General features: G+C 42.6%; 53 protein-coding genes and 5 pseudogenes. 26 read left to right on the top strand and 32 right to left on the bottom strand.

The annotated features are described in order from the left end of the window. Window positions 1-311: 311 nt before the first annotated feature. From CDG79_RS20835 to CDG79_RS42550, 3 genes are all read right to left on the bottom strand, one after another. Window positions 312-686, bottom strand: a complete 375-nt coding sequence (locus CDG79_RS20835) for a hypothetical protein (protein ID WP_094343819.1) — start codon at window positions 684-686, stop codon at window positions 312-314. Window positions 687-1,178: 492 nt separating this feature from the next. Then, a complete protein-coding gene (locus CDG79_RS20825; RefSeq protein WP_094343817.1) occupies window positions 1,179-1,781 on the bottom strand; it encodes a hypothetical protein in 603 nt (200 codons plus the stop codon). A 227-nt stretch (window positions 1,782-2,008) separates the two neighbouring features. Continuing rightward, the gene (locus CDG79_RS42550) at window positions 2,009-2,176 is read right to left on the bottom strand and encodes a hypothetical protein (protein ID WP_186227466.1); all 168 of its coding nucleotides are present in this window, start codon (window positions 2,174-2,176) and stop codon (window positions 2,009-2,011) included. 112 nt (window positions 2,177-2,288) lie between these two features. Between CDG79_RS42550 and CDG79_RS20820 the strand changes: the two genes are divergently transcribed. The 3 genes from CDG79_RS20820 (at window position 2,289) to CDG79_RS20810 (ending at window position 3,659) form a co-directional block, all read left to right on the top strand. After that, on the top strand, window positions 2,289-2,690 hold the full coding sequence (locus CDG79_RS20820; RefSeq protein WP_223278233.1) for a hypothetical protein: 402 nt from the start codon (window positions 2,289-2,291) through the stop codon (window positions 2,688-2,690). Window positions 2,691-2,979: 289 nt separating this feature from the next. Beyond that, entirely contained in the window at window positions 2,980-3,297 is a 318-nt protein-coding gene (locus CDG79_RS20815; RefSeq protein WP_094343816.1) for a hypothetical protein, read from the top strand. Next, window positions 3,294-3,659, top strand: a complete 366-nt coding sequence (locus CDG79_RS20810; RefSeq protein ID WP_029631251.1) for an aspartyl protease — start codon at window positions 3,294-3,296, stop codon at window positions 3,657-3,659. Before CDG79_RS20815 ends, CDG79_RS20810 begins: the two co-directional genes overlap by 4 nt. 99 nt (window positions 3,660-3,758) lie before the next feature. On the opposite strand, the gene CDG79_RS20805 is transcribed toward CDG79_RS20810, so the two are convergent. The 9 genes and pseudogenes from CDG79_RS20805 to CDG79_RS20755 all read right to left on the bottom strand — a co-directional run bounded on the left by CDG79_RS20805 (window position 3,759) and on the right by CDG79_RS20755 (window position 10,600). After that, window positions 3,759-4,298, bottom strand: coding sequence for a hypothetical protein (locus tag CDG79_RS20805; protein WP_094343815.1), 540 nt, complete (start codon window positions 4,296-4,298; stop codon window positions 3,759-3,761). Beyond that, a complete protein-coding gene (locus CDG79_RS20800; protein WP_029631254.1) occupies window positions 4,295-4,858 on the bottom strand; it encodes a GNAT family N-acetyltransferase in 564 nt (187 codons plus the stop codon). The genes CDG79_RS20805 and CDG79_RS20800 overlap by 4 nt, the downstream gene beginning before the upstream one ends. Window positions 4,859-5,061: 203 nt before the next feature. Further along, a pseudogene (locus tag CDG79_RS20795) lies at window positions 5,062-5,620 on the bottom strand (hypothetical protein). A 255-nt stretch (window positions 5,621-5,875) separates the two neighbouring features. Next, window positions 5,876-6,872: pseudogene (locus tag CDG79_RS20780) on the bottom strand (IS4 family transposase); the annotation flags it as partial. 32 nt (window positions 6,873-6,904) lie between these two features. Continuing rightward, entirely contained in the window at window positions 6,905-7,588 is a 684-nt protein-coding gene (locus tag CDG79_RS20775; RefSeq protein WP_094343811.1) for a hypothetical protein, read from the bottom strand. Further along, window positions 7,585-8,487 (bottom strand): nucleotidyltransferase domain-containing protein, encoded by a 903-nt coding sequence (locus CDG79_RS20770; protein ID WP_094343810.1) that lies wholly within the window; start codon window positions 8,485-8,487, stop codon window positions 7,585-7,587. The genes CDG79_RS20775 and CDG79_RS20770 overlap by 4 nt, the downstream gene beginning before the upstream one ends. 47 nt (window positions 8,488-8,534) lie before the next feature. Next, window positions 8,535-8,963, bottom strand: coding sequence for a DUF6527 family protein (locus CDG79_RS20765; protein WP_094343809.1), 429 nt, complete (start codon window positions 8,961-8,963; stop codon window positions 8,535-8,537). Window positions 8,964-8,967: 4 nt separating this feature from the next. Further along, a complete protein-coding gene (locus CDG79_RS20760) occupies window positions 8,968-10,152 on the bottom strand; it encodes a ThiF family adenylyltransferase (RefSeq protein ID WP_094343808.1) in 1,185 nt (394 codons plus the stop codon). Beyond that, on the bottom strand, window positions 10,127-10,600 hold the full coding sequence (locus tag CDG79_RS20755) for a multiubiquitin domain-containing protein (protein ID WP_223278232.1): 474 nt from the start codon (window positions 10,598-10,600) through the stop codon (window positions 10,127-10,129). Before CDG79_RS20755 ends, CDG79_RS20760 begins: the two co-directional genes overlap by 26 nt. A 165-nt stretch (window positions 10,601-10,765) precedes the next feature. On the opposite strand from CDG79_RS20755, the gene CDG79_RS20750 reads away from it, so the two are divergent. The 5 genes from CDG79_RS20750 to CDG79_RS42540 all read left to right on the top strand — a co-directional run bounded on the left by CDG79_RS20750 (window position 10,766) and on the right by CDG79_RS42540 (window position 13,975). Continuing rightward, entirely contained in the window at window positions 10,766-11,125 is a 360-nt protein-coding gene (locus tag CDG79_RS20750; RefSeq protein WP_094343807.1) for a helix-turn-helix domain-containing protein, read from the top strand. Further along, window positions 11,122-11,712 (top strand): ImmA/IrrE family metallo-endopeptidase, encoded by a 591-nt coding sequence (locus CDG79_RS20745; RefSeq protein ID WP_094343806.1) that lies wholly within the window; start codon window positions 11,122-11,124, stop codon window positions 11,710-11,712. The genes CDG79_RS20750 and CDG79_RS20745 overlap by 4 nt, the downstream gene beginning before the upstream one ends. A 640-nt stretch (window positions 11,713-12,352) precedes the next feature. Further along, the gene (locus tag CDG79_RS20740; protein ID WP_094343805.1) at window positions 12,353-12,613 is read left to right on the top strand and encodes a hypothetical protein; all 261 of its coding nucleotides are present in this window, start codon (window positions 12,353-12,355) and stop codon (window positions 12,611-12,613) included. 169 nt (window positions 12,614-12,782) lie between these two features. Next, complete coding sequence (locus CDG79_RS20735; RefSeq protein WP_094343804.1) at window positions 12,783-13,424, top strand: hypothetical protein; 642 nt, start codon at window positions 12,783-12,785, stop codon at window positions 13,422-13,424. Window positions 13,425-13,795: 371 nt separating this feature from the next. Next, window positions 13,796-13,975: a hypothetical protein gene (locus CDG79_RS42540; protein WP_189525068.1), complete on the top strand. Its 180-nt coding sequence runs from the start codon at window positions 13,796-13,798 to the stop codon at window positions 13,973-13,975. Here the strand turns inward: CDG79_RS42540 and CDG79_RS20730 are convergent. Further along, window positions 13,917-14,754, bottom strand: a pseudogene (locus tag CDG79_RS20730) (IS5 family transposase). The gene CDG79_RS42540 and the pseudogene CDG79_RS20730 overlap by 59 nt on opposite strands. A gap of 33 nt (window positions 14,755-14,787) precedes the next feature. Here CDG79_RS20730 and CDG79_RS20725 point away from each other — a divergent pair. The 5 genes from CDG79_RS20725 to CDG79_RS20710 all read left to right on the top strand — a co-directional run bounded on the left by CDG79_RS20725 (window position 14,788) and on the right by CDG79_RS20710 (window position 16,682). Beyond that, window positions 14,788-15,147, top strand: coding sequence for a hypothetical protein (locus CDG79_RS20725; protein WP_094343803.1), 360 nt, complete (start codon window positions 14,788-14,790; stop codon window positions 15,145-15,147). A gap of 210 nt (window positions 15,148-15,357) precedes the next feature. Beyond that, window positions 15,358-15,708, top strand: coding sequence for a DUF7453 family protein (locus CDG79_RS42535; RefSeq protein WP_189525066.1), 351 nt, complete (start codon window positions 15,358-15,360; stop codon window positions 15,706-15,708). Between the two features lie 30 nt (window positions 15,709-15,738). Then, window positions 15,739-15,879 (top strand): hypothetical protein, encoded by a 141-nt coding sequence (locus tag CDG79_RS42530; RefSeq protein WP_189525065.1) that lies wholly within the window; start codon window positions 15,739-15,741, stop codon window positions 15,877-15,879. Between the two features lie 288 nt (window positions 15,880-16,167). Further along, window positions 16,168-16,377 (top strand): helix-turn-helix domain-containing protein, encoded by a 210-nt coding sequence (locus tag CDG79_RS20715; protein WP_317616595.1) that lies wholly within the window; start codon window positions 16,168-16,170, stop codon window positions 16,375-16,377. Between the two features lie 77 nt (window positions 16,378-16,454). After that, a complete protein-coding gene (locus CDG79_RS20710; RefSeq protein ID WP_094343801.1) occupies window positions 16,455-16,682 on the top strand; it encodes a 3'-5' exonuclease in 228 nt (75 codons plus the stop codon). A gap of 138 nt (window positions 16,683-16,820) precedes the next feature. On the opposite strand, the gene CDG79_RS20705 is transcribed toward CDG79_RS20710, so the two are convergent. Then, window positions 16,821-17,135: an HNH endonuclease gene (locus CDG79_RS20705; protein ID WP_094343800.1), complete on the bottom strand. Its 315-nt coding sequence runs from the start codon at window positions 17,133-17,135 to the stop codon at window positions 16,821-16,823. 166 nt (window positions 17,136-17,301) lie between these two features. Further along, window positions 17,302-18,522, bottom strand: coding sequence for an FAD-dependent oxidoreductase (locus CDG79_RS20700; protein ID WP_094343799.1), 1,221 nt, complete (start codon window positions 18,520-18,522; stop codon window positions 17,302-17,304). Between the two features lie 428 nt (window positions 18,523-18,950). Here CDG79_RS20700 and CDG79_RS20690 point away from each other — a divergent pair, with 428 nt between their 5' ends. Continuing rightward, window positions 18,951-19,223, top strand: a complete 273-nt coding sequence (locus CDG79_RS20690) for a GlsB/YeaQ/YmgE family stress response membrane protein (protein ID WP_089131554.1) — start codon at window positions 18,951-18,953, stop codon at window positions 19,221-19,223. Between the two features lie 186 nt (window positions 19,224-19,409). Here the strand turns inward: CDG79_RS20690 and CDG79_RS20685 are convergent, their stop codons facing one another. Further along, window positions 19,410-19,598, bottom strand: a complete 189-nt coding sequence (locus tag CDG79_RS20685) for a hypothetical protein (protein ID WP_094343797.1) — start codon at window positions 19,596-19,598, stop codon at window positions 19,410-19,412. Window positions 19,599-19,883: 285 nt separating this feature from the next. Next, window positions 19,884-20,126 carry a hypothetical protein gene (locus tag CDG79_RS20680; protein WP_143855531.1) on the bottom strand — a complete coding sequence of 81 codons (243 nt, stop codon included), beginning with the start codon at window positions 20,124-20,126 and terminating at the stop codon, window positions 19,884-19,886. 2,187 nt (window positions 20,127-22,313) lie between these two features. Here CDG79_RS20680 and CDG79_RS20665 point away from each other — a divergent pair. Next, the gene (locus tag CDG79_RS20665; RefSeq protein WP_094343796.1) at window positions 22,314-22,592 is read left to right on the top strand and encodes a DUF5674 family protein; all 279 of its coding nucleotides are present in this window, start codon (window positions 22,314-22,316) and stop codon (window positions 22,590-22,592) included. Continuing rightward, window positions 22,552-23,379 carry an IS982 family transposase gene (locus CDG79_RS20660; RefSeq protein ID WP_094343795.1) on the top strand — a complete coding sequence of 276 codons (828 nt, stop codon included), beginning with the start codon at window positions 22,552-22,554 and terminating at the stop codon, window positions 23,377-23,379. The genes CDG79_RS20665 and CDG79_RS20660 overlap by 41 nt, the downstream gene beginning before the upstream one ends. Window positions 23,380-23,532: 153 nt before the next feature. Here the strand turns inward: CDG79_RS20660 and CDG79_RS20655 are convergent. Continuing rightward, window positions 23,533-23,724, bottom strand: a pseudogene (locus CDG79_RS20655) (IS982 family transposase); the annotation flags it as partial. An 80-nt stretch (window positions 23,725-23,804) separates the two neighbouring features. On the opposite strand from CDG79_RS20655, the pseudogene CDG79_RS43890 reads away from it, so the two are divergent. From CDG79_RS43890 to CDG79_RS45535, 4 genes and pseudogenes are all read left to right on the top strand, one after another. Further along, window positions 23,805-24,137 (top strand): annotated as a pseudogene (locus tag CDG79_RS43890) (IS66 family transposase); the annotation flags it as partial. Between the two features lie 23 nt (window positions 24,138-24,160). After that, the gene (locus tag CDG79_RS20645) at window positions 24,161-25,294 is read left to right on the top strand and encodes a hypothetical protein (RefSeq protein ID WP_094343794.1); all 1,134 of its coding nucleotides are present in this window, start codon (window positions 24,161-24,163) and stop codon (window positions 25,292-25,294) included. A 92-nt stretch (window positions 25,295-25,386) separates the two neighbouring features. Next, a complete protein-coding gene (locus CDG79_RS20640; protein ID WP_094343793.1) occupies window positions 25,387-30,759 on the top strand; it encodes a non-ribosomal peptide synthetase in 5,373 nt (1,790 codons plus the stop codon). A 16-nt stretch (window positions 30,760-30,775) separates the two neighbouring features. After that, entirely contained in the window at window positions 30,776-36,856 is a 6,081-nt protein-coding gene (locus CDG79_RS45535; RefSeq protein WP_143855530.1) for a type I polyketide synthase, read from the top strand. A gap of 43 nt (window positions 36,857-36,899) precedes the next feature. Here the strand turns inward: CDG79_RS45535 and CDG79_RS20630 are convergent, their stop codons facing one another. After that, window positions 36,900-37,115, bottom strand: coding sequence for a hypothetical protein (locus tag CDG79_RS20630; protein WP_094343791.1), 216 nt, complete (start codon window positions 37,113-37,115; stop codon window positions 36,900-36,902). A 3-nt stretch (window positions 37,116-37,118) separates the two neighbouring features. Here CDG79_RS20630 and CDG79_RS20625 point away from each other — a divergent pair, with 3 nt between their 5' ends. Then, window positions 37,119-37,349: a hypothetical protein gene (locus CDG79_RS20625; protein WP_094343790.1), complete on the top strand. Its 231-nt coding sequence runs from the start codon at window positions 37,119-37,121 to the stop codon at window positions 37,347-37,349. Window positions 37,350-37,422: 73 nt separating this feature from the next. Here the strand turns inward: CDG79_RS20625 and CDG79_RS20620 are convergent, their stop codons facing one another. Next, window positions 37,423-38,808 (bottom strand): IS110 family transposase, encoded by a 1,386-nt coding sequence (locus CDG79_RS20620; RefSeq protein ID WP_094343789.1) that lies wholly within the window; start codon window positions 38,806-38,808, stop codon window positions 37,423-37,425. Between the two features lie 158 nt (window positions 38,809-38,966). Between CDG79_RS20620 and CDG79_RS43875 the strand changes: the two genes are divergently transcribed. Continuing rightward, window positions 38,967-39,107, top strand: a complete 141-nt coding sequence (locus CDG79_RS43875; protein WP_223278230.1) for a hypothetical protein — start codon at window positions 38,967-38,969, stop codon at window positions 39,105-39,107. A 36-nt stretch (window positions 39,108-39,143) separates the two neighbouring features. Here the strand turns inward: CDG79_RS43875 and CDG79_RS20615 are convergent, their stop codons facing one another. From CDG79_RS20615 to CDG79_RS20590, 9 genes are all read right to left on the bottom strand, one after another. Further along, a complete protein-coding gene (locus CDG79_RS20615) occupies window positions 39,144-39,356 on the bottom strand; it encodes a hypothetical protein (RefSeq protein WP_143855528.1) in 213 nt (70 codons plus the stop codon). Between the two features lie 7 nt (window positions 39,357-39,363). Next, the gene (locus CDG79_RS20610; protein ID WP_094343787.1) at window positions 39,364-39,597 is read right to left on the bottom strand and encodes a hypothetical protein; all 234 of its coding nucleotides are present in this window, start codon (window positions 39,595-39,597) and stop codon (window positions 39,364-39,366) included. Next, entirely contained in the window at window positions 39,590-39,712 is a 123-nt protein-coding gene (locus tag CDG79_RS44885) for a hypothetical protein (protein ID WP_262985813.1), read from the bottom strand. The genes CDG79_RS20610 and CDG79_RS44885 overlap by 8 nt, the downstream gene beginning before the upstream one ends. Before the next feature lie 35 nt (window positions 39,713-39,747). Beyond that, entirely contained in the window at window positions 39,748-40,074 is a 327-nt protein-coding gene (locus CDG79_RS20605; RefSeq protein WP_094343786.1) for a hypothetical protein, read from the bottom strand. A 78-nt stretch (window positions 40,075-40,152) separates the two neighbouring features. Beyond that, the gene (locus CDG79_RS20600) at window positions 40,153-40,335 is read right to left on the bottom strand and encodes a hypothetical protein (RefSeq protein WP_094343785.1); all 183 of its coding nucleotides are present in this window, start codon (window positions 40,333-40,335) and stop codon (window positions 40,153-40,155) included. 95 nt (window positions 40,336-40,430) lie between these two features. Continuing rightward, a complete protein-coding gene (locus CDG79_RS20595) occupies window positions 40,431-40,742 on the bottom strand; it encodes a hypothetical protein (RefSeq protein WP_143855527.1) in 312 nt (103 codons plus the stop codon). Window positions 40,743-40,843: 101 nt separating this feature from the next. Further along, on the bottom strand, window positions 40,844-41,011 hold the full coding sequence (locus CDG79_RS42520; protein WP_189525063.1) for a hypothetical protein: 168 nt from the start codon (window positions 41,009-41,011) through the stop codon (window positions 40,844-40,846). A gap of 4 nt (window positions 41,012-41,015) precedes the next feature. After that, on the bottom strand, window positions 41,016-41,192 hold the full coding sequence (locus CDG79_RS42515; RefSeq protein WP_189525062.1) for a hypothetical protein: 177 nt from the start codon (window positions 41,190-41,192) through the stop codon (window positions 41,016-41,018). Then, the gene (locus CDG79_RS20590) at window positions 41,189-41,368 is read right to left on the bottom strand and encodes a hypothetical protein (protein WP_094343783.1); all 180 of its coding nucleotides are present in this window, start codon (window positions 41,366-41,368) and stop codon (window positions 41,189-41,191) included. The genes CDG79_RS42515 and CDG79_RS20590 overlap by 4 nt, the downstream gene beginning before the upstream one ends. A gap of 290 nt (window positions 41,369-41,658) precedes the next feature. Here CDG79_RS20590 and CDG79_RS20585 point away from each other — a divergent pair, with 290 nt between their 5' ends. The 4 genes from CDG79_RS20585 to CDG79_RS42510 all read left to right on the top strand — a co-directional run bounded on the left by CDG79_RS20585 (window position 41,659) and on the right by CDG79_RS42510 (window position 43,978). Further along, on the top strand, window positions 41,659-42,063 hold the full coding sequence (locus tag CDG79_RS20585; RefSeq protein ID WP_094343782.1) for a hypothetical protein: 405 nt from the start codon (window positions 41,659-41,661) through the stop codon (window positions 42,061-42,063). Window positions 42,064-42,244: 181 nt separating this feature from the next. Continuing rightward, entirely contained in the window at window positions 42,245-42,496 is a 252-nt protein-coding gene (locus CDG79_RS20580; RefSeq protein WP_094343781.1) for a hypothetical protein, read from the top strand. Window positions 42,497-42,568: 72 nt separating this feature from the next. Continuing rightward, window positions 42,569-43,309: a hypothetical protein gene (locus tag CDG79_RS20575; RefSeq protein WP_094343780.1), complete on the top strand. Its 741-nt coding sequence runs from the start codon at window positions 42,569-42,571 to the stop codon at window positions 43,307-43,309. 63 nt (window positions 43,310-43,372) lie between these two features. Further along, the gene (locus CDG79_RS42510) at window positions 43,373-43,978 is read left to right on the top strand and encodes an Arm DNA-binding domain-containing protein (protein ID WP_189525061.1); all 606 of its coding nucleotides are present in this window, start codon (window positions 43,373-43,375) and stop codon (window positions 43,976-43,978) included. Window position 43,979: 1 nt separating this feature from the next. On the opposite strand, the gene CDG79_RS20565 is transcribed toward CDG79_RS42510, so the two are convergent. The 3 genes from CDG79_RS20565 to CDG79_RS20560 all read right to left on the bottom strand — a co-directional run. Next, window positions 43,980-44,306: a hypothetical protein gene (locus CDG79_RS20565; protein WP_094343779.1), complete on the bottom strand. Its 327-nt coding sequence runs from the start codon at window positions 44,304-44,306 to the stop codon at window positions 43,980-43,982. A gap of 173 nt (window positions 44,307-44,479) precedes the next feature. Beyond that, the gene (locus tag CDG79_RS42505) at window positions 44,480-44,632 is read right to left on the bottom strand and encodes a hypothetical protein (protein ID WP_189525060.1); all 153 of its coding nucleotides are present in this window, start codon (window positions 44,630-44,632) and stop codon (window positions 44,480-44,482) included. Beyond that, the coding region (locus CDG79_RS20560; protein ID WP_145982902.1) for a tyrosine-type recombinase/integrase at window positions 44,629-44,888 on the bottom strand (260 nt) is incomplete at its 5' end. The genes CDG79_RS20560 and CDG79_RS42505, both read right to left, overlap by 4 nt.

Below are 44,888 nucleotides of genomic sequence, written 5' to 3'. Positions count from 1 at the left end.
GGCATCGCAGTACTGATCTACCACGGTGATCGTGGAGGTAGCCGTTCTTGAACCCAATTAAATACCCTTGCTAAGTTAAACTCTTAGTAACTAATTATACTCTCATGAGAGTAATAAAAGAGCGTTAGGTTGTTCCACAATTCCATCTCTCCATAAACACCTCTTATCATTGCTTATTGTCTATAATTTGGATGAGTGAAAATTAAGGGTGATGCGTCCTTACTATAATTTTTTATTCGCCAAAAAATACAGTACTTGTCCATTTTATATAAACTGATAGTAGAATGAATTACTATCAATTTATATTTTTATTATGCTGACTGTTTAATCTGGGTTAAGGCTATTAACATTTCTTCTCGATTGAGATGTCGTTTCTTACCTGTTTTAGATTCTTGGATAGCGTAACTCCATTTTATTCCAGCTTGTGAGCATTTTTTTCTCAACTGTTGAACAGTTATCGGTTTGGTTGTAGATAGTTGATTTTTGTTGTTGTTAGATATCCTAATTGGGGATTTTTCAGTTAAGATTTCGCTTTTGGTTACAGTGTGTTTTATAAATGTATTACGGTGACAGTCCTTTTCAAAGGCGACAGATATTTCTAGTATGAATTGGAAAATAAAGAGAGTAGAAAATCCGTAGATGAGGATGTAGAGGATTGCTGTTAGGATAAACTGTGCTAATTCCATTGTTTTAACTTTTGTTGATATAACTTTAACTGGTTGTTTATGAAGCGATATACCAGTTGTTGCTTATATCAAGCGTCAGCTTTTGTGGTGTTTTCAAAAAAAAGAGGACAATATTGCTCTATTGGATTTGATATTACATCAAAACCAAAAATTTTTATATTACAAGATGTAGTTATAGGGGTTTGTGCCGAGCGCATGGGTAGTACCTCTGGTTTGACTAAACTTTTGGTTCAAGCAGTCGAAGACAATTTGCTGGTTGCGTCCTTTTTTAGGGACGAGTCCTTAGTGTTAGCACGGTAGAAAGATATCAAAACATTCATGACACTGTTGCAAAATAATATAGCTAATAGACTGGCTAATAAATGGGAAAACGAGCTTTAATTATAGCCTTTAGAAAAATAAAAATGGTTAAGACTTTACTCTTAACCATCTTTTGAAAAATCTTAGAAGTGAATTTGTTTATTTTTGATGCATTATTGTGGGTATTTGCCACTAGTTGTGGTTTTTATTACTACGGGCTTTTCCACCTGATTGCATTTTAAATCGTACTTGCTTTCCGACAGCTATTTCAGCAATGTTGCTCACATCTCTACCAGATTTGTGTGCCTCTAGAATTGCCTTGTTATTAGCTTGGTACTTGATAATTCTAAACTCCGAAGGGAAATCTTGATCGTCTACCTCTACTAATAAGTTAGCGACTTTTGTTGGGTTATCCCTGATTTCAATTACCCTTTCTTTACCGATGTTTTTGTCATTTATTAATCCAATCTCGTGTAGGTGGATGAGAGTGCGTTTGATTTGTTCAAGTTGGGTCTTCCGGCGTAAAATCACCTTATCGTGGAGTTCGACTGCCCGTGCTTTTCTTTCCTCCCATACTTCCAGATCAAGATTTAGCTGATCGACAACCCAGGCGATCGCATCAATTTTGGTTTCCATGCCATCCTGGATTGCTATGAGGTTCTGGAGAAGTTCCTCAACTTTGCCCTCTTCCCCTAACTCAGAAGCGGATTCGATTTTTCCCCAGAGTTTGGCGGCATCGAGGGATAGCTCTTTGAGGGTGAGTTGGTTGATTGAACGTTCTATTGCTTGAGTCATGATTTGTTCCTACTGATATGAAAAACCACTGCCGACAAGGTTGACAACTGGTGGAGGAGGGGTTTCACAAACGCTCTTTCACTCATTGGACAGCAACCGAAGTGAAATATTCATGGAGCATCTCTACGAGACGCTCCGCGAACACAGACAGTCTATGTAGAAGGCTGTCCAATGAGTGTCCAGGTTCAGCCCAAGGGTGAAAGTCGGCTTGTGAGGGTAGATTTGGCTTAATAGTTGTACTGCATGTGGAAATAGTCCGACTTTAAGAGCGCCATCTCTGCAATTGTGTCGTAGTAATCCGCTTCGTCTTTTACTGTGCTGACTTGCTGTTGTTGTGGTGCAGGTTTTGCGCTTGTTTGGTTGGCTTTTAGTCTAGAATTAGTGGTAGTTTTCATTTTTGGTGCAACTTCAATTCGCTCAAATTGAATTGCACGTCAGTGCTTGCCGTGGTTTGGGACGTTTGAAGGGGAGAACTAATTTTTGCAAGGACTTCAGTAATTTGCTCGCTTGCTAGATAATTTAGAATTCCAGTTGTCGGGTTCCTCAAATAGTAACGAGACTTCATCAACTAAACGTATATATGATTTAGAGCAAAAAATCGATTCGATAAATAATCGGTTGACTCAGTTTACCTCTTGCATTATGCAGCTTCAAAGTAATATTAATAATAAACCTCGGCGAGGAAAATCATACAACAGCAATTACTATTATCAAGGTCAATCTGTTAAAGTTCAGCCAATACCGGAAGAAAGTTTAGCCTCAAGGTTGGGGGTAACTCCAGAAAGTTTACGCAACGAAAGAGAAAGTCAACCAGCAGCACTTTTTTTTGCTTGGTGTAAGCGTAAAGATACTTCTGGTATTGGCTGGGAATTTAATGAGAAAACAAATTTGTATCATCCAGTTACTTAACTTTAATCAAACACTGTTTGCTCAAATTATCTATCAATTAAGCAATTAATAGATAATTTTATCTGCGGTTAAATATAATTTTATTGAAAATATATTTATTAATTGTGCAGAGCCTGCCTGAATCCGTTCTAAACCCCGTCCATTTTGAAACCTGGAGTTTTTAAGGAGAGTGTATTATTCTGTCGTGGCTTGAGTTCTGAACTTTACTCTAATTCCAAAAAACTATGGTTTTCAAGGTAGACGCGGTTTAATATAGATATTATCTTATTATTATTTTTTAAGTCACACCATGACCGAAGCTAAACATACCCGTGTTGCCCGTCGGGGACGAATATTCCCCGAAATCCAATGGACAGAAGAACAATTTGCCCAATGGAAAGCAAAACAAGATGAGTTTTACCAGCGCTGCAAACCCATTTTCGATCTCGTCCGACCCGAACTAATTAAAACTCACTACAACTGGTACATGGCAGTCGAACCAGAAAGCGGTGAGTATTTTGTTGCATTAGATGAGATGACTGCTATTAAAATGTCATCTCAAAAGCACCCAAAATGTCCCGTTTTTATATTTAAAATTAACGAGACTGGAGTTGCTGGGACAATATGATATCAGGAAGGTTTGGTGATGGAGAGGAGTTAATTTTTGAAATTGAATTGATTGCATTTGATGGATTTGAATTACCAATTGATGCAGTTTTAGATACGGGGTTTTCTGATTGGTTAGCTCTTGACAAGCAGGATTTGGAGGGATTTGATTGGGAATATTTAGGCGAAAGAAGTATGCTGATGGCAAGAGGTGTATCTAACTTTGATATTTATGCTGGAAAAGTCAGAATTGATGGTGAGGTGTTTGATATTCCTGTTTATGCAGGTAATGGAGTACCTGAAGTTTTACTCGGTCGTCAATGGTTAAAAAATAAGCGTTTGCTTGTTGATATGCCATTACTGTTATTGACTTTAGGATATTGATACAAAAACGATCCCTTTTCTCCCCCTTAAAATGATTGTCATTCTTTAATTCACCCTGCCTCTTGTTTTTCTTGGAATAATTTATTCTTTGGAAGTCCCTTATGCAGAAAGTTTTTCGGAAAAATTTACCTGCGACATAACTTGTGTGCGTATTGAATTAGCAGCCTTATCGGCAATTTCTTCTCTATCAGAATCAGTAAGAAGTACTGCAAGTAGTGATTTGAGGGCTTCGCGGTTAGATATAAACTCTTCACCGTATAAATCATTTTGTAACAAAGTAGCTTTTAAGCGAGGTACCAATTCAGGCGTAGGAGATAGCAACCGCTCTTTAATGCGTGCCTTTGCAGTCTCTGTTGCAGAAGTTGTACCTATACCTAAATCCCATGTTTCAATTATTAGCCTAACTTCGCGGTTGAGAGATACACGCAGCGTTGATAGACGACCAAATAAAGGAAGATTGAGCATTAAAGGTGCTAATGCACTACCCCAATCCAAACCAGCGCCGATAGTGCAATTTGCTTCATCTTCGATGCAAACAGCCTCATCAAGCCATCCTTCACCAAAAAGTAAATCTACAGCTTCTTGGGTTGTTATTGACTCGTTTGCCTCAAAATTATTATTTTGCTGTTGGTGATTCATAAATTTTTACCTGATCTTCGTCTCAATGCACCATACTCAAAATAAACTAAATTATCATAGTCTTCTTCAGATCCGCAGTTCAACATGTTTTGTTTTTCGTAAAATCCTTCAGACCTTGGTAAGGAATGCAACCCAACTCTACCTTCATACCCTAACTCAACACTTCTAATTCTTGCGAAATTTAATAGTGCTTGACCAACACCTTTGAATTGAGGCGGGCGTTGAATCTCAATTCGATTAGTTGGGGCAGTAGTAATGCCATCAACATAAACTAGCCTCTTACCAATATTTAACCGAGAACCGTGCATTTGCGTTTCTATTATCATTAATCCTTGGGTTTTGTTCTCGCACTCGACTGCGTAACCTTCAATATTTTCTTGATTGGCAATATATCTTAATTTGAATACCCAGTCCCAGTATTTATCTTCTTGACTAAATAACCTTAAGTTTTCCACCCAATAATTAACATAATCATCAACGTGTCTTTGTCCTAAATCTATCAAATAGGCTTCAACATATGTATTGTCAACACCCCTTTTTAATTCAATTTTTCGTTGCACCATTAGCTCCTAATTGTCATCTGCTTCTATTACCTCAATAATTCCAGCCTTATATCAGGGCGATCGCATCTAAATTAGTCCCGATCAAAACTGTGCTTTTACCCCCTGGATGATCAAATGATGAACCATAACCTGACCAAAAGTTAACGTCATCTCAAGGGTTATAGCCAAAACGGAAGATAAAACTTTGCATCAATCTGATTTTACTTGAGTGGGTGATACAGTTCGTCAAGAGCATTCCATTCCCAAGCCGTACTCATCGGATCGCGGTTTCGAGACCAACTCAAAAATTCTTTGGTGCTAAGTTTTTCTCTTTCTGCAATCAGGCTTTGGGGGGTGATGCCGAGTCTTGGGGCAAGGCTTTCATTTGTCCTTGGTTGCAGTTCAACTTGTGTTTGTTGGTACGGGTACGCCGTTTGTCTTCGCCCTTTGCTGTTGCTCAATCTCCCAGAGGCGATTGCCCGTTCGATAAGATCCAGCTTCTTGGCGATTCCTTCTAGTTTTGTTTCCACTGAGGAGCTTTGATCGGCAAGATGGGATTCCAGTTTATCCAGCTTTTTCTCTAGCTGTTTAATTGATTTACTGCCTGCTGTTATATCGATATCATTTTTGCTATCAAATTTTCCTAGTAATTCCTCTAAGGCTTGCAGCAAGGCAATTGTATGCCCTTGTCTGTGTTAGTTTTGATAATCGCCGAACCACCCCAATTAGTGGAACGGGCACGCGGATCATCTCGCTGGGTGGGGACTTTTGGTCAGGCATTTGATATCATTTTTGATATCGACAAGCTGATTATAAAAGGTTTAGTGGAATGCTGTAATTCACTGAGTATTAATTGTGTCGATGTGTTTCATAATTGTCATATATCGATACAATTTGCGACAGGAGCGATAGGCTTCGCTATATCTACGCCAAGTAAAGTGTTTAACAGTTGGGAATCGGGTAGGATCTAAACCGACCTCCGAAATAATGGTTTGCACTGTTAAGATACCAAGACCATCAATCTGACTTTTCCCGTTAAGTCTCTCTAGCAAGCTGCCAACGGGAGCAAAGGTTGTGCAATTTTAACCAGCCCCTCCACAGTACCTGGATCCCAATCGGAGTTTTATGTCGATGTTCATGCGGAGCCACCAAGACGAGCGATGGCAACCAAGCGCCCAAGCAACTGTTAATACCTTGGGGAGTTTGGGTGATTTGGCGCTCATTACCTTGATCTCAAGGGGATTGAGCAGTTCAGTAGCGTTGGTATCAGGCTGGGTGCGGTGTAAATAAGTCAGCTGCAACAGTTCAACAGCAATTATACTCAAAAACCAATAGTATTGCCTTCATACCATCGGCAGCAAGTCTGTATCGTTCAACTTGACACCCCGATTTTAAAATTTTATGATATTCCTCTACTCGCCAACGGTAAGAATACCAACGCAGAATTGTAGCAGCCATAGAAGCATCGGTGACTGCTTCTGTTGTCAATAACATCCATTCTACAGGAGTTTCACCTTCTGGACAATCTATTTCTATGGCATAAACAGCATAAACTTTAAGTGGATCTCGATTATCAAAACGGTAAGGAGTACGGAGATTAACTTGGCAAAATCGCACCTCTAATTTAGCTTTGCGAGGAGAACGCTTACTAGTTTCTGGGAGTTGAATTTCTTGCCGTAATGAAATGGGTTGAGCTTCTAATTTGGCCCACAAGCGCTCACTGTTAGGGTCTAAACTCCGGTTTTGAGCAGCACGAACCACAACCCCTGTATGCTGAAGTTCACGAACTTTATCAAAGACCTCTGCTATATCACCTTCACGATCAAAAACATGGATCACGCGAGTAGATTTGCTAACACTGCTTTCTATCGTAGTCAGTGCTTCTACCCAACGATAAGATTCTTTCTCCTCAAAGGGGCGTTTTCGGGCTTCATACCTAGCTTGCGCTTGGCGTTTTTTCTTCTGTTCTGGTGTCTCATATGAGTGGTGGCTTCTGTTTTGGCTCTCGATGCCAAACTTTTTGCCATAACAGGCATCACCGCGCCAAAAGGTTAAAATTGTACGCTAAGGCTGTAATCCTTGTACAGCAATAGTTTCCGCCCTACCTTTCATCGGATGATCGCCTAGATCAGATGGATATTCGTCAAGTTTTTCACGGCAACGAAATCTTAAGGTAACTTCACCTGTTGTTTTTCTCGTAGTCCAGTAAATACCATGAAGTTTTTCTACAGGATTACCGATTATCTCTAAAGCAATTGTGCCATCGTGGGGCTGGCTACGTTCTGCAACTGATATAGAGGGAGAACTCGTGTAGCAATATCCAAGCTTTCGTAATTGCTCATCACTATCCAGCCAGAAGTCGGCGAAGTAACTTCGACTTGTCATCTCTGCTGTACGCATAACACAACTAATATGAGTGAAGGACTGTTTAATTGTGAGAATTGTGGGTATAGGGCCGGGAGTCTCCCCAGTCTGCGGATTCTTCCAGGTCGTTTGTATGCTTCCTTGCCAAGTCCCTTCAATATAAGGGAAGGGAACAAGCCACTTCTGAAAAATTCGCCATTTCCAAGCATAGGTGACAAACCCTACCCATAAAATCACCAGAATTGGAATTGTTTTATAGGCAATCTTCAATGCACTCCAGATGTCTGTAATCTCTGCACCTGTGACAAGTGCGACACCGATAAAACAAATCGCAAACAGTGCAAAAAGAAAATATGCAAATGATTTGGCTTTCAGATTCTTCATGTATATCCAATATAATTCCAGACTGCTTGGAGAAAATTATTCGCCTCCTGGCGAGTCCACGGTTGAGAATTGCGGAAGAGATACTTCAATTCATTTACTTCACCCCATTCAGAACAATCTTCATCTTTACGTGTGCGACTCCAGATGTTTACAATGATATATCGAAGAATTTCTGTGTATGACTCTTTTGAGAATGCTTCCAATGCAGCATTCCAAACCAGGCATTCGATAAGAAACGACGAAATGTTTTTGGCTCCTGATACGTTCTCGCTCTGCATTTTGTCTCGGAGACGTTTCAAAATGCGAATAACCCGTTTATATTTCCGGCCTGTACTATTATTTCTATTTACCCCATTATCGTAAGTCTGCTGAGGCCAATTCTGTATCAAACTACCGTTATCCGGCTTGAAGGCAACACCTGAAATGTAGTGAGGAGTGCCATCTGTGTTCCATCTTCCTGTGTAGTGTCGATGCTCGAAAGTAGGCACTACATCTGCATCAATTCTGTAAGTGTTTGCATGAACATCAAAAGCTTTATTACCTCGTGTAACCCCATTTCTACCAAAGTAATTGACTAACGCCTGCTCAACCATATTCTTGAATTCAGCAAAGGATATAGCACTACCCACATTACCAAACGTGTTTCGTGTAGTACCACTGGGATAGTCTGGAAAGAATGCTGAGTTATAGCGGACACATATATCTACATCACTGTTCTGTCTAACATTTGTGCGGGCACGGTAAGAGCCTTGAGCAAAAACGGAAATGTCTAGGCTTGATAGTTTAACATCAGCTTTGATCGCTTTGCGAACAATTCTCTCTGCGTTCTCACATTTATCAGACTCTGTTTGGCTAGGCCCCCTCGACCAAGAAACAAAGGTATCTTCGGATATATTCATGTACTAAAAGTCTCCCTACCTCATTCTTGGGCGGTATATTATTACAGTCACTTCCAATACTGCAACCACCACTGTTTCAATTTCATCCAATAACTTTGCTTTTGTTTATCGCTCTTTGGTTTCTCTGTCATCACGTTACTAGAAGCATCTTCAAAGTATTTCTCTTTTGCAGAACGATCATATATTCTGGCAGCGTCAATCTCTTCTTGTGACCATTGGACAGCCCATATAACATCATTATGTCTGATCCAATAATGAGACTTACACTCAAAACTCCAGTTACCAATTGAAGGCTCAAGCGAAATTGATTTACCGTTAAAGATTAACTTCCAATCGGTTGGGCTTAGTGGAGTAAAAACCTCATTTCCACATCCGCAGCAACATTTATGAGCTACGGTTCCAAACTTTATAGACACATAGATAGTGTTGTCATTGAGGTTATCAGGAATATATTCAACAAATTCGTGTCTAAGCACTGTTTCAGCCTTCTAACTGGTCTTCGTTAATTAGTGTATTGCCATCTATGGTATATGTAGTATTATGTTCCTCGTTGAAGTCTCGATAGAATCCAAATATTTTTTTCCACTTTATTACAGCTAAGGCTGCATTAAGAGCATTCAGATCAGCAATCTGAATATTTTGAGCATAGTCGTTGTTACCGTTATTGTCTGAAAAAGAAACTCTTTTATTTATATGCTCACGCTGTTCTATAGTGCTAGTCGTGACTCTTAGTATCCCCCCTAACGATTCATCAACTAAATTCACACCAATTCCGACATCAATGAAAGGAATGCCAAATTCTTCTAATTTTTCAATAATTAGTTTTTTTGCTGTACCTCTATCAAGGCAAAGGAATACAAACTTCATCTTCTTTAAATAATTAACGCTTATTTCATCCTCAATATAGAAAGCATGAGGAATAATACCTTGATGCATTTTGGAGTACAGTTCCTTGAAGTAAATTACCTTATAAGGAATTTCCCTCAGTTCATCAATTGATGGCGCACCTGGAGACCTAAATGCGTTATGTTGAAATAATTTATCTCCATCAAATAGATGAACTCTTTTGACAGGAGTTTTGGCTACTAGATCCAACACGTATGTTCCCGTTCCACCTAAGCCAATAATAGCAACATCTTCCAGTGCTAATTTCTGAGAAATTAGATTGATACCCGCCCTACTTGATGCGGTATCACGATAACAGAATGGCGATTCTCCTTCCTCCGATTGGATAACTGAGAAATTCTTTGCTGTGACAGCCGGATCAATTGCTTGTGCAGGACTAGAAATAATAGCGATATACGTAGTCAGCTTTTCATAATAGTTTGAATAGCCTTGAGGAGGTTTGCTTGAAAACGTATGTTGAACTTCAACTCCCTGAGTGAGTTGCTTTCTTGTACTCGCATGTTTGATCTGAGTTATTTCTGTCCCGTCTTTATGGCAAGGATGATCACCGCCAAACTCAATAACGTGTGTACTAGGTTTAGTGGTTACATCGCCAGCAAGAGTCAATTCTGAAACAAGCATCCCGTATTTGATTTCTCGGTTGGAGTTTAAATACGGAATATTTTTGACCAGTAGATAGCCTGAGTTGATCTCCAGATCAAAGCCTTCATCTTGTAGACGCTTTAAGTCAATGCTACGACTTATCAGTTGCTGTGACATTGAAGATCATCCCATTTTTAATATGTACCGATTGTCCTTCGACTAGAGTTCCTTCAGGCCTGCTGCCTTTGCCCTTCTCGTATGTAACTGTAAAAAGGATGTTTTCGCCTGTCGGCGGACTACTAAATGCCAAAGAGACAATCTCGGTAAACGATAATTCCTTTGAAGTAACCTCTTTGGGACGACCGTTCACGATGATCTTGAATTCTTTAGTGCTATAGAAATGCTCGTCTTCTTTGAGATGAATCTCATTTCCATCATTCGGGATGACTTTATCTTCCTGCTTTCCCTCTACCTCCTGAAACAGCTCGAATCCATGAGGAACGTGCCCAAGTACATAAAGCGCCGAACCTGTTGTTGGATTCGGCGACTCGAACTGCTTACGATCTATATGGACACGGACTTTACTATGCCCTACATCATACTTGTGTTCTTTTTCGTTCATCATTAAATCCTCACACCAAAATAGCTAATACAATACAAACCCCTGATGCTAATCGTGATAGAGTGAAACTATTCCATCTCTGCAACAACGTTGCTTCAGTGATTCAAATCTATTATATCACCTCTGTAACAGCGTTGCAATAGTGAAACACAAACGAAAGGATTTTTTATGGCTAGGCTTACACTTGAGCAACTTGGCCCCCTCATCAAGAAACGAAGGGGTAGCAGAGGACTGAGACAAGTTGCGGCAGAAATGAATATCAGTGCGGCAACCCTATCACGAGTAGAGGCAGGAAAACAGCCTGATCTAGACTCCTTTACAAAAATTTGTGCCTGGCTCGGAGTCGATCCTGGTGAAGTTCTTGGTTACAAGGAGCATGGAGAAACAGAAACTGCATCCAAGCCCAACCAAACGGTGATGCTTGCTCACTTTAAGGCAGGCAAGACAATGAGTCCAAAAACCGCGCAACATTTGGGTGCATTAATTCTTGCTATTCATCAAGCTGCCGTGGCAGAGGACGACGAATGATCGGCCCAATATCAAAAAATGACGAAGCACTGTTCGTTCGGGGTTTCAAATCACGATGCGAGAACACTGCGATTCAGATTAGATCACATTTAGGACTGAAAGATACAGACCCATTGTTTGCACGCGAAGTCGCAAAGTATTTAAATGTATTTATCTGGGAACTCGCCAATGTGCCAGGCTTACCCCGCGAAACGCTTCGTTACCTTCAATCACCGGAGGGCGATGAATGGTCTGCTGTTACCGTCCGCTCAGGAACAAAAGACATTATCGTACTCAATCCGTCCCATTCAGTTGCCCGCCAATCCAATGATCTGATGCACGAGCAGGCTCACATCATTCTTAACCATGAATCATCCCAGATCATCGTATCTGATAGCACTGGCATAGGCTTTCGTACATTTGATAAGCGCCAGGAGGCCGAAGCCGATTGGTTGGGTGCTTGTCTCTTACTCCCTAGACCTGCTATCGCTGCCAGTCATCGTCAGAAGATGGATGTTGAAGCTGCGGCCGATTATTTTGGTGTTAGTAAGGAGTTGTACAAGTATCGACTACGTATAACGGGCGTAGAGAAGCAGCTATCTCGTTAAGCATAGCTATGGCTATTCCTGTCCTGAAGATTCTGGCATCACCGCGCCAAAAGGGTAAAATTGTATGCTAAGGCTGTAATCCTTGTACAGCAGCAATAGTTTCCGCCCTACCTTTCTGAGGTAATATTTCATGAGATAGAGAAGCAACTAGAAGTTTGGTTTAAGAAACGTTGATAATTACGTTTCTTACTTTGCATCTCAAAGCCAGTTTTAGAGCGCATTTGCAGAGCCAGTACCGCGCAACAACTCTGCGTGGCATTGGCTCAGAATTTTCCTTAGCGTACAAAAAACCTTTTTTGGCACGGTGATGCCTGGGTTGCGATCATCATCACCTACGCTTGTTATCAAAATTCCCTGTCTGCAAAAAATCCTTTCCAGTTTGATTTTGGGAATCAATGGTTCCTATGAAGCTAAAGAGTGCCCAAAACATCTGTGTAAAATATTGTGGCATCTGCGCGAAAAAGAAATTTGTATCCAATTGATAAATTCCTTAGCAAGGGACTCGTATTTTCCATAGATTTGCTGTATCTTGTTTATTCCGTGCAATGATTAACACCCAACTTCTCCAAATTTTACTGTCATCCAAATTTTCAGCCAATGCTTTTGGAGAGCAGTGAATGAAAACTTTTAATACATAGATATGAAGATCATCAAAAAATCCGACAAGCTGACTCTGAAGAAAATGATGGAAATCCAACACGCTGAAGACCAAAATCTTCTCTTCTGTACCGTCAATTCTTCAGCCCCTGTGGTTGATGAGCAACCAGCAGCAATTCCAGTGGCTAGAGTTCCTGACTATATTCCATTCTTTGACAATCCTCCAGTACAGTCTGTTGGCAACTCTGGCTGGCAGATTTCTGACATTTGGCGGGATATCCGGGTGGATGATTTTTGTGGGTGATACTCCTGATAAACATAGGCAAAAAAGAATACGTTACTTTTGTGGTATACGTACTGTCAAAAACAGGAGTTGCTCTTTGGTAAAGAAGCCTACCAAATAATCAACGGTAGCATTAAAGTTGAGTGCGTAGACGTTTAGGCGGCAAGGCGATAGATATTGCAATGGCTCAATGGGTAAACGAAAGAGAAAACATCAGAAGACATCCTTCCCTTGGATGGTAGAAGAAGAAAATCTGTTCATTGCAAAGACTGGTAACGAAATAGTTACAGATGCTGGATGGGAGAAAATTTCATTTGAAGAAGCGAGAAAACTATTTAGTCCCGAAACATTTCAAGAATGGTACGAACTGTTCCTAGAAAATACAGATATTTCGGAAATACTTTCAGAATCTAACGTAGATATAGATTTAGATGATGAATCAGCAATAGATAACTTTTTACAAAGGAGCAACTGGACACCAAAACAAGTTAATTTAGTTGTAGCGAAGGCTATCTATAAAAATCATGCCTGGGTGAGAGCATTGCTGATTTCTACACCTGATGTTGAAGAACCCTACTTTCAAAATTATGAAATGGAGGCAATTCGTTTAGGAGTCCAATTGCGGAAATACATCAAAGAAGATATTCCAGTAATTAATGACTGCAAGAATGCTGTCAGACATTTACATGGAAGATATGCCCTCATTGGCTGGCAACCAAGAAATTGTGTGACAGCAGCTCACAACCTAAAAATATCTCAAGCAACTAAGGTTTACAATGAACTTCTCTGGGATGAAGATTGGGTAGATGAAGAAGACTGTTCAGGAGATTGACAGCTTTGATGATATCTAGGACTTACGCACTGTACAAATTTATGATCTTGTGAATTAACGAAAATACGTCGTTTCAGGCTTTTATAAATTATCCTCAGATCAATAGCGATCGCCTAAAAAGTGTCGAAAAATCAAGGTTTAATGCCTGAAATCCATACCACATATTTGGTATTTCCTGTCAATGCGTAAGTCCTAATATCGTTGAAGTGACTTGGCTTTTGCTAGACAATGATTGCGTCTAGAAGCGATCGCACTTAGGTGCGGTTTACTTAAGTAATCAACGATAATAAATGTACTCCCGGCTCCTGCTCATCGCCCCACTAATTCTGTTAAAATCGCGTCTTCCAGCACGTAAATTTTGAGGCAGTGCCATGTGTGCAAAGGGATTTGGGCAATCTCAACCTACTAAAATCGATAAACTTGTTGAATCTGCGGTGCGTTATTGCCACAAGCGACACCCAGAAGCCTTAGAGGGTGTTTATAAAATAAATATTAAGGACTTGAACAACGATGATTGCGACCTAATCGACGTAACATCAGATGGGTCATAGCAGCATATATCATGGTTTCACTGGTTTTGGGGCAATACTCGTAGTCTTTACTCAGACGGCGATAGCGACCTAACCATGCAAATGTACGTTCTACAACCCAACGTCGAGGCAATATCTTAAAGCCTGAAGTGTCATCAGAACGTTTGACGATCTCAATTGCACAACCAATAAAATATCTGACCCAATCGACTAATTTTCCTGCATATCCAGCATCCGCCCAAATTAAATGTAATTTGGTTTACTGAGTATTGAATTTTGTCTAGCACGAGTTTTGCTCCATCACGGTCTTGAACAGAAGCAGCATGTACAACAACCATCACGCATTAAACCCATCGTATCCACAAGGATATGGCGCTTGCGACCATTAATCTTTTTTCCGGCATCATAGCCGTCAATTCCTCCTTTTTCAGTCGTTTTAACGCTTTGAGAATCTATGATTCCTGCGGATGGTTCAACGTCTCGTCCTTCGATTTTCCTTAACTGCGATGGCGTAACCGCCCGCTGGAAGCGATCGCAAAGTTGAATGGATTTTTTGCCATATACCCAAGCGTAGCCAACGTTGAAAATACGAGTATACAGTTTGCCAGCATGGCAAATCATGAGGCATCATTCGCTCCCGTGCAACCGGCACGCAAAATGTAAAAAATGGCGTTTACCACGCGATCGCATATCGACTTCACGCTTTTTTCCACGTTTACGCTTACGATAACCGGAATCATTGATTTAATCAAATTCCATTCTATGTCGGAAACGTCTGTGGGATAAGGTTTTCGGCTCATTGTACCCGATTCAAATAACACTACTTCCTATGTATGAACAAAATAAGTGTTTTGGGGAATGACTGCGATGCTCTTTATCTTTTATTTATAAACACCCTCTTAGACAGCATCTTTGATTATCTATCTGTCAACCTCAACCAACAAGTAGTAACAGGGATTTTGGCAGCATTGCAGAAAGATATTGACACTTTGAGTTGGTTTTGCGGCTACATGGCATCAGAAATCAACCGCAGTGAGGACAACCAAAAGCCCCATCATCCCATCGCGGAACTTAGCAAAACTCTCATTACATCGGGAATGGAACCCTTTACTGATTTTATGCCTTACCCAGGTTGCCGCATCGTTATACTCAATTCGGAAAAATTTGAATCATTGCCAGAGTCAGTATATTAATCCAGAAAATAGAGACATATTGGAAAAGTTAAAGCACACTAGTAAGAGCAACTTTAACTATTCAGTAATGGTGTGGCAATGTGGCTAAAATATGGTGTTAATGAAGAAGGTATCTTGATATGTATTGAAGATATAGCAATCCTAAATGAGTTGTGAAAAATTACACATAACGATAAACTGGATTTAATTAATATAGACAAAATGCACAAAATGCACAACTCCCTATATGAAAGAGTTGCTTTTTTGGCTAATTTAAGTACAGGTGGTGAAGGTATTTTTACTGGTGCTGATATTTCCCAGGACAAAGTTATTGCTACTGGTGATACCCTACTCGGCTCTACAGTGACTCAACTTGGTTTTTCTAGCCAGGGATTGAATAATTCTGGTCAGATTGCTTTTTATGCAACCTTAGCTGATGGTATTAGTGGTATTTTCCGTGCAGATCCCCAAACTATACAATCCCAATTAGTTCCTGAATCAACTAATACATGGGGAATTATCACGTTTGGGATGGTGGTTATGGGTTTAATCAAAAAACGGGTATTGTCAGATAGAAACTGACACTTTTATCAAGCACCCCAGACTGGGTTCATGTCTGTTTGGGGAATGCTGGGGAGCGATGGGCTTACTCCCCACGCTTTAAGAGCGATCGCTCTTAAAGCGTTACAAGTTTCCTCTAAGAAACCTTTAGAGGGCGTAGTTTATCGCCTTAAGTTGGTAGCCTGGTACTAAATCACGTATTTCAATGAGTGCGATCGCCCAAGTGAAATCGCGGTTACGCCATCGCCCCTAGCAACTTTTCCTCTAAGAATTCAAGTTCAACATCACTTAAAAAACTCCCATTCACTCTAGCAATAAATTTTACTCTAAAAATGGATTTTACGGATATACACTGAGGTAGATTGCGATTTTGCATGGTTAATATGTAACAAATCATATAGCAAGCCCTACTTAGGCTAGAAGGTAAAGTTTAGAAGTTAAATGACTATCAAAAAACCCTTGGCTATCAACCAGCCAGAGGTGGGGCAGATCATTCGTGATCTGCGGCTTGCCTTCGGGCTAACGCAAGAACAGTTTGCAGCAACTCTCGGTGTGACATATACCACGATTAATCGTTGGGAGAATGGACGCTCAACGCCGTCGCCGCTAGCGATGGAGAAAATTGAGGGGATGTTGGAAAAGATCGGAGATAAGGGTAAGGATTTGTTGGCTAAATATTTGCGGAATTAGTTGTTTGCTCAGTTTTGGTATGAGCGATCGCAACTGTGATGTGGCGATTGCAGATTTAAGCTGTCAATGAACCGGGCATTAAAATCCAGACTATCCACTCTGCCAAGGGATTACAGTACCGTGCTGTCATCTTGATGTGGGCAGACCACCTACCGCGACAGTTTGATGATTCAAATGAAGCAGAAGAACGTTCTTTGATGTACGTTGGTACTACTCGCCCAGAAGATTTTCTAGCTATCAGCGCCTCCGGTTACTCGACATTTATCTCTGAAATCGAAAATTCAAAGAAAGCCGATTTTGCATAAACGCCCAATTTCCGACCGTTTTTAGTCGTGGCGTGTGCTTAGTTGTCAGTCGTCAGTATTGTTATTCGGCATCTGCGAAGTGAAGTGGCGATCGCTCCTATTCAAGGGAGGAAACCCCAGGCGATCGCACCCCAACCCCTAATTCGTCCAAAGTGCTAACTCCAACTGCCCAGGCGAGGTATTCGTTCTGCCCCGCGCTCGACTGTGCAGCGCAATGTGGCATGGTGTGCAAAGCGGAATTAGGTTCTCTGGTCGGTTATCTTCAGGCGTAAAGTTGGCATGGTGTACCGATAGCGTCAATACAGTCCACTCAGAGCGCGTCAGTTCCTTTGACTTCTCACCTGGGCGCAGACATTGCTGATTGCAGTGCCGACAGCGCCAATGTGCTGCCGCTTTAATGGCAGTGGCTATGTCGTCCCAATCATCCGCGTATCGCTCTCTATAAATAGGCATTTTCCTACAGTACAGATTAAGCAGTTGGAGAATTTTAATAACTGTACCAAGTTTTGGTATCGGCAGAATGCAATCTCCTTTCTTCTACGACAAGAAATCAAACACTGTCCCACTCTCCAAAAGGGACGAAGTGAGAAAGCGCTTGTCCATCTTAAAGCCAAAAGTATTAAATTAAGTTCCTATAAGGTTTGTAATTAAAAACCCAATTTTCAAATTCTTCACTACTCATCTGTGACTGCTCCTGCATTTGCTGATCGTCCGCCTCTGTGTTAGTTGTGTAGTAACGCATTTCGCCCAATGCACTACGGGTTTGTATCAACTGTGTACGGGGGATGCGACGTTGAGAGTAAGTAGCCAAAGCTTCTTGAATGCTGGATGCTTGGGAACAGCACAACGCTAGTTCATATGCGTCTTCAAACGTGCTATTTGCTCCCTGTCCCAAAGCAGGTGCCATTGGGTGAGCTGCATCACCTAATAAAGTAACTCTTCCTTGACTCCAAGAGTTGAGCGGTAAGCGATCGCAAATTGGTGTCTCCCAAATTTGCGATTCTGGAGTTTTTTCCACAAGCGATCGCAATGATTCTCCCCAGTCAGCTAGTTGCTCAAGAACCTTAGATTTGACAAGAGCCATATTTTGGGAAAGAGTACAATCTTGTAATAACTTACGATATAGCCACGAAATATACCCATCACCGACATTCAGCAGGTACATAAATTCTTGATTACCTTTAACAAATCCGAGTTCACCCGGATTAAGTACTTCTTGGTTGCAATTGATAACACTACGCCAAGACATACTTCCTAAATAGCGGGGTTTGCCGTCTCCAATTAAAGCTTCTCTAATCGCAGAGTTGATACCATCGGCTCCAATTAGTAATTCTGCACTAATCTGTTCCCCATTCTCAAAATATATTGACACACAACGATCATTTTGTTCAAAACCGATGCAGCGATGGTTAAGATGAATACTCTCAGACGGCAGTTTAGACGCAAGAATTTGCTGCAAACGCCACCACCAAACGGTGATTAATGACTGACCGTATTTATCTTGAAACCTACTTCCTGGGTTAGTGCGAATTGTTTCACCTTGAGTATTCTTTAAAACGGTTGTCCTCACCTCAGAACCTAAAGTTTTGATAGTTTCTACTATGCCCGGTTCAATAGCATCAAGGAAATTTAAACCATTTGGTAGCAATCCCAAGCCACCACCAACAGGACGAAATAAGAGTGCTTTTTCGTACACTTGAACATCACACCCCAGTTTCCGGAGTGCTACAGCAACAGCCAAACCCCCAAGTCCAGCACCAATAATCGCCACTTTTTCGATAAGTGGTCTGGATAACTTCTCAACTTGAGCTTTTTCTTGTGCGCTTGTGTGGGGTTTCATACTTAATTTAACGTTATCATTGTTTAGAGCGATCGCTATGCGTATGTGAGTCCCGCGTATAAAGTTATGTTACACTATGAAGCGTGGTGCATTGTGAGACTTGATTTGCTTCGTGCCCTCACCCACCAAAAAAAGCCACTCACTTCAACTGAAGCTTAATTCTTTAAGTAGAGGAAACTGATAATTAGAAATACATATACTGCATAGTAATCAAGCAAATATTCATTGTATATGCCCCTAGTTTTAGACCAACTGGGGGCTTTTTTTAAGTTTTTTATCCATCTGGATTGGGAATATGTCAAAAGAAATAACAACAATTTAACTACTCCTTGGGGCTCAGGGCAATTAATTCTGTTGACAGATTGGATGTCAATGTTTGGGCTGTTAATCTGTATTTGTTCGGAAAAAAGTTATATCAGTTAAAAACAATGAATATTCTTGCTTGGATTGTTTTAGGTCTAATCGCTGGCGCTATCGCCAAGGCTATCTACCCCGGTCATCAAGGCGGCGGAATTCTGGCAACAATTATTTTAGGAATCGTTGGTGCATTTATTGGCGGTAGTTTGGGTGTATTTTTCAGTACGGGAACTCTAGCATTAGCTGCTCCAACTTTCAGCATACCGGGTTTATTAGTAGCAGTTTTGGGTGCAATCGTTGCCGTTTTCTTGTGGAATCTAATCAACCGCAGCAGTGCTGTATAAGAAATTAAATTGCAGTCAATTAATAGTAAACATCAGGGAACTTAATGACTATTTCTCTCCCTGAATTTAATTAAAACAGTAGCGTCAGCCTATGGTTAGGTTGGCGCTATTATTATATTTTTGGTCAAGTTTTTGTGCTTGGGGCATTGGATGCGATCGCTCTTATGTCCTGATTGCCAGCCAAATTTACTCAACATCTGCCAGAGCTAGAATTTTGTTGAAATTGTAGACGTTATCGGAGGTAACAGGCTCAGTTTTAGTTGGTGGTGCAGCTTGTTGCCAGAGTCTTAACAGTCCGACAGCAAAATCAAATGCCTCCTTCAGTGCAAAGGCGAGTGTCAAAATTTCAATTGTGTAAGTGAGAGCTAGTTGCATATTTCAAGTTGTCCAAAGTTTTGAATGCTGCAAGCTATGCATTCATCTTACAGATAAGTGATCGCACCTATTGCCCTGTTTAATTTTCCTCTAAGAATTTCTTTGGTTAGCTGTGATACTTGCCTGATGGGGATGCGATCGCCTCCGGCGGGCGGGTACGCCATCGCATTCCCCCAATCCCACAAGCGCTGCAACCACAAAAGAAAACCATACGCCGGACTCACGGATAAAAATGTTACAAAACACTACTCAAATAGTTGCCGCCACTTAAATGTAGTTTAATAATTATTTCGCACTTCTAATAGGAGATTCCTGAACCATTGAAATCGCCATATTTATAACTTGCTGCTTAGATAAAGCCCTAGATTGTACCTCAAAAAATAAACCGTTTTGTTTCCAAAAAACATGATGTCTGTAACCAGCACGCGCATAAAAGTAAAAACCTTGAATTCCTGATTTTAAATTAATTGGTTTAGCATTGCTGTGGTCGGTAGCATGAACTTTTCCCCCCGTCAGTTTCCACAGCACCCAGGTGTCAATCGCAAATTAATACCCTAAACTATCTACACTACCGCATATACGTGGGTGTAGATATGGCAAAAATCGAACGGGAATCAATTAACTTCAAACTGCCCAAATCCCTAACAGCAGCACTTCGCAAAGTAGCAAGCGATCTGCCGTAGGCGGCAGCGCTTCGCTATCGCAACACCACCGCTACAGATTTAGTAATTCAAGGGCTGCATCACATCCTGGGTGTCGGTTCGCGGACTAATTGAAAAATTTTTAACGGTGCTATCGGGGTTCTAGCTCCTTTTGTCGCAGACAAGCTTGAAAATTAGTCGCGGAGTATATGAAAAATTCCCGACCTTATTCGCGGACTAATTGAAATTTTCTGCATAATTGGGGTGAAAGGTGCAAAGTAAATGCAGGGTAAGGCTTTCGAGCAACGACCCTGTAAATGGCGATCACCGTGTAGTACGAAATAATAAGGGTTACACAAACATATTTTCAATTAGTCCGCGAATATTTTCAAGCTTGTCTGCGACAATTTTCACTTTGTCTGCGAACCGACATAAACCACCTCGCTAACAGTGCAGATAAGCGTGTAGACACTGGTGTAGAGAACAGACTAAGCTCGTTGGAGCAGAAACTAGAAACGCAAGCACTACAGTTAGCGGGACTTAGACATTTTTTGTGGTCAAAAAAGCCTCAAAGCTATATACATCAATCATTTCACCTCGATTTAGTTTTTTTATTGATATATCTGGGTTTGGGCGATTTTTTGGGGTTTGAGGTATATCCCTTGCCCTAAATGGATTTGAGGCTTTTTTCTCGTTGTTTTTTGTCTAAGTCCCGTTAGCAAAAATTGAAGGAGCCATAACAACCCTTAGTCAGCAGCAATCGCATACAGGTGGGGGCTACAGAAGGCAAGCTTTTAACTATCATCCTCCACAACTAGAACTTCAGCCCTACACAGGTGAAAATTTAGCGAAAAGATTGGGAGTTGATATCGCAACCCTAACAAGAGAACGAGAAAATCAGAGTGAAAGTGAATTTGAAATTTGGTGTCGTCGCAAAGACCCAAGCCCGGTGGGGTGGCGGTTTAACTCAAATTCGGGGCTTTATCATCCAGTGAAGTAAATGGTGATGGGTTCTGCGTAAGCACAGCTATAAGTGCATTATTAAAAAATCCTGGTTTGCTAGGTAGAATGACGCAACTGCGTGTCTCGCTCGAAGGGCGAAATCCGCCATCTGCTCTTCGAGTGGAATCTAAAAGTGGGAGAAGAAGCTGCGGGTTGCGCGATCGCTTTTGTTATCCCGACTAAAATCGCCATCCGGATCTGTATTACCAACACTTGCTTCAAACCAAATATTGTTAATTTTATTTACTTTTAAGAGCCATATTGTGAGTTATGTGGTTAAGGCGAGGGAAGATAATTACTTATGAGAACGCAGGTTGTGAGAATTACATTTCCCATAAGTGACAGCCATTTTGAGGAAGAGTACTTTTTTTGAGGGTGATTTTGCACGAAAACAGCGAGTGTATTATTTAAAGGTGCTGATAATTCTTCCTGGGTGGTTTTTATGAGTGTTCGGGAGAAGCAGGAGCAACAACTTGAATCTTCTTTATTGTTGGCGGCGCCTGTCCCGTTAACCGAACATCCAGCTCACGTTTATCTCAATTCAAGGTTAAGTCCTGGTTCCCGTCGGGCGATGCGGGGGGCATTGAATACGATAGCTTTCGTAGAACTTTTATATCAGAACTTTTCGATGCTGGAGTTGATATATCTACAATTCAGCAGCTAGCTCGCCACAGTAATGCTAACCAAACCACTCGCTACGATAGACGCGGTGATGAAACGAAACGCCGTGCTGTACAGAAATTGAGTATTCCTAAAAAATAGTCATTTATTAGAGATTGGCCCAAACGTCATGCGTTTTTAAAAGGGAAGAGGGAACTGCGAGCAAGCACGTAGGAAAGCATATGAGCGAATGATACAACATACAACAAGCACAAAGTTTAGGTGCCGATGCTGTAAATAGAAAGTATTTGTACCAGTTCATAGATTAGCTCTCTTTCTTCGCACCCATTGAAAACCAAAACCCTTTGTTTACCGTAATTCCAGTAATATGAGCAAGCAAAAATCCATGTGGGAGGTGCCGCACTCAGTTCATTACTTTATTTAGATAAAATTTGAACTACGGAGTAGAGAGTTGATAATTGTAATTAAGGAACGCGCGACTTTGGAGCAGGTCGAGCAGATGCTAGAAACTTTGAGGGTTTATATCAAAGTCGTGGTAGATATTGAACGCGGTATATTAGCAGGAGGAGGAGAAAAACACGCTTGGTGCGAAGCTGTATTAACCCAAGTTGCTAGTTATAGGGAAAAGCGATCGCATTGGATCAATAAAGCAATAAAATCCCCTCCAGGAAGAAAGAGAGGAGGGGTGTATGTTAAACGAAATAATTGCCATTTATGCTATCACGGATGACTTGTTGAAAGCGATTGGGCATGATGAAGATAGTCGTCGAGTTGTGAGCGATGCAGAAATTATCACAACGGCTGTGTGTGCGGCAATGTTCTTTAACGGCAACCACAGTAAGGCTTGTACTTATATGAAAGAACATGAATTGATACCTAGCATGTTAGATAAATCACGATTTAACAGAAGATTACACGGGATTTTTATGTTAATGAACGATTTATTTCATCAAATGGGAATGATGCTCAAAGAAATTAGTGAGGATACGGAGTATCTTTTAGACTCATTCCCTGTGCCAATGTGTGATAATATCCGCATTTTTAATATCAAGTTAATTGAGTCAGAGCAATATAGAGGTTACATTGCATCGAAGAAAAGATACTTCTATGGTGTGCGAGTTCAATTATTAACAACTAAAACCGGAATTCCTGTGGAATTTGTGTTTTTACCTGGTAGCGCCTCGGATGTACGTGCCTTCAATGCCTTGCCGTTAAATTTACCACCAGATAGCGAAGTATATGCTGATTCGGCGTATACGGATTATACCGTTGAAGATGACCTGGAAGAAAGTAGTCAAATATTCTTAAAAGTAATGCGTAAAAAGAATTCACGACGTAATGACGAACCCTGGAATCAATATATTAAACAATCTACTCGACATTATATTGAAACTGTATTCAGTGGAATCACGGGTGTTTTCCCAAAATTTATTCATGCTTGTACTTTACAAGGGTTTTTACTGAAGGTTGAAGCATTTATTTTTTCATTTACCCTCCAAAAAGCATTTATTTATTGAGTTTGATATATTACATTTAATAATTCACTATTGAGGTGTTTAATTGAGTCAAAGTTGACGGTTGCGCTACGCGCAACCGTCAACCTGTGATGGCGATCGCATGAATCGACGGATGCAAAAAAATCTAAAATTTAATAACCCGCAACTTGGGTTATTAGAAACGAGATGATGGTCTCTCATGTAATCACAAGCTTGACTCTGATTGCCACCAAAGAACATTGCCGCAGTTATGACCGTTGTCATAATTTCCGCATCATTCATCTGTCTGCGACTATCTTCACTATGCCCAATCGCCTTTAGCAGATCATCGATGATAGCATAGACAGTAATTATTTCGTTTAGCATATTCCCCTCCGTTTTTTACATCTGGAGGGGATTTTATTGCACAAAACGATCGCCTGAATCAATAACTAGCAACTTGGGTTAGTAAAACATCATCGAAACCACCATCGGGGGATATCCTCAAAAAATCAGAAAAGAAACTTGAGGAAAATAATGAAGAGGGTGAGACGACAAAACCGAAGCCTGGAGGACAACCAGGACATCCAGGTAAAACTCGTAAAGGATTTGGAAGGGTAGATCGGTTTGAAATTTTACGTCCACAGTTTTGTGAGTGTTGTGGGATGACTGGTTTTTCACTCGAAGCGATAAAAGTTGAAATACAACAAGTTGCACAGTTAGTAGAACGCCCAATAGAAATAGTTGAATATCATCGTCATACTTGTGTTTGCCAGCAGTGTAATGTTTCCATTGCTGCTACAAATTTAAATACGATTGTGTGATGGAATTTCACCTTGCAGTTGGAAAAAACAAACTCTGTCCCTGGACGGAGAAAAGTCTAGAGCCTAGTAGCGAAGTTATAGAATCAGCAAATAATTTTATAAAAGTATTAGCTAATCATATTGTAGAGAATAACAGTAAAAGAGGTTTTAAAAAACACAACTTAAGTAAAAATGATGAAAACAAGGACACCCATATAATTATTTCAAATGATATAGTATCGTTTAAATCTCCTTCTGGAGTATCAAAGACTGAGTTTAAAAAGGTAAAATCAAGCAAATCAATTACAAAAACAAATCTACGTCCTGTTTATTTAATTGCACATCGATGTAATGATCCAAAAACTATTGAGACTGCTATCCAAAGTGGATGTAATGCTGTTGAATGTGATCTTAGTTATGATAAATCAAATATTAATTATGAAAAAGTATACGTGGATCATGACGGATATCCGACCACTACACTTACAGAATGGTTAGAAAAGGCAAAAATAGTTGCAAATCAGGAGCCGGAAAAGTTTGCTTTAATTATTTTTGACATGAAAATTACAACAGGAAATACTCACGCCGCCAAAACAGTAAAGAAAATACAGGATGAAGTTCGGTCTATACTTCCCAAAGACAACTGCTTGAATATAGTATTCTCTGTAGGAAAGTACGAGGATAGAGCAGTGTTTGATAATATTATTGGTGACCTGCAATCAAATGAGGGTGTCAGTATAGATTATAGTGATTATCCAAAACAAGTTGAGGAATACTTTTCCAGCAAAAATATGAAGAATCTGAATATATGGTATGGCAATGGGATAAATGCCGCACTTCCAGATCCAGGGCTATTTCTTCCGGGTAAAGGAATTTTTACCTCTATTAAAAAAGGAGCTGAATTACGCGACAGTAATAAAAAAATCAAAAAAGTTTATGTTTGGACATTAGCTAAAGAAAGTTCTATTAGACAATACTTTAATGAAGCAAAGGTTGACGGTATAATGATAAATGTACGTGAAACTCAAAAATATATTGGAGCAAAAATTACATCTATTGTCCTCGCCGGTGGACTTAAAGGAGGTCTCAAAACTATAAATGATTCAAATATTAGACTTGCGAAACGTAGCGATAATGCTTTTGACGTTTTCTAAAAACACAATTAAATAAAGAAATATAAGCTCGACATATTATTCTTCCATCACTCTCATAAGAGGCGGTAAATTCTGTAATTCCATTAGCACAGATGATAGATCCTTTTAATAAACCAGAAATCCCTGCATCTAATCCAGAACAGCAACTTAGAGGCGAAGAAAGTTTAACAGACGCTCAACGGCATAAGTTATTAGTTGAATGGAATAACACTACAAGAGAATATCCCCAGGATAAGTGCATCCACCGACTGTTTGAGGAACAGGTAGAGCGATCGCCTGATGCCATTGCGGTAGTATTTGAAGATAAACAGCTGACCTACCGAGAACTAAACGCAAAGGCCAATCAGTTAGCACAGTACCTACAATCGCTGGGTGTGGGCCCAGAAGTTTTGGTGGGGATTTGTGTAGAGCGATCGCTATACATGGTGGTGGGATTGCTTGGTATCCTTAAAGCCGGTGGTGCTTACGTTCCGCTCGACCCGGCGTATCCTATTGAACGCTTGGCTTTCATGTTAGAAGACTCCTCTGTACCAGTGCTGCTTACTCAGGCACAGCAGCTGGAGAAGCTTCCTCTACACTCTGCGCGTGTCGTCTGTTTGGATTCTGACTGGTCAGAAATTGCCCGACACAGCTCGGAGAACCCCATAAGCGAAGTGGCATCCGATACCTTAGCCTACGTCATATACACCTCAGGGTCAACGGGAAAGCCGAAGGGGGTTGCTGTTCCTCACCGAGCCGTGAACCGCTTGGCAATCAACACAAACTATATCAACTTAGAACCTCTAGATGTAGTTGCACAAGTCTCAAACTGTTCCTTCGACGCAGCCACATTTGAGATTTGGGGAGCCTTGCTTAACGGGGCGAGGCTTGTGGTGATTACTAAGCATGTAGCCCTTTCGCCTCAGGACTTTGCAGCCCAAATCCACTCGCTTGGTATTACCGTATTATTCTTGACAACCGCCTTATTCAATCAAATTGTGAGTGTTGTTCCGTCGGCTTTCCATTCGGTGCAACATCTTCTATTTGGAGGAGAAGCTGTCGATACCAGGTGGGTTAAAGAAGTGCTGAAAAATGGGCCACCACAGCGACTGCTTCATGTTTATGGACCTACCGAAAGTACAACATTCACCTCCTGGTACTTGATACAGGATGTTCCACAAGGTACTACAACCATTCCCATTGGTCGCCCCATAGCCAATACGCAGGTTTATTTGCTAGACGAAAAGTTACAACCTGTACCTATTGGTGTTCCCGGAGAATTGTACATCGGTGGAGATGGTCTGGCGCGGGGTTATCTCAATCGTCCCGATTTGACTGATGAAAAATTTATCCCCAACCCATGGAGCAATCAACTAGGTTCGCGCCTGTATAAGACTGGCGATAAGGCACGCTACCTAAGTGACGGCAACATCGAATTTCTGGGTCGGATAGATAACCAGGTCAAGATTCGTGGCTTCCGCATCGAACTAGGAGAAATTGAAGCAGCACTTTTGCAACATCCAAAGGTGCGGGACGCCGTTGTTATTGTCCGGGAGGATACCTATGGCGACAAGCGCCTAGTGGCTTATATCGTTAGTCAGCCACAAATCTCTACAGCGCCTGCGATTCCAGGGGACTCGTATGCCGAACACAATTCGCAGTGGCAAACACTCTACGAAAAAACTGATAGTCAGACCCTTACCCATCACAACCAGAATTTTAACATTAATCAACCGCTACAGGGTAAAGTTGGTCAAAAGCTGATTCCACTCCTACGCAGCTTCTTACAAGAAAAACTACCCGATTATATGGTGCCAAATGCCTTTATGCTGCTGGACACCTTGCCGCTGACCCCCAACGGCAAAATTGATCGCCACTCGCTGCCAGTGCCCAACTTCACGCGACTAAATCTGCCAGAAAATTTTGTCGCACCGAGTACGCATGTTGAAAAGGTGCTGGCAGAAATTTGGTCCCAAGTGTTGGGCGTCGAGCAAGTCGGCATCTACGACAAGTTTTTGGAATTGGGCGGACATTCTTTGCTGGCTATTCAGATAGTAAGCCGATTGCGCGACATCTTAAAGGTGGAGTTACCTGTGGATAGCTTGTTTGGCTCTCCAACAATAGCCGAACTGCTTGAGCGCATTGAGTACGAGTGCGATCTATTGCCTTTTAAGCAAGCTCCCCCCATCCAAAGAGTTTCTAGGAACCAAAACTTGCCTCTCTCATGGGGTCAAGAGCAACTGTGGTTTCTTGCACAATTACAACCCGATACTCCTGTTTATAACGAACCCTGCACCATTCGCTTTCCCAGAGCGATTAACATAAATGTCCTAGACAAAGCCCTCAACGAAATCATTAAACGTCACGAAAGCTTGCGAACGCGCTTCCTCACGGTGGATGGACAACCCGTTCAGGTTATTGCTCCACCCGACACCTTCAATTTAGCAGTAGTCGATCTCAGGCAACTCCCGCAACAGGAGCGCGAGGCTGAAGCTTTGCGGCTAGCTACAATAGATGCCAAACAGTTATTTAACTTAACAACAGGTCCACTGTGGCGAGCTACGTTGATGCAACTAGCAGACGTTGACTACAGGTTATTTCTAACTTTTCACCACATCGTAATCGACGGTGTTTCCATATACAACGTATTCCTTCCAGAACTAGCGACACTCTACAAAGCTTTCTCGACCGGCAAACCCAGCCTACGGCACGCTACGCTAACGTCATTGGCAGAACTGCCTGTACAATACGCCGACTTTGCTGTTTGGCAGCGGCAGTGGCTTACACAAGAGATTCTGGCTCGTCCGCTTAACTACTGGAAGCAGCAGCTAGCCGACTTGCCTGTACTACAGCTGCCTTATGACCGTCCGCAACCCGCTATTCCAGCCTTCCGGGGTGCAAGGCAATGTCTGGCGCTATCCAAAAATCTGATTTCTGCGCTTAAGGTTCTCTCGCAGCAGTCGGGGGTCACGCTCTATATGACGCTGCTAGCGGCATTCAAGACCTTGCTCTATCGCTACACTGGCTCCTTCGATATTGTTGTAGGTACTGTTAGCGCGGGGCGCAATAGATCAGAGATAGAGGGGACGATTGGGTATTTCCTCAAGACCTTAGTAGTGCGTACCGATCTGTCGGGAAACCCTAGTTTCCTTAAGCTACTGTCTAAGGTGCGGGAAGTAACCCTGGAGGCTTATGCCCATGAAGAATTGCCCTTCCAGGAGCTAGTAAAAACGCTTCAGCCTGAGCGAAACTTAAGCCAAAACCCCCTATTCCAAGTGGCATTTGTTCTGGAACCTCCAATGCCATCTTTGAACTCGGGCTGGAGCGTGAGTCAGTTGGATATCCAAACCGACACGGTGAAGTTTGATCTGACCCTTGAACTAGACGAAAGACCTGAGGGGATTGTCGGTCGCTTCAAGTACAACATAGATTTGTTTGAGGCTGCCACTATCTCGCGAATGATAGAACATTTCCAGACGTTACTGGAGGGAATTGTTGCTAACCCTATTGCGCGAGTTTCACAATTGCCTCTACTAACAGAGCGAGAGCGACACCAGCTATTAGTAGAGTGGAACAACACCACAAAAGAGTATCCCCAAGATAAGTGTATCCACCAGTTGTTTGAAGAACAGGTAGAGCTTACGCCTGATGCTATTGCGGTGGTTTTTGAAGATAAACAGTTGACCTACCGCGAGCTGAACCAACAAGCAAACAAAATAGCACATTACTTGAGAACTCTAGGTGTAGGAGCAGAGGTACCGGTAGGCATTTGTGTTGAGCGCTCTTTAGAGATGGTAGTGAGCCTGCTGGGCATCCTCAAAGCAGGTGGAGCTTACCTACCCCTCGATCCGGCATTACCTAAAGAAAGTTTAGCCTTCCGATTGCAGGATGCTCAAGTCCCAATCCTGTTGACGCAAAAGGGACTCCTCAAACGTGAGTCGGCTCAAGTGCAGACTGTATTGTACTTGGACGCAGACTGGGAACTAATTGCCCAAGAATCCGATACGAATCCCAAAACCGAACTGATACCGGAAAACTTAGCTTACGTCCTCTATACCTCTGGTTCTACAGGTCAACCTAAAGGCGTTGCGATCGAGCACAGGCAAATCCTGAACTACTTGCACGCCATCTTAGACAAACTGCAACTGCCAACAGGTGCCAGTTTTGCAACCGTTTCCACCTTCGCTGCCGACTTAGGCAACACCGCAATTTTCCCAGCGTTGTGTACGGGGGGCTGTCTGCATATCGTATCCCAAGAGCGAGCCATTGACCCCAAAGCCTTAGCAGAGTACTTTGTGCGCCATCCTATCGACTGTCTCAAAATTACCCCCGCCCACCTCGCTTCTCTCTTGGCATCCGCGTCTGAGTCTATCCTGCCGCGCCAATGTCTAGTCTTAGGTGGTGAAGCGGCAAGCTGGGACTTAATTGAAAAAATTCGACAATACGCCCCCAACAGTCGGATTCTCAACCACTATGGACCGACAGAAACCACGGTTGGCGTACTTACCTATCCTGTCAGTAACAAGCCAGCCAGTTATAACTCTAAAACTGTTCCTATCGGTCGTCCCATTGCTAACACGCAAGTTTATATTCTCGACCGCCATCAGCAACCAGTTCCCATCGGCGTACCGGGTGAACTACACATTGGTGGTGCTTCCTTAGCACGAGGCTACCTTAATCGCCCGGACTTGACAACTGAAAAATTCATTAACCCATTTAGTGGTAAAACCAATATCCGCCTCTACAAAACCGGCGACCTGGCTCGTTACCTAAGTGATGGTAACATCGAATTCCTCGGTCGGCTGGATCGTCAAGTGAAGATTCGCGGCTTCCGCATCGAACTGAGCGAGGTTGAGACAGCGATCGCTTCTCACCCAGCAGTGCGAGAAACTGTAGTCGTGGTGCCAGAAGATATTCCGGGTCACAAATATCTGGCAGCCTACATTGTCTCTAACCAAAAAGAAGCCTTCACCAGCAGTACTTTACGCGATTTTCTCAAGGAAAAACTGCCCAATTATATGGTGCCTGGAGCATTCGTAATGTTGAATGCCCTGCCACTCACACCGAACGGTAAAATAGATTGTCGCGCCCTTCCACCCCCCGAGCCAGTCAGGCGCTCTCTTTCTTTGGAGATGCCGCAAACCAAGGTAGAGAAACTCATTGCTGATGTTTGGCAGGAAATTCTTCTCATAGAAAAAGTTGGGCTGGATGACAATTTCTTTGATCTGGGAGGACATTCTTTACTATTAATCAAAGTTTGGCAGAAACTACAAACAATTTCTAGCAAAGAAATATCAGTGGTAGAGATGTTTAAACACCCAACTGTCAGAGCGTTGGGACAACTCTTAAGCGAACAGAAATCCCGAACACCAGATGATGCGCCCAAATCAAAAGCAGAACTAGCCGAACTCCGCAGGAGCAGTCAAGATTCCGTGAACCAACGAAGGAATATTAGGCAACAGTATCAGTCGCAGAAAAAACAGTGAATCAGGAGCAATGGAGATGAGGAATTTTTCTCAAAATGAGATTAGAGAATCAGATTTAGCAATTATTGCCATGTCTGGCCGTTTCCCAGGAGCGAAAAGTATAGATGCCTTTTGGGAAAATTTGCGTTCTGGGGTCGAGTCCGTTTCCTGGTTCTCCGATGAAGAACTCCTTATGAATGGAGTTCTTCCAGAACTGCTGCAAAACCCCAACTATGTCAGGGCTAGCCCCGTGCTGGATGACATCGAATTGTTCGATGCCAATTTCTTCGGCTTTAATCCCAAAGAGACCCAGATACTTGATCCGCAACAGCGCCTTTTTTTAGAATGTGCTTGGGAAACCTTGGAACAAGCTGGTTATGATGCCCAAACCTATGCGGGGTCAATCGGCGTTTATGCAGGGGTAGGTGCAAGTGATTATCTACTCAAAAATCTTTATCTAAATCCGTCTGTCTCCAGGACAGTCAGCACATATCAATTAAGACTGGCTACGAAAAATGATTTTCTACCGACAAGGGTAGCCTACAAGCTAAACCTCACCGGACCAGCAGTAAATATTCAAACAGCTTGTTCAACTTCCTTAGTCGCCGTACATATGGCTTGTCAAAGTTTGCTAAATGGCGAGTGCCACATGGCTTTAGCTGGTGCTGTTACTATCAGAATTCCCCAAAAGGAGGGTTATTTATATCAAGAGAGTATGATTTTATCCCCTGATGGTCACTGTCGCACCTTTGATGCCAAAGCACAAGGAACCATTGGTGGCGATGGTGTGGGTGTTGTCATGCTCAAGCGTGCAACAGATGCTCTAGCAGACGGAGATTATATCCACGCCATCATTAAAGGTTCCGCTATTAATAATGATGGCACGAACAAGATAGGGTTTACAGCGCCCAGTGTTGAAGGTCAAGCCGCAGTGATTGGGGAAGCACAGGCGATCGCGGGTATAGATGCGGAGACAATTAGCTATATAGAAGCCCACGGTACAGGAACAGAACTTGGCGACCCGATTGAAATTGCTGCCCTCACCAAAGCGTTCCACAACAGTACCAAGAAAAAACACTTCTGCGCCATTGGTTCGGTGAAGACGAATATCGGACACCTAGATACAGCAGCCGGTGTGACGGGTCTAATTAAGACAGTTTTGGCTCTTAAGCATAAACAAATCCCCCCAAGTTTACACTTTGAGACCCCCAATCCTAAAATTGATTTCGCCAACAGTCCCTTTTACGTCAACACGAAGCTGTCGGAGTGGAAAACCAATGGCGCACCTCGGCGAGCTGGGGTAAGTTCGTTCGGTATTGGGGGAACGAATGCCCATGTTGTGCTGGAAGAAGCCCCTGTTTTAGAAAAGAAGATAGGAGACAAGGAACAACAAACAAGACCAGCACAGCTATTAGTCCTATCTGCTAAAACGAGTTCCGCCCTAGAAGCAGCAACGAACAATCTCACCGAACATCTTAAGCAACATCCTGAATTAGATCTGGCAGATGTTGCTTATACCCTGAGTGTTGGTCGTCATGCTTTTGAGCATCGGCGGATTCTAGTTTGTTCTGAGTTGGATGAGGCAATAACAACGCTTCCAGAACAAGTTTTGACAGGTTATACAAAATCCTCAATCCCTTCAGTCATCTTCATGTTTTCCGGGCAGGGTTCTCAATATGTCAACATGGCACGGGACATTTACCAGAGTGAAGCCGTCTTTCGCCAACAGGTCGATTATTGTGCAGAACTACTGCGACCAGAATTAGGACTGGATTTGCGCCACATTCTTTACCCAGATTCTGATAAAATGGACGAGGCAGCCCAACAACTGCAACAGACAGCGATCGCTCAAAGCGCCCTGTTTACCATTGAGTACGCTTTGGCTAAATTATGGGAATCCTGGGGCATCCAGCCGCAAGGATTCATTGGTCACAGTATCGGTGAATACGTCGCCGCCTGTTTAGCGGGTGTTTTCTCCCTTGAAGATGCCTTGTGCTTGGTCGCAGCACGCGGACGAATGATGCAGCAACTTCCCCCGGGAGCAATGCTTTCGGTACCTCTCGCCCCGGAAGCACTAGAAGCGCTCCTTGGAGGAGAACTTTCAATGGCTGCGATTAATGAGCCATCCCGCTGCGTGGTTTCGGGGTCTATGGAAGCAGTTGCCAATTTGCTTCATCAGCTTGGCGAGCAGGGGATTGAGTGTATCCGCTTGCGAACCTCCCATGCGTTCCATTCTCAGATGATGGAACCCATCTTAGAGCCGTTTGCCAAACTGGTACAAAAAGTTACCTTGCGTTCACCGCAAATCCCTTATATTTCCAATGTTACGGGGACGTGGATTACTGCCGACCAGGCGATCGACCCCCACTATTGGAGTCAGCACCTGCGATCGCCAGTACAATTTGCCCGTGGAATTGAGCATTGCTTGAAAACACCGGATAGCATCCTGCTGGAAGTGGGACCGGGGCGAACCCTGAGTACCTTGACTAAGCATCATCCCAGCAAGGAAGCCAACCAGCTAGTCCTGACATCGCTGCGTCATCCACAAGAAGTGCGATCGGATATGGCATTCTTACTTACCACCTTGGGACAGCTTTGGCTAGGTGGAGTAAAGGTGAATTGGTCTGGATTCTACGCTAACGAGCAACGTTATCGAGTCCCATTACCAACATATCCCTTTGAGCGACAGCGGTACTGGGTTGATTCACAAAAGACAAATAATCGGGAACACTTGCAGCAAAACTTAACAGTGCCGCAAGTTTGGAACTCTGTTGTGGAAGCAGGTCGCATCCAGGCTAGTTCTGAAATCTCGAAATTAAGAAATTCCACAGAACAAGCAAAGAAAGAGTGTTTAGACCGTCTTTCTATTGCTTATATGCTCGAAGCTTTGAGAGGTCTTGGTGCTTTTAGCAATCCGGAAGAAAATTACTCAGGTGAAGAATTTTTCGCTCGGTTTCAGATTCAGCCTCGCTACCATCAATTGGTATCTCAATGGCTATCTCTATTGGTAAAGCAAGGCTATCTCCAGCTTGATGGCAATCAGTTCATCAAGCTTGTGCGACTGACCGAAGATATTTCAACTATTGTAGAGGAAGCCAAGATTAAATGGGCATCTCAACCTGAACAACTAAATCTTCTAATGCGCTGTGGCAAAAATCTTGTTTCTGTACTTACTGGTAAAGAAGAGCCGTTAGAGTTCTTTTTTAGCGAAGGTTCTTTCAATGTCTATGAGAATATCATTGAAGAGTCGGTATCAATTCCCTATTACAACGGGATCTGGCAAGCTTGTTTGCAACAGGTAGTTAATTCATTACCACCACAGCGTCAGTTAAGAATTCTAGAAGTTGGGGCCGGTTCTGGCATCACGACATCGGCGTTACTCCCCATATTGCGACCGTCGCAAACGAGCTACACTTTTACAGATGTTGGATCTGCCTTTCTCCGGCGTGCTAAACAGAAATTTAGTGCCTATCCATTTGTTGAATATCGCCTACTGAATATTGAGCAGCCTCCCCAAGAGCAAGGGTACGAACTCCATAAATTTGATGTAGTGGTTGCAACGAATGTGTTGCATGTTACCCGTAATATGGGAGAAACCTTAAAACACGTCCGTTCTTTGTTGGCTCCTGGTGGCATTCTCCTGATTCAGGAAATAACAGAAGCGGAATTAGACTTTTACGTCACCTATGGCTTGCTGATGCAACCCTTGTCGGATGGAGAACGCCATCCAGCTAATCCCTTTTTATCAACACAACAGTGGCATGAAGCCTTAAGCAAACAGGGATTTGCTGAGGTAGCGATTTTTCCAGAAATTCACGATCTAACAGAGCATATTTTAGTTGCTCGGGCAACTGCAACTCCTTCAGGTCTTTTCCCCTCAGCCTTCACGGAATTGGTTGAACCCAAAGCAGCGATGCCTGCGGCGGGCGAAGCCATTGCACCGCTTGATGAAGTCTCATTGTCCAAAAAACCAGACATTGCTGACTGGTTCTATATTCCATCTTGGAAACGCAACTTGTTGCCTACCCCAATGCGACAAGTGAAATCATCCTGGCTATTCTTTGTCGATTCTTGCGGTTTGGGGAACCAACTGGTTGAGAAACTGAAGCAGGCTGGCGAGGACGTAACTGTTGTTAGAGTGGGAGAGCAGTTTACCAAGTACGATGCGAGTTTGTACACTGTTAATCCCAGACAGTCCGATGACTACGATACCTTACTCAAGGAGCTTAGGACATCAGATAAAATTCCAACTCATATTGTTCATTTGTGGAGTGTCACGGAAAATAGTTTTATAGAATCGAGACTTGAATGGGTTGAATTAGCTCAAGATTTAGGATACTATAGTCTGATATTTCTAACGCAGGCGCTTGGAAAACAGAATTCAACGGATGAGTTGAAACTCACGGTTATCTCCAACGGCATACAGGAAGTAATCGGCGAGGAGTTGTTGTATCCGGAAAAAGCCACAATGCTTGGACTAATTCGGACAATTCCACAAGAATATCCAGACATAACTCCTCTTAGTATTGATGTTGTTCTTCCTCAACCAGGAAGCGAAAGTGAGCAGAAACTTATAACCCATTTGCTGAACGAACTGCAAACAACATCCTCAGAGCAGGTAATTGCTTATCGAGGTAATCATCGTTGGGTGCAAACTTTTGAACCTATTCGATTAGATAAGTCGGAGCAAGGGCTACAAAGATTGAGGGAAGAAGGAGTTTATCTGATTACAGGTGGACTTGGAGGTATTGGACTGATTCTGGCAGAACATTTAGCTCATACTGTACGAGCTAAACTGATTTTAACAGGTCGTTCGGCTTTTCCCGACCGTTTTGAGTGGGAAAAATGGCTCAACACTCATGACGATCGCGATCGGCTGAGTCAAAAAATTCGGAAGTTACAGGAACTGGAGAAACTAGGAGCCGAGGTTTTGGTGGTTTCTGCTGACGTAGCCAACTTTGAACAAATGCAAGGGGCGATCGCCAAAGCCTTAGAAGGTTTCGGCAAAATCAATGGCGTTATTCACGCTGCTGGTGTTCCGGCTGGTGGAGTCATTCAGCTAAAAACACGAGAAATAATGGAAGGCGCTTTCGCCCCCAAAGTCAAGGGCACACTGGTTCTCGATAGTATCTTTAAGGACATGCAATTGGATTGGTTTGTCCTGTGTTCATCACTTTCCTCTTTTGTGGGAAACTTTGGACTAGTAGACTATTGTGCAAGCAACGCCTTTCTAGACTCTTTTGCTCATTATAAGACTAACCGAGATGGTACAAGAACCGTCTCTATCAACTGGGATACTTGGCAGGAAGTGGGCATGGCAGTAGAAGCAGCGAAGCTCTGGGCTTCTCGCACAAAGTTTTCCCCCACTCACTTAACAGAAGAAACAGTTTCTTTTTCGGAGAAGTCTTTTGGGACAACCACGCCAACACCCTTATTTCAACCACACCTTGAGTATGGGTTATTGCCCGCAGACGGCGTAGAGGTTTTCCACCGCATTTTGTGTAATTCAATACCTCAGGTTCTCGTTTCGACACAGGATTTAGAGATTGCAATAAAGCCAGCCAAGGGGAACACAAGACTTAAGCAACATCAGGATTTAGAGGAGTCTGTGGACTCCCAATCAAGAAGTCCACGACCAGCATTGACAAATGCTTATGTGGCTCCGAGAAACGAACTGGAGCAAACAATTGCTCAAATTTGGCAAGATTTTCTGGGTATTGAGTTGATCGGAATTTATGATAATTTCTTTGAGTTAGGTGGAGATTCCCTTTTAGGGATTCAGCTGACTTCCAAGTTAAGCGCAACTTTACAAAAGAAAATTTCTATTAATAGCCTCTTGAATGCTCCTACCATTGCTGCACTGGCTGAATTCATTGGAATGACGAATTCTTCATCTTCTCTTGCTAAGAAAAAGAATCAGCTCAAACGCTCCTCTTTGTTAGTGGAACTTCATAAAGGTAGCAGCCAAAAACAAGCATTCTTTTTAATTCACTCTAGCAATTTCTTTATCCCATCTAAGAGTTCAGCCTCAAATTTGAGGCGGAAGACTTCGGAAGTATTTTGCCAGCAGGGAACTACATTCCCTGACTTTTGCAAAACTTCTCTAACTGACTGGTAGCATTTTTCAGCCAAATTTTTCACAGGTCTAAATCTCCATTTTGTCACTTGGAAACTTGGATTAGTGTTCTTGCCACATCCACGATAAGCATTGCCGCTCCAAACCAGCAAGCAAACATTAATAGGAAGGAGCCTAAAAGTTTTAGCCTTCCCCAGGGGTAGCCATACAAATCATCGTAATAGGCTATAAAGGTCGATGGCAGGGATAAACACCATTCGCCCAATTCTTCTAACTCTTTGATAAATTTTTGGAGATCCATGTAATGAGAGCTAAATTTTTAGCAGAAAGCGTATCTAATCATGCCAGTGGTAACACAGTAGTCAATTTAGCTCCAGTCCTTAAAAGCACTGAAGAGAACAAATCCTTCTGGCAGGCGACACCTAGCGGCAAGCTAGAGATGTGTATCACCAATCCCAACGCAACAGAATTTTTTAAAGCAGGTGTTGAGTATTACGTTGACTTCACTCCAGCAACTAGTCAAGAGTCAACTTGAAGACAACTTGGAGTTAAGTCAGAGACAACTTGTAGTTCAGTGGACACGATCGCAGTGTCCACTGGATACTTAACTAGTTTTGCTCATGAACTGCGATCGCTCTCGATAACTCCCTAAATAGAAGGTTTGCAACTTTAGACATCAGCTTGTTTTGCAAATGTTTGCCATTGAGCAGCTGTTTACCTGAGCCGTCAACATTCTTTTTGAGTGTTTCTTTATAAAGAGCAATCTCGTTACTTATGGGATTATTGGGCAGCCGCCCATCAACCTCAACCTTCGTGATCACATGTTGCCAGAAGTTCATGCGACAAAGGGCACTGCCGGCTCCTTTTTCAACTAACTTGTCGCCGGATTGTTCGAGAACGGTTCCCATGCCTAACCTAAGCTTGAAAGCGTCCCTTGAACGGTTGCGTTTCACCCTCTTTATGTCACCGGGTGAGAATTTGACGACAGATTTGCCATTTTCACGGGTAACTTCTTTCTTTTTTACTTCTCGCACCTCTCGCTCAATTAACTGTTTGCCATTACTGAGAAATGCTTCAAACGGGTAGATACGACTCAAGAGGCGTGCGCGAATTCTCAGCCCAAAATTAAACTGATCAAAAATCGAGTTGTAAATCTTGAACTGCTCATCATTGACCAGCGACTTGAGTTTTACTTCTAGTCGCTGCTCCTCGATGTCGATATCGCAAAGCCAATCAGCATGAAGTCTGATAATTGGATCTATGTCTAGCCCAAATTGAACTGCTATTGATTCCAGGTATTGTCTGGATATGGATTTATAGCTCTGTGGGTGTACCTCCAACTCCCTTTCGGCAAGCCAACCCCATAGCGGTGGAACGTTGCCTAACTTGGTGCTTTGAGTTTGGCTGTGTGCCTTTTCTGGAAATTGCCACGCTAGAACTTGGCGTGTGTAGTTGACGATCGGTGATTGAACACGATTGAGATGTTCAAGCTGTTGAACCAATTCTCGCACTTCGTCAATCGGCTGTGGTCGGTGCATTAGAAACTGGCGTGGGTTGAGTTCACCAGATTCTAAATAATTTTCTTGATCCACGGCGTAGGCAGCCATAGCTAAAGCGTCAGCTTCATCAGATTTATTGGGTAAGTTTTTACCTCCACGGTAGCGACGCAACTCAATGTGCCCAACCCAAAGAATTTTAATTTCTAAGCTTTCCAGAATTCTTGCCCATAATCTAGAGTAATGATTTCCTGTTGGCTCAAGGATTGCCACGTCAGGTTTATTTTGTGTTACATAATCAGCAAAGTCAAAAGCTGATTTCTGCTTGCTTTTGCGCTTGGGACTGGAGTAGAAACTAGGGAATAAACTCGACGCTTTAGTTCGGCTTTTTTGCCAATAGGTCTTCAATCCACCGATGGGGTATTGTGTTAAAATATGACAAGTTACGCTTGACTTACTAACATCAACTCCCAAGGATATAATCGATTCAATTGTCATGGTTCTGCTTGCTAATTGGGGGTATTTAAAATTCGTGTTCCTACCACGAATAATTGAAAAGCCCAGTTTGACGCTTGAATCCCCTAACACCCCACAAATTTGGGGCGCGATTCACTCTTAACGCTGGGTTTAACCCGGTAGCTTTAGGAAAGGTGCGCTTGAATAAGACAACACCCCATGAATGGAGGTGCGATTCATCCTTAACGCCCCACTCCCTAAAAACAGTGGGGCGGATTGCTTTGGACACAATCCGCGACGGTGGCATTCTCTGCCACCGTTTCGGCTACTGTGTCAGGTAGCCCGCGCAAGAGTTGCGCGATCGCAATTACGATTCATCAGGCGGTTATTTCGTCATCCAGAGACTTAACTATTTCTTGAATTCTTTCAGTAGATAATTCACGGTATTGTTCGCTAGCTTTTGCCCCTACATACGCTTTCCAGTCTTCTATAGTTTCCCCAGTTACTTTGGCAAGAAGTTGTATCGCTACTCCCATTGCTAAAGTATTTAAAATATATAAATCCTTGGGTAAAATAACGGACTCATTCATTGATGGCTTACTCATCGTCATCTGAATAATTTGTTAAGTGATTTTCGATAACTTCTTCTAGTTGCTCTAAAGCTGGCTCTAGTATTTCTTTGAGCTTTTCATCAGTTGTGTTGTCTGCCAGTTCTTCACTAGAGATAAATTTCATCCCGGCATCAATTTTGGTTTTGATAGTGTGCAATAATTGCCAGACTTCGTAATAGTCCCAATCTGGATCTGGTTGAGAGATATTTAAATTATTCATAAATTTCATCGTCCTCAAATTCGTCATCATATCCAACTAATGAATATGAGTTTTCTGGGTCAATAATGTTAAGAGCATCGGTGAATGCTCGCCACCGAAAGAGCGGGTACGCCATCGCGTTAATACAAACGCGATCGCTAAAGACTTCAGTTAAAATTCCGACTCGGCAGACGGCGAATCAAGCAAATCTATTGGTTCATCAAAAAATCCGCTCTCGTCGTCATCGCCAAGATAGATGCTGTAAACTGGCGCTGCCGTTTCGCCCTTTAGTATCCAGTGGTCGGTGTATCCGCCATCCTCAAAAGGGATGCGGGAAGGCAAGTCAATCGGTGGCGAATATCCCAGTCTTAATGCGGCAATTTTAGTCCGCAAGCTTAAACGAACGAAAGTTACTACCGTGAGTGGATGCTGGTATATACCAGCTGGCCCAAACAGCCCTGATTCAAAAACGGTTATGGTGTAACGCTCAAATATCATTGGTCTGTGATATTTTTACTTGTTGGAATCGATTTATTTGCGATCGCGTTAATACAAACGCGATCGCAAATAAATCAGCTATCCTTGGGTAACTCCCTGGGGTCGATCGAAAACTACCTCAAATATCCCTTCTCCCTGGCGAAGGATGCTGGTGTAAGCATCCGCATCAGTTCGGGTACGAAATCGATAAACGCAAACATTTTCACCACTGGGCAAGCGTCGGAAAATTGCCCACGGTCTTAATTGCTCGGAGTAAGTCATAATCTAAAATCCAAATTGTGTAAAAAACACCAGCGAAAGCTTTCAGCCCGCTCTGGCAACTTCCTTATAAATTCAGAGACATTATTGTGATTAGGTTATTGCTTTATAGGCAGTTCCTCCACTGAAAGGCTTTGACCGCAACGGATTTGATTAGTCAGCGCTTCAAGTAATCCTTCTCGGTCGTGTAACGGCAATGAGCTATTAACTTGATGCCCAACCACGTAAATTTCATCCCGGCAGCGCCCAGGAGCTCGATCGCAAAGTTGAGTTGCAAGAGCCGAAATCAAAAACAGCTTCTCGTGTCTGGTCATCAGTTCAAAAGTTGGTCCGTACTCCGACTGGAGGGATTCTAGTAAGGAGCCGTCGTTAATTGTGTAACTCGTAAAATGTCCTATTGGCTTTGACAATTGGTAAAATCTCCTTAACATCAAATTTTTGTTTGCTGGCGTTAGCAAAGCTCGCCGCAGGCATTGCTCCACCGGACGGTATCGATCGCCTTTTCAATTTTTTAGATTCCCTCCTCCTCGTCTTTGTGTGATTTGATTTTGATGAGCATTTTGTGATTGGCAGGGGCAAGAAAGCTAATAGAAAATTCTTGTCCGAGGCTATCTTCTACAACTACCAGCGCTTTGCTTGGGTATTTATTTATTTCGTCAAGTAGTTCTTTAACGGTCACTTTGTTAGCTCCCTTCCTCTTCTGGCTCGTCGTCCACCTTTTCGCCGATGACGATAATTGCTGTGTTGCCTCTAGGGTTGAAGCTAACGATCGCAAATTCCTTGTAGTCAACGTCTACTATGTCTATCACTGAGTCAGCCGGAAATTGTTGCAGCTTTTCAATCAGTTCTCGAACAATCATCCCTCCTCCTCTGGTTCACCGTCTTCGGTTTCGCCGATAACGATAGTTACGCCGTCATCTCCAGGATGGAAATCAACGATCGCAAATTCCTCATCATCAACGTCTTTGATGTTTACCTTTGTCGCACCAGGGTAGTGCTTCAGGTTTTCAAGTACTTCTAGAACTGTGGTTGTCATGTGATTTTAAAGTAAGTGTGCAGACATCAAAATATCACCGCGCGGTAAACTCGTTACCGCGTTAGCGTAGCTCGCCGTAAGCATCGCTTCTTTGGTGATTTCAAAGTGGTTCCGCGCAAGGTCAAGGCACGGGTGATTGCTCCAGGGGCAGCGCGAGGTCTAGGCGTTGGGGAGCGAATTTTGAGTTTCCTATGTGAGAAACTAATGATATATTAATCATATAGAAAACTTCGTGTCAAGAGTTTTCTATATGATGATTAGTTTTCTATATGTAAAATAGGCTTAATGTTGTGAACACTAGGCAAGATGGCAAGACCGAAAAAATTACCCCCGGACGCAAAGAACGTGTCGATGTTTATCAGTCAGAACGAGTGGGAACTGTTCAATGCTCAGGCCAAAGCGAGGGGCTTGAGCAGGGCTGGGCTAATCTCGAAAATAGCCACAGGGGAGATCAAGTTGGGGGAAGCCGATACAGAAATACTCCTATTGGGAAAATCCTTCAGCACCTTGAACTAGTTGAGCGAGAACATATTGAATATGTTCACGCCCATCAATCTAGGCTTGAGGCGCGACTAGATGAAAGTAAAGCGAGAGAAGAATCATTCAATATCGCTGTATCAAATTTAAAACAGGAAATTTATAACTTAGCTACTCAGCCTGAGGAAAAGCAATCTTCCACTGAGACAACAGACTAAAACCGTCCTGCCTACTGTGGCTAGGGCGGTTTTGTTTTGCGTAGCTTGCCGCCGCAGGCATCGCAGTGGGGTTGAGGGGGTTGGGTGCGATCGCAAACGAGATGCGATTTTGTACAAAATCATCTACCGCCGGACAAAAAATTGCGATCGCAGTTGACCAATGACTAATGACTAATGACCAATGACAAGAGACGAAGCACAAGAACTAATATCCCTTGAAAAACCTTGTTTTTACACAGGCAAATTCAAATACTTGAGAAACCAGCGCTGGTACATCAAGGAAGTAACACAACAGGGAGCGATAGTTAACTCAACACCAGGAAAGCTGGATTATAACGAGTCTCACGTCTTGGGACTGAGACATTTAATTACCGAAGAAGAATGGAAATCGCACCAAGGGCGCGATGCCTACGGCGGCAAGCTACGGAAATGACCTAAAAAACCAAAAAGCCACCAGAAGATTTAGCGATCGTGGTGGCTCTCTGTGAGAATAACTAACAATATCATGACAGAAAATACTCTAAAAATCAATCTTTCGTGGACAGAAGAACACGAAGCATACTGTTACAAACACCATATTCCACCTGCTGCAAAAACTCTCTGGCAGTGGCTAATGAGGCAAGGGTATATAGGTTCGGAGATTGAGCCAGATTTATCAGAATTTAACGCCACAGTCGCAAAGTCAAGAGGTAAAGGATACTCACATAATTACCTCAAAAAGATATTTGAAATACTGGTATCATGCCGTGTTTTACAAGTAATTAAACAATATTCTTGGAAGATAACCAAGTTACTTGTAAGACCTCTGTCATGGTTAAATCCACCCAAAAAGGTGCGAGAAAAAAAGTCACAAAACCATAACTCAAGTTACGATTCACAGCCCTCAAATGATATCTCAGCCGAACAGGGGTTAAACAGCAGCAGCAATACTCTTACTCCTACAACCGCCGAATTTGAGGAGTTAGAAAGACAACACGAGATACTTACAGCTTGCGCTGAGTATGAAATATACTTTGACCCAAATAAACGAACAACTAGACAACTCTTTGAATTTGATGTTGAAGATGTCCGATTAGCTCTTAAGCACTTTGTTAAACGTGGTGGAAATCAATCAATTAACAATCCCCAAGGATGGTTAATCAACTGTTTGCGTAACTGTTACTGGCAAGACGCAACGCTTAAGTTATCTGAATTTTTGCAAGCTTTAAAATCTTGGTTCCCTAGCACCCTCCCAAGGGATTACTAGGGAATAATCGCATAAAAAAAACTGCCCTCTTTTGAGAGCAGCGACCATATAACCAGTTTGATTATGAATCAACCTACACTTTTTGATTTAGAAGCTTTTACACTTTCTTCAGTCCCTATTCCCCTTTACGATCCTGCCTGGGATGAAGTAGAAACTGCTCCTGAACATCCCCAACCAGAGCAGAGGTGGAATCCTGCCGACTTTGGGGAAGCGCCTCGCAAGTTAAGTGACAACGGACAACTGACAATTTTCTTTGATGACACCGACGAGCCACCAGACCCAGACGATTATCAAAATTTAGATGATTATCATCAAGCCTGGGGCGAATGGGAAATACTTGTTGGGGGGCAAGTTTCACAGGGTACAAAACCGCACACCGCAGAATCACTTGTTGGGGAGCAAGTTACAACTGATACTAAAAAATCTGCCCCCCAACACGATACCCACTGGGTAGAGCGGTACTGGGTTCAACGATCTGGTAATAAATATTGGTATTTTCGGTATTGTTGGATGACGGGCCGCAAGATCGGCCGGCTTTACCTGGGTAGCGTGAACAGCGTCATCGCCAAACGCAAAAAGGCAGATGTAGAAACTGCGATCGCAGATGGTGCAACTTCGGCTGAGATTCGAGAGTTTTTAAAAACAAATATAGTTTTTAAAAACAAATAATTTAGTCCCTCAAGAGTTCGGGCGATTCCTTTATCAATTTCTGAAGCTTCCGCAGTTCATCCCAGGCGCGAGCGGTAATATCCGGTTTAGTAAATTTCTGGGTAGACCGATAATTCTCACATCTCCAATGAATGTAACGGTCAATGACTTGTAAAAAATCCCCTGGCAGTAAGGGGATATTTCGAGATTCATCAAATATCAGCTTGGAATCTACCGCTCTAGCGTAAGCCAAAACGTCATCCTTCAGCACAATTGGTACACGTATTAAAGTTGTCTTGCCACCGTTCCAAGTGCTGCGCGATTCCCAAGTTGTGCGATTCCGTCCCATGCATTTGTATAAAGTGCCGTGTTACACGGCAATATTACCATTCCCCATTCCCCATTCCCAATGACCAATGACCAATAAAAAACGATCGCGCTGAAAATTGCGATCGCAGTTGTTGCATTATTCTGTGAATAAACATCTACTGGTTTGAGCTTATCTGCCCCAACTGTGGTTTGTCACAGGTTTGGGTAAAGCCGATCGACCTCATCCCATGCCTGGTTAGCAAGATTTTCTAAGGCCATAGCCAAATACAAAGGATGGTCATATTCCCCTTGCTGCAAGCGCTCAAAGAAAATCTCAATTTGCAGGAATAGGAGTTTGGCATTCATAGAGTTGCGATCGCGCTTTTGACTTCATCAAGTTCAACATCGATGTAAGGGTCAAGCCCTTTGTTATCACGGTGTCCGGTGATTTTGCGAATCACATCCTTGTCAACAGAATTTTTCCGCAATCGGTTTACTAAGCTCCGGCGGGTGCTGTGAGTTGAGATTCCCTTAGCACTCATTCCCGCCTTTTCGGTGGCCCGCTGGAGGATGGCGTAAGCATTCCGCCAAGAAATTGGTTTTGTGCCGCACCGTGAGGGGA

Source organism: Nostoc sp. 'Peltigera membranacea cyanobiont' 232, from assembly GCF_002245985.1.
Classification (GTDB): domain Bacteria; phylum Cyanobacteriota; class Cyanobacteriia; order Cyanobacteriales; family Nostocaceae; genus Nostoc.
The sequence above is the reverse complement of the archived record's forward strand: the minus strand, read 5'-3'. Positions and strand labels throughout refer to the sequence as shown.

Bases quoted from the DNA above. Each gene is read 5' to 3' on its own strand.
- CDG79_RS20835 (WP_094343819.1), bottom strand. From the start codon at position 686: ATGGAATTAGCACAGTTTATCCTAACAGCAATCCTCTACATCCTCATC.
- CDG79_RS20825 (WP_094343817.1), bottom strand. From the start codon at position 1,781: ATGACTCAAGCAATAGAACGTTCAATCAACCAACTCACCCTCAAAGAG.
- CDG79_RS42550 (WP_186227466.1), bottom strand. From the start codon at position 2,176: ATGAAAACTACCACTAATTCTAGACTAAAAGCCAACCAAACAAGCGCA.
- CDG79_RS20815 (WP_094343816.1), top strand. From the start codon at position 2,980: ATGACCGAAGCTAAACATACCCGTGTTGCCCGTCGGGGACGAATATTC.
- CDG79_RS20810 (WP_029631251.1), top strand. From the start codon at position 3,294: ATGATATCAGGAAGGTTTGGTGATGGAGAGGAGTTAATTTTTGAAATT.
- CDG79_RS20805 (WP_094343815.1), bottom strand. From the start codon at position 4,298: ATGAATCACCAACAGCAAAATAATAATTTTGAGGCAAACGAGTCAATA.
- CDG79_RS20775 (WP_094343811.1), bottom strand. From the start codon at position 7,588: ATGAAGAATCTGAAAGCCAAATCATTTGCATATTTTCTTTTTGCACTG.
- CDG79_RS20770 (WP_094343810.1), bottom strand. From the start codon at position 8,487: ATGAATATATCCGAAGATACCTTTGTTTCTTGGTCGAGGGGGCCTAGC.
- CDG79_RS20760 (WP_094343808.1), bottom strand. From the start codon at position 10,152: ATGTCACAGCAACTGATAAGTCGTAGCATTGACTTAAAGCGTCTACAA.
- CDG79_RS20755 (WP_223278232.1), bottom strand. From the start codon at position 10,600: ATGATGAACGAAAAAGAACACAAGTATGATGTAGGGCATAGTAAAGTC.
- CDG79_RS20750 (WP_094343807.1), top strand. From the start codon at position 10,766: ATGGCTAGGCTTACACTTGAGCAACTTGGCCCCCTCATCAAGAAACGA.
- CDG79_RS20745 (WP_094343806.1), top strand. From the start codon at position 11,122: ATGATCGGCCCAATATCAAAAAATGACGAAGCACTGTTCGTTCGGGGT.
- CDG79_RS20740 (WP_094343805.1), top strand. From the start codon at position 12,353: ATGAAGATCATCAAAAAATCCGACAAGCTGACTCTGAAGAAAATGATG.
- CDG79_RS20735 (WP_094343804.1), top strand. From the start codon at position 12,783: ATGGGTAAACGAAAGAGAAAACATCAGAAGACATCCTTCCCTTGGATG.
- CDG79_RS42540 (WP_189525068.1), top strand. From the start codon at position 13,796: ATGTGTGCAAAGGGATTTGGGCAATCTCAACCTACTAAAATCGATAAA.
- CDG79_RS20725 (WP_094343803.1), top strand. From the start codon at position 14,788: ATGAACAAAATAAGTGTTTTGGGGAATGACTGCGATGCTCTTTATCTT.
- CDG79_RS42535 (WP_189525066.1), top strand. From the start codon at position 15,358: ATGCACAACTCCCTATATGAAAGAGTTGCTTTTTTGGCTAATTTAAGT.
- CDG79_RS42530 (WP_189525065.1), top strand. From the start codon at position 15,739: ATGTCTGTTTGGGGAATGCTGGGGAGCGATGGGCTTACTCCCCACGCT.
- CDG79_RS20705 (WP_094343800.1), bottom strand. From the start codon at position 17,135: ATGCCTATTTATAGAGAGCGATACGCGGATGATTGGGACGACATAGCC.
- CDG79_RS20700 (WP_094343799.1), bottom strand. From the start codon at position 18,522: ATGAAACCCCACACAAGCGCACAAGAAAAAGCTCAAGTTGAGAAGTTA.
- CDG79_RS20690 (WP_089131554.1), top strand. From the start codon at position 18,951: ATGAATATTCTTGCTTGGATTGTTTTAGGTCTAATCGCTGGCGCTATC.
- CDG79_RS20685 (WP_094343797.1), bottom strand. From the start codon at position 19,598: ATGCAACTAGCTCTCACTTACACAATTGAAATTTTGACACTCGCCTTT.
- CDG79_RS20660 (WP_094343795.1), top strand. From the start codon at position 22,552: ATGTTAAACGAAATAATTGCCATTTATGCTATCACGGATGACTTGTTG.
- CDG79_RS20645 (WP_094343794.1), top strand. From the start codon at position 24,161: ATGGAATTTCACCTTGCAGTTGGAAAAAACAAACTCTGTCCCTGGACG.
- CDG79_RS20640 (WP_094343793.1), top strand. From the start codon at position 25,387: ATGATAGATCCTTTTAATAAACCAGAAATCCCTGCATCTAATCCAGAA.
- CDG79_RS45535 (WP_143855530.1), top strand. From the start codon at position 30,776: ATGAGGAATTTTTCTCAAAATGAGATTAGAGAATCAGATTTAGCAATT.
- CDG79_RS20630 (WP_094343791.1), bottom strand. From the start codon at position 37,115: ATGGATCTCCAAAAATTTATCAAAGAGTTAGAAGAATTGGGCGAATGG.
- CDG79_RS20625 (WP_094343790.1), top strand. From the start codon at position 37,119: ATGAGAGCTAAATTTTTAGCAGAAAGCGTATCTAATCATGCCAGTGGT.
- CDG79_RS20620 (WP_094343789.1), bottom strand. From the start codon at position 38,808: ATGACAATTGAATCGATTATATCCTTGGGAGTTGATGTTAGTAAGTCA.
- CDG79_RS20615 (WP_143855528.1), bottom strand. From the start codon at position 39,356: ATGAATGAGTCCGTTATTTTACCCAAGGATTTATATATTTTAAATACT.
- CDG79_RS20610 (WP_094343787.1), bottom strand. From the start codon at position 39,597: ATGAATAATTTAAATATCTCTCAACCAGATCCAGATTGGGACTATTAC.
- CDG79_RS44885 (WP_262985813.1), bottom strand. From the start codon at position 39,712: ATGGCGTACCCGCTCTTTCGGTGGCGAGCATTCACCGATGCTCTTAAC.
- CDG79_RS20605 (WP_094343786.1), bottom strand. From the start codon at position 40,074: ATGATATTTGAGCGTTACACCATAACCGTTTTTGAATCAGGGCTGTTT.
- CDG79_RS20600 (WP_094343785.1), bottom strand. From the start codon at position 40,335: ATGACTTACTCCGAGCAATTAAGACCGTGGGCAATTTTCCGACGCTTG.
- CDG79_RS42515 (WP_189525062.1), bottom strand. From the start codon at position 41,192: ATGATTGTTCGAGAACTGATTGAAAAGCTGCAACAATTTCCGGCTGAC.
- CDG79_RS20590 (WP_094343783.1), bottom strand. From the start codon at position 41,368: ATGACAACCACAGTTCTAGAAGTACTTGAAAACCTGAAGCACTACCCT.
- CDG79_RS20580 (WP_094343781.1), top strand. From the start codon at position 42,245: ATGACAAGAGACGAAGCACAAGAACTAATATCCCTTGAAAAACCTTGT.
- CDG79_RS20575 (WP_094343780.1), top strand. From the start codon at position 42,569: ATGACAGAAAATACTCTAAAAATCAATCTTTCGTGGACAGAAGAACAC.
- CDG79_RS42510 (WP_189525061.1), top strand. From the start codon at position 43,373: ATGAATCAACCTACACTTTTTGATTTAGAAGCTTTTACACTTTCTTCA.
- CDG79_RS20565 (WP_094343779.1), bottom strand. From the start codon at position 44,306: ATGGGACGGAATCGCACAACTTGGGAATCGCGCAGCACTTGGAACGGT.
- CDG79_RS42505 (WP_189525060.1), bottom strand. From the start codon at position 44,632: ATGAATGCCAAACTCCTATTCCTGCAAATTGAGATTTTCTTTGAGCGC.